Genomic DNA, 57022 nt, shown 5'->3' with positions numbered 1-57022 from the left:
GTGCTGTTCGATTACGCTGCGACATTGGGCTTCGGACCCGGCCAATACACAGAGGTAATCGGTTTTCGTGCCGATGAGCGAGACCGGGTCTATGAACTGCCGCGCAAGCCCCGAAACGTCGATCGCCGCTTTGCTTTCCCACTTGCCGATGCAGGTGTGCGGCGCAGCGACGTGGATTCATTTTGGTCGCATCAGGCGTTTGATTTGGAGTTGAGGCGCGGAACTGGCAACTGCGACCATTGCCCGTTTTTGTCTGACAAGGCGCGGATAGCGCGTGCGCGCATGAACCCTTCTGGTCTCGACTGGTGGGAGGCACATGAGGTCGAGCGCCAGTTTGCATTTGGCCGGATGAGCATTGCTGAAATTCGGCGTGCCATCGCATCAAGCCCGCTTTTGCAACTCGATGGTGTCGAGGAGGATGCTGCCGACAGCGAGTGTGGCGCATGGTGCTCAGGCGAGGCCGCATGACCCGCTGGCACCCCAACCTGGGCAACCCGCCCACACACGTCCCTGGCGAGCCTGAGGACGCGCCTGCGCTCACGCACGCCTACGTGCGCCTGCGCAACGGGATAGAGCCGCCCGCGCCATGGCCGATCACCGCCGCGCGCGCGGGCGCGCCAGCCACGCGCTGGGCGTTCGGGATGCATGACCACCCGTTCGACATCACCCATTGGAGGCCCGCATGAGCACGCCATTCGCCTTCGAGGTGCTGCGCGTGGCGGTTGATCCCGGCCTGCGCGACGGGTTCGTGTGGCAGATCATCGGCGATGATGGGCGCGTGATTGTCTACGACGCAGCACTACATTCGTCGGACTTCGAGGCGGCGGAAGCAGCAAAGATTGCGCGAGCAGAGATGCAACTCGCTGCGCAGATGGTGGATGGCCAATGAGCAGCAAGCCGGCCGCCATCCCGCTGTTCGCCGACGCCTACCTCGCGGACACCACACACCTGTCCACGGAGGAGCATGGCGCATACCTGCTTCTGCTGATGGCCGCGTGGCGGCAGGACGATTGCACGCTCCCGCTGGACGACAAAAAGCTGGCCCGGATCACCGGCCTGAGCCTGCGCAAATGGCTCATCATCAAGCCCACGATCCTCGAATTTTGGACCGTCGACAGCGGTCGGATTTCCCAGAAGCGTCTCCAAAAAGAAGCGACTTATGTGCGCAAAAAAAGTGAGACTAATCGCAAAAATATTGAAGCACGGTGGGGAGCGCAACGTACTGAAAACATTGAAGGCGACCCATACGACCGTACATTCGATGGTAATACCCCTCCACCTCCACCTCCACCTACATCAGAATCTAACGATTCTGATGCCCCCCTACCCCCCGCTGAATCCGACCCCGAAAACCCCCCCGTCGTATCCGCTGACGACGGGGTGAAGGTCGTTGTCGATGACGCTCCACCGCCACCGCCATCACCGCCAGCGCCGGTCGATCCTCCCGCGTTCGATCCGGCCAAGCTGATCTTCGACAAGGCCATGCCCAAGCTGGTCGAAGCCGGGCTGGATCAGCGCAAGGCCGGTGCGATCATCGGCAAGTGGCGCAAGCAGCACAGCGATGGCCGGATCATCGACGCGATCGCCGAATGGATCGACCTCAAGCGCCCGCCCGACAATCCGGTGGCCTGGATGCAGCAGAAACTCACCCACGGAAGGTATGACGATGCCCGAAAGTTCAACCGTGACGAACCTACCAATGCGCTCGCAAGAGCCGCCGCTGAGCGACAGGCTGCGCGCGGTGATCCTTAGCCGTGAGACGCCAGTCGTCGGCCCGAAGGCTGCCGCTGCGCTGCAGGCATTCCTCGACGCGCCAAGGCCTCCCCAGCAGATGCCTGACCAGACCAAGATCGAGACGATGATCGCCCGCCTGGCGATGGCAACCAAGGAACGCCAGACCACGCTCGAAGAAGCACACGAGCGGCTCGATCTCTACTGGCGCGTCCTGCGCAACGTCCCGCTCACGGACCTGCGCGCGGCATTCGATGACCTGCTGCGCACCTGCACGTTCATGCCGACGCCTGCCGAGGTGCTCAAGGCGTGCGAGGCCCGCACCGCTCGCCGCGAGTTCGTCGTCAGTCGCGCCAAGCACCTGCTTTGGAAGCACCACACAGAATGGCGGCCACCTGTCGATGCCGATCTGGTCACGCGTGACGAGCTGGAGCGGATCAAGGCCAAGGTGGCAGCGCAGTTGCGAGCCTGACGCAAAAGGCCCCACCGCATGAGCGCGGCGGGGCCTGTGGGGGTTAGTCTGCCAGATTGGTGTAGCGTCACCCAAACGCCTTGATGATCAACCGCTCGATCAGCTTGGATCGCGCCTCGGGTTGGGCATCGATCAACGCCAGAGTCTCTGGGCTAAGGGTGATGTTGACGCGGACGAACTTGGCATCACCTTTTGCAGGGCGGCCGCGCGTGAGGTGAATGATTTGTCCTTGGTGGCTTTCTGCGATGCGTGGCCAAGGGATCGGCATGGTGGCGTGCATGACCGGCATGATGACGCAGCGATCGTAGGCGGATATAGCCTCAACGTCGGTTACGTTATCCGGGATGTCGGTGATCTCGATAACCGGATTGCCTCCTGCATAACCACGCGGATTGCGGCGGTTAGTCGGGGCCGCATGGCCATTAGCGAGGATGGTGATCTTGAGATTGCGCATGATTATTACCTCATTCTCAGCTTACTTGGTCAGGACGCGGACGATCGCCAGCGGCCGGAGGTGTCAAGCGCAGCGAGCGACGTAACGCTCAGCAGCGGAGAGGCTGTCAAAAACCATATCGACCCGCCCGCCATCAGAAAACTGGACGCCCCACAGCCGCAGGTCGCGGCTACGGATTTCCGCCTGGCGACCTGCGGCAAGCCAGTCCTTGTCGCAAACCGCATCCGCGCGGGCCTGCAGGTCATCACCATCGACCAGATATTCGCAGTGGCCGTTGCCGCCGGTGTAAACTTGAGCGAGCGGGGCAGAGATGATCTTGGTCATGTGGGTCACTCCGTTGTGGCCGGCCCTGTGCCGGCCTGATATATTATCAATACACACCAAAAATCAGTCGGCAACTGTAATTATGATACACATCGAAATTTCCGCGATCATCGTCACGATCCGGTGACCGACACCTGACACCTCACCCACGATGGCATCGGCGACACCTCCGGCGCGCCGCGCGACCACACGTAAGGTCGCGGAGGTTGAGTCCTTTTAAGACTCAATACCGCCTCCCCCTAAGTCCATCTCTTGACGAAATATCTCATTACGGTATTTATCGGGCATCCGACGCCGGGTCGGAGTCTCAAACGGAGTGAGATGCAATGCCCGATAACACCACCTACACCTTCGCAGTCACCTTGCACTGCACCGCCACGATCGGTGGCGACATCGCCGACGAGTGCCGCGCCACCATCGCGCGCGACATGCGCGACTTGATGGGTGATACCGGCGAAACCGAGAACGGCGCGACGATGCGGTTTCTCTCGTTCGAGGTCGGCGCTGCCACTGCCCCCGCGCTCGATGATGCCAAAGTTCACCACCGCTGCCCCGAGTGCGGCGACCGCGATCACCTGTCCGGCCGGTCCGACAGCCGCTGGGACTTTGCCCGGCAGGAGTGGGTTGTGGGCGACATGGAGGACCAGGTCGAGTGCATGGAATGCGACTGGTCGGGCACGATGCAGCAGACGATCAGCACCAGCGAAGGGGAGGCCTGAACCATGGCCGACACCCAACGCGCCATCACCGGCCAGTCCAGCTTCATGCGCTACGCCACACCCGGCGAGCGCAGTGTCGCCCGCAGGCTGGTCAAGACACTGCTCGATCGCGGCTATGTCCTGAGCGTCAACGACGGCGAGGAATGGACCGTCAAGCGGTCGGCCAGCGCCCCGACCGTCTGCAACGCGCTCTGCACCACCGGCGAGGACGTGATCGCGTTCCGCACGCCGGGCGATGAGCGCCGCGCGGGCAGCTTCTGCCTCATCTGGGGCAACGATGAATCCGGCGAGGAACTGATCGCGGATCACACCGACAACGAGGTGGCCAACGAGGTCTATCGCGCCGTCATGGAGGACGGCGAACCCAGAAGACGCGGAGCCACGGTGGATGAGGACAGCGCGCCCAGAAGACGGGTGCAGCCAGACAGCGGGGAGGCGGTCTGATGCAGGTCGGCTTCTACGTCACCCTGTTGCGCGAGGGGCCGAAAGGCCCCCGCGTTTCCTACCTGCTCGGTCCCTACGCCACGCGCGACGAGGCCGAGAGCAACGTCAAGCGCGGCTGGGCCGAGGCCTGTGACATCGACCCGCGCTGCCATTGGGACGCGCACGGCGTCACCCGCGTCGAGACATACCCCAACCTCATGCCCAAGCCGGTGTTGGCCAACCGCATCGGCCTGCAGGCGCGCAAGTTCACCAGCGATGCCGTGATGATGGTCGCCACCGTGCTGACCATCATGGCCCCCGTCGTCATCCCCCACTTCATCGGAGCGTAACCACGATGAGCACTGCCCCATTCTCCCTGCCCAGCCTGTGCGAAACGCATGGGCTGGTGAGCGTTGTGCAGGTCTTCACCCCCCGCGATACCGCGACTGGCATCCCGCATGTCCAGCCATGGTTCATCAGCGCAAGTCGCGGCGGCGGCGTGCATGTCATCGCGACCGCCACGACCGAGATCGGCGCGCATGAGGCGCTGGCCAAGCAGTTGGACGCGCTCGATGCCGTGATCGCCAAGCACAAGGAGCGCTGACGCGATGCCCGCGCCCGCGCCATCCCCCCTGTGCGCCGAATGCGGCGATCCCGCGCACCCCGTCGGCGGCGAGCGCATCTACCCCCACCGGTCCGACCTGCACCACAAGCGGTTCTGGTTGTGCCGGTGTGGGGCGTACTGCGGCTGCCATCCCGGCACCGACAACGCGCTGGGCACGCCTGCCGGGCCTGACACGCGCCGCGCGCGCAGCGCCGCCCACGCCGCGTTCGACCCGCTCTGGCGCGATGGCGGCATGAGCCGGGCCGAAGCCTATGCGTGGCTGGCCAGCGAGTTGAGCATGGATCGCAAGCAATGCCACATCGGCATGATGACCGCCGACCAGGCGCGCGCCGTGGTCAACGCCGTGCGGCGCTACAAGCAATCCACCAAGCCCGCGCCGCAGCAGCCCGCCGCTGGCGACCTGTTCGATGCAGGCGCCAAGGTCGCGCACGTCCGCGAGGCGATCAAGCAGGGCGACCACCAGCAACACACCTGCCACTGGCCCGGCTGCACGTCGTATGTGCCGCCCGCCGCGTGGGGCTGCCGTCGCCATTGGTACGCGCTGCCGCAGGCCATCCGCGCCCGCATCTGGGCCGCGTTCCGGCCGGGCCAGGAGGACAGCAAGACACCGAGCCGCGCCTACGTGGAGGCTGCGCGCGCGGCGCAGGACTGGATCGCGGCACAGCAGCAAGGAGCCAACCATGGGTGACGAACTGAACAAGCAGATCGGCGCGGGCATCGTCGGCGTGATGCGCGACATGGCCACGATCAATCTGCCCGAGGGGCTGGAGGTCGAGGAGGGATCGCTGGAGTTCAACCTCAAGCCGGAGTGCGGGCTGCCGGGCCGCTGGCGCGTGACCGTGGAGCGGATCGATGCCTGACATCACCCCCACCGACGACGACATCATGCTCGCCATCCACGCGGCCGGGGCGTACTGGTCGCCAGACCCTGTGCGCGCGAATGTTGCCAGCGCCAAGCCAAGCGACATCGCCCGCTCGATCTACGCGCACGCCTGCACGATGGTGCGGCTGCGCGAGATCAGCAGCCTGACCCCGCCTGCGCCGGTCGCTATTGCCACCGTGCCCGGCGTGCTGCGCTGCCCCCGGTGCAGCTTCCGCCTCGTCAAGATGACGCTCACGCCCAGCGGCGCGTTCGCTAACCCCGAACCGGATGACTGCCCGAATTGCGCGTCACCGCTCTGGCGCGTGACGTGGGAGGATGAGGCCAAGGACGCCTACAAGGTGGCCGAGAGCCAGATGGATCGCGCGCTGGCGGCGGAGCGCCACGCCGAGACGCTGCACGGCCAGTTGCAGCGTATGATCGACCGTTGGGAGGCGCTGCAGGCGCAGCTTGCCGAGGCGCGCGCGACGTTGGTCAAGATCGGAGCGCCGGTGCGGTGGATGACCGCCGCATACATGGCATCGCTGGCGCGCCTATCCGTCGCAAAACTGGACGAGCACAATGGGTAAAAAGCGTGAGGGTCGCATCATGCCGACGCACCTCAAGGGAGGAGGTCTCGTGCGCTTCATGGCCTCTGCCGACGGGTACGTGATGGTGCGACGCCCGACATGCGCTCCGTTCATCGTCTCGAACAAGGATTGGCTGTCGTGGCCGTTGGATGAGGGACAGACCAATGGGTGACGTGCTCCCGTTCGACCGCGCGGCCAAGCTGGTGCGTGACACGCGGCCCAGCCCTTCAATCGATCTTGCGGAGGTGGACGACTTCGCCCCTGCCCCGCTGCTTGGCGATTGGGTCGCGCGCACGTTCATCGATCCCGCCGGGCCGCTGCACAACCCGCGCCACGATCATCTGGCCGAGGCGCGCATCGGCTGGCTGTGGACCACCGCCGAGCAGCGCAACCACAACGCGGTCGTGATGGGCGAGTGCAGGCTGATCCAGGCGCAGCAGCGCAAGTGGTCGAGCGCGCTCCAGCACTGGCTCTGGCGCGAGTTCTTCGCGGAGGTTCCCGACATCGTCATCACCATCGATGCGACATGGGCGGCGCAAGCCGACGACTGGTCGTTCTGCGCGCTGATCGAGCACGAGTTGTGCCACGCCGGGCAGGCGCGCGACGGTGACGGCGAGCCGCGCTTCGACGTCGAGGGCAAGCCGATCTTCACGATCCTCGCGCACGACGTCGAGCAGTTCGTGGACGTGGTCGCCCGCTACGGCCCGGCTGCCGCTGGGATCGAGGACATGGTCGCTGCGGCTAAATCCAAGCCGATCTTCGGGCAAGCGCAGATCACCGCTGCGTGTGGGACGTGCGGGAGGAAGATGGCATGACCTGGCACGTCGTCCCGCTCAATGACCTGCGCGAGCACACGTATTCCGAAGCGTGTTGGTGCAAGCCTGAGGTCCATGACGCCCCCGACTGGAGTAGACCGGTCTGCGTCCACAACAGCATGGACCGGCGCGAGTACACCGTCGAGCAAGGCAAGGTGCAATGACCCTGTTCGGCGTCCTCCTCGACAGCGGCTGCATCGTGCAACGCTTCACCAACCGCGCAGAAGCCCATGCGCTGGCCGTGGTCATCAACGAAGTCCGCGATCGCGATAAGCGCGGCGGTATCCTCGTTACATGGCGCAGGGCAATCGGCGTCGTCCGCATCACCAACAAGCCGTTCACCCCCTGCCAGCCCGGCGGGTCGCGTGGCGGGAAGCGCGGCAAACGCGCTCCCGCCACATCATCGAAGGCACACCCTCATGACTGACGAATTGAAGTTCCGCCGCGCCGCCGACCAAGCCGAGAAGTTGGAGGTTGCAGGCCTCCTCGAATCCATGCGGCTGGCTACGATGCAGTACCTGCTTGATGCGCCCGATCCGCGCGAGGCCGCGTCCAAGGTGATGACGGCGTGCTCGATCTTCGCTGGCGTGCAGTTCGCCAACCTACTGCTCGCTGGCGAGGTGGACCAGCGCGATACGGCGCGCACGGTCAAGGCGATGGCCAGCAACTTCCGCGAGGGCATCAAGGGCGGGCTGGCAATCGCCGAGCGCGCACACAAGGAGATGGCGTCGTGACCCTCAACGACAAGCAGAAGACGTGGCTCGTCATGCGGTACGCCTGCTATGGGCGGCTGGCCGAAGTCCTGCGCGAATTCAAGGAGGAGTTCGGCGTTGAAATCCCGTCGTACCAGGCGCGCGCTTACGACCTGTCGGTGATCCGCGACACGGACCACGCACGCAGCCGTGGCGTGGAAAAATGGATGCCGCTGTGGACGCGGACGCGCGAGGAGTTCGAGGCATCCGTCAAGAACATCGCCATCGCATCAGCGACGTACCGCATTGCCAAGCTGGACGAAATGTTCGCCATCGCGTTCGCCAAGCGCAACTACAAGAGCGCGGCCCAGCTTCTCGAACAGGCCGCGAAGGAAACTGGCGGCGCGTTCTCGGGCAAGCGCACGATCGAGGGCACCGTCGATCACAACCACAACCACGCCTATGACGACGTGCCCGACGACGTGAAGCGCGTGACCATGGCGGCGAGGGTCCGCGAAGCCGTGGCCGAAGCGCTCGCAGCGGCAAGCCCGACCGCCCACTGACCGGCCGACGGTGAAACCGCTCACCGACCTGGCGCAGGCCATCATCACCGCGCCGGGCTTTGATCCGGCGCGGTTTGATGCAGAGCAGTTCGCCAACGCGCTCGACGCAGGCCTGATCGATGAGTTGTACGCTACGACCGAGGGCGAAATTCTGGCGCGGCGGACCAACCGGCTCGAACTGTTCTTCCCCGATGAGACGATCCCCAGCCCAGCGCCGGGGATGCCGATCTTCTACGCGCGCCACCTCTACCCCCGCCACCTTGAGTTCTTCCGCGCTGGCGCAACGCACATCGAGCGGCTGTTCCAGGCAGGCAACCGCGTCGGCAAGACGGTGGCAGGTAGCTACGAGTGCGCCTGCCATGCAACCGGGCGATACCCACATTGGTGGGCAGGCCGACAATTCCCCTGGGCAAACCACGGCTGGGCTGCAGGCGACACCAACGAGACCACCCGCGACATCATCCAGAAGGAACTGTTCGGTGAGGTGACATGGGAAGCCGGGCGCAAGGCCTTCGATGGCACCGGCATGATACCCAAGGATGCGATCATCAGCGCGACATGGAAGCGCGGTGTCGACGGTCTGGCCGACGTGGTGAAGGTCAAGCATGTCAGCGGCGGCACCAGCACGATCGGCCTCAAGTCCTATGACCAAGGTCGGCGCGTGTTTCAGGGCACGGCCAAGCACTGGATATGGCTGGACGAAGAACCGCCTGCCGACGTTTATGGCGAGGCGCTGATCCGCCTCATGACGACCAAGGGTCTGATGCTCATCACCTTCACGCCACTGCTCGGTTTGTCCGACGTCGTGCTGTCGTTCCTTGAGGCAGAGAGCGCTGCCCGCGAGACTAATCGCTAAAACTGGTCAGTCTTGCGCAACTGATCGAAAATATCGTATTACGGAGCCTACCGCTTTGACCGCGTGCCTCAATGCGCGCCCGTCGCCAACAAGGTAGGCATCCGATGACCACACCGACGAAGCCCCGCAAGCACCGCCCGATCACCGTCAATCCGTCACCCATCGCCGAACAGGCATGGGTCGCACTGCGCAAGATCGCACCGGCCATCGTCATGTTCGCGCTGGCCAAGGGCTGGCTGTCCAACGACCTGTCCGTCTTGCTCGGGATCGTCGGCGGCGTCGTCTGGCCGATCGGCTACGGCCAACTCGCCACCTGGCAGAACCGCGCCGCGCTGACGTCCCTTGCCATCGACCCCACCGTTCCGCAGGTCACGTTCGCTTCGAAGACCGGCCAGACCAATTCGCTCATCAGCATGGCATTGCTCATGCCGCTGGCGCTGGCCGCCTTCACCGGCTCGGTCCACGCTCAGGCGGTTTCCGGCTTGGGCATCAAGGCCCCCAGCGGGTTCCTGCCATCGACCGCGATCTACTGCGATAATGGCACGACCGTCGCGGCGACCTGCGACTTCGCCACGACCAAGATTGATGGCGTGTCTGATGGCCTCACGACCACCGGCAGCGTGACCTCTGCCGCAGTTGTCGTCAGCGTGTCGAACGCCGGATATTCGGGCGGATCATTCCAGATCACCAGCATCGGCACCAGCAACAACGTCTCCTTCGAGCAGAGCAACGATGGGGTGACATGGACCACGCTGTACGTGAACTCTGCCACGACCAGTACAGGGGCTGCAACCACGAGCATGAACGCCGTGGGGATGTGGGTGTACAACTCGTCCGCTGCCTTCGTCCGTGCCCGTGTGTCGGCATACACGAGTGGAACCGTCTCGATCTCCATGACGCAGAAGCGCTCCGCACCCCAGGTTATTGGGCTGTCCCTGGCCACCAGCAGTGCAGCGAGCATCGGCATTGTGAACCCAAGTACCGGTTATACGGATAGCTCAACCGCGCTTGCCTCCAGCGCGACTTACACAGGTACTGGTCGGACAAACAGCGGCGCAGGCTGGGCATATTTCAATGCGACGGCTTTCGCGGACCAAGCTGGCACGCTCTACATTGACCAGTCGACGGATACAGGTGCGACCTATCGGCAAATTGCTTCGATTGCGATCACAGCAGGCGCAGGGCAAACACTTCGAGTCCCGCTCACCGGCGCAGTTACCACCGCGACGCTCTACCGCGTCCGGTACGTGAACGGCGCTACCGCGCAGGGCGCATTCAGCATCAGCAGCAGCTTCACCGCGTTCTAACCAACCAAAGGGGGAGCGGCGGCACCATGCCTGCGGTTTCTGACGCCAAATACGTCGTCAATGCTGGCTGGGATGATGTGCCGCACCTCGATGCGGACACGAAGTCGAAGATGCTCGCGGCCACGCCGCAACACCTGCGCAAGGCGCGCGCCAAGGGCGAGCCGAGCATGGGGGCTGGTGCGATCTACCCGATCGAACTGGAGTCGATCCAAGTCGATCCATTCCCGATCCCACCCCACTGGCGGCGCTGCTACGGCCTCGACGTGGGCTGGAACAAGACGGCCTGCATCTGGCTGGCGATCGATGACGATACCGGAATCATCTACGCCTACTCCGAGCACTACGAGGGCGAGAAGAAGCCGGTCGAGCACGCCTCTGCGATCAAGGCGCGCGGTGACTGGATTCCGGGCGTCATCGATCCTGCATCACGCGGCCGGTCTCAGGACGACGGCGAGCGGCTGATCGTCTCCTACCGCAACGAGAGTCTGGATATTGCTCCAGCCATCAACAGCGTTGAGGCTGGCATCTACGAACTGTGGACGCTGCTGTCGGTTGGCCGGTTCAAGGTGTTCTCGACCCTCACCGCATGGGCTGGGGAGTACCGCCTCTACCGTCGCGATGAGCACGGCAAGATCGTCAAAAAGCACGACCACCTCATGGATGCCTCCCGGTACGCCATCATGTCTGGCCTGCGCCGCGCCATCCGTCGCCCCATCGTTTCCATCGAACCGACCGTCGGCGTGATTGCCGATTCCTGCGCAGGATACTGACCATGTACGATCCGGCCATCCACGGCACCTTCGACAACGACAACATCAGCGATGAGGACCGGGCCAAGGATGCTGCGCTGGTCGAGTTCGAGCGGCTGCAGGGTGCGACCGCTGGCTTCATCGCTGAACTGGAAGCGGAACTGACCGATCGTATCCGCCGCCGCAACCATGTCGAATTGCGCTGGCTCGATGACCTGCGCCAATTCCATGGGTTCTACGACCACGACACCCTGCGCATTCTCAACGACGATCCCGACCGGTCCAAGATATTCGTCAACTACACGCGGCCCAAGACGACAGCCTGGGCGGCGCGCCTGGGCGACATGCTGTTCCCCAACGATGACCGGAACTGGGGCATCAAGGCCACTCCCGTTCCGCAACTTACCGATGACGCCAAGGCTGCCGTGCGCGAGGCGGAGGCGGCAGAGCAGCAGGCCGCACAGGCCATCGATGACCACAATGGCATGGTCGATCAGGGTGTGGAGCCGGAGCAATTGGTCGGCAAACGGCAGGAGGCGGCTGGCCATCTGGACCGGGCGCAGAAGCTGCGCGCGATCGAGCGTGAAGCCAAGAGCACCAAGATGGAGGCCGATCGCCGCTCGCAGCGGATGCAGACGGAGATCGATGACCAGTTGACCGAGAGCCGGTATCCGGCCGTCTGCCGCGATGTGATCGATGATGCCTGCAAACTGGGCATCGGCGTCCTCAAGGGGCCGCTCACCGCCAGCAAGCCGCGCCGCCGGTGGATGCCCAAGACCGCAGAGGATGGGACGACCATCGCCAACACGTTCGTCCTGGCCAACGACAACGACCCTCGCCCCCTCTACCGCCGCGTCAACCCGTGGCACTTCTTCCCCGATCCCGACGCGCTCGACATCACGGACAGCGACAGCACGTTTGAGCGGCACTTGCTCAACAAGAGCGCGTTCCGCCGTTGGGCGAGGCAGTTGGGCTGGCATCCCGAAACCGTGAAGCAGATTCTGTTCGATGGTCCGTCGCGCGGCGGCATGGGCGGCGAGTTCGCAAACCTCACCCAACTGCGCATGATGTCAGTCAAGAATGAAGACGGGGTCATCAATCGCTTTGTCGTGTACGAATATCACGGCCCCATGGAATGCGAACAGATTTGCACCATGCTGCGCACGCTTGGTAAAGTCGATGAAGCCGAGCAGTTTGAGAAGGAAGAAGACCCGCTCGATTCGCACATGGTCATTTGCTATTTCTGCCAAGGCCGACTGCTGAAACTGGAAGAATACTTCCCGCTTGATAGTGGAGAAACGCTTTACTCGCTGTTCCCATTCGAGAAGGATGAAGCCACCATCTTCGGCGCGGTGGGTATCCCACACCTGATGCGGCACCAGCAATCCATGCTGAACAGCGCGGTCCGCATGATGATGGACAACTCCGCGCTGTCCGTCGGTCCGCAGGTGGTCATCGATAAGACGCAGGTCGAGCCGGAAAATGGCCGATGGAAACTGACGCCCCGGAAAATCTGGAAGAAGAAGGGGCAGGACATCGGGAAGGATCAAGCACCCTTCGCGACGTACAATATCCCCATGAACCAAGCGCAGATCGCCGGGATCATCGAACTGGCAATCCGCTTCATTGATGACGTTGTCTCCATGCCAACCATCGCCCAGGGCGAACAGGGCGCGCATGTGACCCAGACGTCGAGCGGCATGTCGATGCTATTCAACTCGGCCAATGTCGTCTTCCGCCGCGTCGTCAAGAACTGGGATGATGACCTGACCACGCCGACAATCCGCCGCGCGTTCGACTGGAACATGCAGTTCAATCCCAACGACGGCATCAAGGGCGACATGCAGGCAGAAGCGCGCGGCACGTCCGTCCTGCTGGTCCGTGAAATTCAAAGCCAGCAACTGATGCTGATCGCGCAGAACTGGTCTGCCCACCCGGTGCTTGGCCCGGCGGTCGAGGTCTACAACGTGATGCGGCTCACGCTGCAGGCGTTGAACATCAACCCCGATGACGTGCTGTGCGACAAGGACACGTTCGAGCAGCGCATCAAGGCAGCCGCCGAAGCCAGCGCCGGGCAGGAATCGCCCGAAGCAATCCGCGCAAAAACCTCCCTCGATGTCGCCAAGATCACGGCGGAAAGCCGCCAAGCCGAAGCGCAGGTGCAGAAGGAGATCGCGGAACTCAACCAGAAGACCGAGATTCTCAAGCTGGTCCAGAAGGACGGCGTCGACATGGCGCAGGTCCAGGCAATGCTGGCCAGCCACAAGATCAACACGGACAGCAAAGAGCGCCTGTTCGCGGCAGAGGCTGCCATCGAGCGGCAGAACGCGGAAGATGCCCGCCGCAACGGCGAACAGCCGAAAGGCTCGGGCGGCTACATCTCCGAAGGGACGGTGGCAGCATGAGCACCATCAACCTCGCTTGGCCGGTCGTGAAGCGACACGCGCAAGGTCGCATCGAAGACCTGCGCGACATGCTCGAACGTTCCGATCCTGCCAGCATTCCCGCAATTCAGGCCAGCATCAAGACGTGGCGGGAGGTCATCGACCTGCCGACCACGATCATGGCTGACGACCTTGAACCTCCTGTGTCCGCGTACAACCCCTCCTGACCCCCACCGAAAGGACAAAGCCTTGCCTCCTGCACCTCAAAGCGATACAACCGCCATCAACGACGTATCCGGTAGCGATACCGGCGAAGTCGATGCCTTCGATCTTGCAGTCGATGAGCGTCTTGGTGCCAACGACAATGCCCCGGCAGATGCTGCTGCGGCAAACGACAACGGCAACACCGGCGCTGACGATGCAGGTGATGATGGGCAGGCCGGTCCCGCGAAGGGAACTGCCACCAACGACCAGGCTGCGGCACCAGCCCCGGCCCCCACGCAATCCGATGACATTTGGGCGAATGCCCCGCCAGCCCTCCGCGAGGCCTACGAGCGCGACCGTGCGCAGTGGAGCCATCGCCTGAGCAGCACGACGGGTCGCTTGTCCGCAGCGGATCGCGAATTGGCCAGGTTGCGCAAATCCAGCGAAGCCGGGCCGGGATCGACGCACAGCAATGACAACGGAGGGCAGCCCGCCGCATCGGCCGGCAATCCCTTCGAAAGCGAAGCGGTGAAGCGGTTCAAGGAGGAATACGGCGACATTGCCGATCCGATCCTTGGGCTGATCGAACACCAACAGCGCGAGATTGCTGGCCTCAAGGCCCCGGTCGCCGAAGTCACCCAACAACGGGCAGACGAAGCACGGCAGCGCGAGATCGACACGTTCGTGTCCGCACACCCGGATTGGGACAAGTACCTCTCTGACGAGCGGTATCCCCAATGGCTCGAAACGCAGCCAATGGCTGTGCAGCAAGCCGCAAGTCGCGCCGTCAATGTCGAGGATGGTCATGAAGCGGCGTGGCTGATGGGGCAGTTCAAGGCCAGCCTCGGTGTTCAGGCACCGGCGCCCAAGCCCGGCAACGACAATCATCGGTCAACGTCATCCATGGACCCGAAGCGGCAACGCCAGCTCAACGCTGGTCGCGATGGGGGGATCAGCGCTCAGCCCGCAATCTCGGCAGTTCCCGACGATTTCGATGCTGCGACCGATGCCCGCATCGCTGACTACGAACGCAAGCGCAGCCGCACGGGTCTCTAGCCGCTCGGGGGTGAACCCCCTGGGCTTGCTCAGGGGACTTCCCGATGTCAGCCAATACCTACGGCGATATTTCGCAGCGTACCGCAGCCTATGCCATGATCGACATGCTCGAATGCGTTCGGGCTGTCACCATCCTCGCCATGCTGGGCGCCACCAAGGCGATCCCGCGCAACAAGGCGGAAACGGTCAAGTTCCGCCGCCGCATCCCGTTCGATGCGGTCACCACTCCGCTGCAGGAAGGCGTGACGCCGACTGCGCGCACCATCCGGTTTGAAGATGTCACCGTCTCCCTCCTGCAGTGGGGCGAGGTCGTGGTCATCACCGACAAGATCGCCGACCTGTCGGAAGACCCGGTTCTTCGCGAAGCCGTTGACGAATGCGGCGAAAATGCTGGCCGTACCCTGGAGCAGATCATCTGGGGCGTCGTTCGCGGCGGCACTTCGGTGTTCTACTCGAACGGTGCTGCGCGCAACCAGGTGAACACGCCGATCACCCTGACCCGGCAGCGCGCAGTGACGCGCTACCTCAAGTCGATGAAGGCCAAGAAGTTTACCAAGATTCTGGCGCCGTCGCCCAATATCGCGACCCGCCCGATCGAAGCGGCCTACATCGCCGTGGGTCATACCGACCTCGAATCCGACATTCGCAACATGACCGGCTTCGTGCCGGTGGCGCAGTACGGCACGCGCCAGCCCATGAGCGAGTACGAGATCGGCTCGGTCGAAGACGTGCGCTATATCCTGTCGCCGGATTTGGGTTCGCTGCCCAATGCCGGTGGTGCGATCAACGGCATGGTCTCGACCGGTGGCGCCAATGCCAACGTCTACCCGATCGTGTTCTTCGGCATGGATGCCTTCGGCACCACGCCGTTGAAGACCAGCAAGGGGTCGGACGGCAAGGGCAACCAGCCCATCGTTCCCACGGTCATCAACCCCGACACCCGCGACAAGTCCGATGTGCTCGGCCAGCGCGGCTATGTCGGCTGGAAGACGTGGTTCAACGCCGTCCGCCTCAACGAGACGTGGATGGCGCGCGTCGAAGTCGCCGCTTCGGCCCTGTCCTGATGATGGGTTGGCGGCTGCCGTGAGGTAGCCGCCCCTCATGCATCCCTGATCGAAAGGTTCAATCCAAATGACCAGTCAAATCCGCAAGGGTTCCGTCGTCGGCGCGGGCGCTGCCATCAACGTCCCCGTCGGCTGGATTCCCGACTATGTGAAGGTGTTCAACATCACCGACGGCACCATCGTCTACGAATGGACGCCGGACTTCACCGACGGTTACGCCTCCCGTTCCCAGAACGTCGTGGACAACGGCGTGACCGGCAACGCCTCGCTTGGCATCATCAATGCCAACGGCATCTCGGCATTCGCTGGCTCCAGCACCCAGGCCAAGGGGTTCACCATCGGCAGCGCCATCGCTGTCAATGCCAAGAACCTCGTGTGGGTCGCCTTCCGCGACAAGCCCTAACGCCATGCACGGCGGGGGCTTGTCGCTCCCGCCGTTGCCATCTGAAAGGACAGTCCCATGCTCGTCATTGGCGAAGGTCAGTATCCCGAATCCAAGCGTCTCATTGTGCTGTGGCCTGCCAATGGCCGTGCAGAAACCCCGATCCGCATCAACCTCAACGGCACGGTCATCGCCGAACTGCCAGCCAATACCAATGCCATCGCTCCTGAACCGATCGTGGAGTTGCTGGTGAACAGCGGCTTTGACGTGCAGGTGCTCGGCGAATTTGTCGATGTGGTGGAACCGGCCCCGGCCACGGAAGGCGATGCCGCAACCGACGGTGATTGGGTTGCTGATGCTGCGCTGGCGCTCGTTCGCCAGCCCATCGCCAGCCTGATCGCAGCGATTGCCGCCGGTGTGCCTGTCGAAGTGCTCAATGCAGCGCTCGCCGCCGAACAGGGCGAAGGGCCGGGCAAGGCCCGTAAGGGCGCTGTCGACGCGCTGGTTGCTGCAATCGCCGCTGCTGCACCCAATGCAGACCAGCAGCCCCCTGCCCAGGATTCGTAGCGGACCTCTCCCCGCTGCGAATGTGCCGGTGTTGAGCCTCGGGGGTGGCTCCACCGGCACTAAACCTCCCGACCCCCAGCAAGAAGGTTACCCCCATGACGGACAAGATCACCGTTTCGATTGACGCTGCGACCTATCCGCAGTTGGCTTGGGCCGCGAGCAACCTGTTCAACCTCGACATTCCGCGCGGATCGAACGCCGTTGGTTTGCGTGCCAAAATTCGGCAGGCATTCCCCGACAAGGAAAGCCTTGAGGTTCCGGCCAAACTCAAGGGTGCTGCCGACGAACCCGAAAAGGCTCCTCCGATTGCCAAGCCGGGGCAGGCCAGCGGTCGCCGCACCATCTCGACTGGCGAAGTGCGCGATGTCGCTCCCGCTGCAGCATTGCCGACCGGCCATGCCGCGATGCACTTCCAGCATGACCCCAAGGTGGAAATCCAGATTCTGCCGTCGAGCGACCCGACGCGCGCCAAAGACGTGCAGGTGGCCTGTCAGGGGCAGGTCATCCTCATTCGTCGCGGCACCAAGGTCAAAATTCCCTACCGCTTCTATCGCGCCCTGGACGACGCCATCGAAACCGTGGCGCGCGATACCGACGAGATCAATCCGCAGACCGGCCTGCCGGTGAAGGAATGGGTCGAGCAGCACTCCTACCCGTTCTCGATTTTCTCCATGCCCAGCGATGACGAGATCGCCGCCTGGGACAAGCGCATGTCGCGGATGCAGTTGGCTTGAGGACTGCGCCATGAACTTCCTTCAACTCGTCAACATGCTCGAACGCGAGAGCGGCACGATCCAGCAAGGATCGCGGCTGACGACCGTCGTTGGCGCGCTGGGTCGCCAAGAGAAGATGGTGAACTGGATCGCCGAAGCATGGCGCATGGTCCAGACGGGCCGCAGCGACTGGCCATTTATGGCGGGCGAGTTCGAAGGAACTATCAATGCCGGGGCGGCGCGCATGACAGCCGCCGCCCTTGGCATTGCCAACTTCGCCGGATGGGGGCGCCGCAGCACTCTGTACCAGCCCTTCACGATCTACGACCCCGCGATCGGGCGTAGCAGCGAGCAAGAACTGCAGATGATCCCGTGGCAGCAGTATAAAATGCGCTGGGATCGCGCTGTGCATACCCCGCTTCGGCCTTGCGAGGTCAGCTTTGACCAGCAACAACGCATCTGCTTTGGGCCAACATCCGATGGCACCTACACCGTCCGTGGTGAATATCGCCGCGCTCCGCAAATCCTGAGCGTTGATACCGACGTACCGATCCTGCCGGAGCAGCACCACGAGATCATCGTCTGGCGTGCCGTCATGCTGATGGGTGACCACGATGAAGCCCCTGCCGTCGTGCAGACCGGCACGGCCAAGTACCAGCGCGCCCTGCGCGACCTGGTCGACGACATCATGGAAGAAGTGACGCTGTGAGTCAGCAACCTTCAACCTTCCCCCTGCTTGGCGGGATGGACGTCTCGACGTCGCCGCTGCTGATGCCGCCGGGCCGGTTGATGGCTGCGATGAACTATGAGCCGGTGCAGGAAGGGTATCGCCGCCTCGATGGCATCGAGCGGTATGATGGCAACAGCCCGCCATCGTCCGCGCGTTTTTGGACGCTGCCGTTCCGCAACGGCGTCATGGCACCGGCTGTCGGGCAGATTGTTACCGGCAACATGAGCCATGCGACTGGCACGATCATGGCGCTGGCCCATCTCGATGAAGGGTTGTGGAACAACAGCAGCGCAGCCGGTCACTTGGCGTTGCGCGATGTCGCTGGCTCCTTCACCGAAGGCGAATACCTCTACATCAACGGCGTGCTGATCGGCACTGTCGCTGGCGGAGAAGCGCAGGACTATGCCCCGACCGTCGCGCTCATCCTCGACTATACAGCGCTCGCCCAGGATGCGCGGCGCAATGATGTAGGGCGGGTTCCAGGCAGTGGACCGGTGCGCGGCGTCGTGATTTTCGACGGCGTTGCCTATGCCTTTCGCGATAATGCCGATGGCACGGCGGGCGCGATGTACCGGGCAACGCTGAACGGCTGGCAACTGGTCAACCCCGGCCGCTGGATACGCTTTACCGCAGGCCTTTCCGAAATTGCCGATGGAGATCGCATCTATGGCGCTACCAGCGGAGCGTCTGCCACGGCGGCGCGCGTGGTGCGCCAGAGCGGCAATTGGGGTTCGACTGCCGCTGGCTACATCGTGCTCACTGATTTGGATGGTGCATTTGGCGCCGAATCGCTCACGGCCAACGGCCATGCATCGGCCACTACGGCAGCGGACACGGCCATCACCCTGCCCGCCGGTGGCCGCTACGACTTCACGATCCACAACTTCTATGGGTCGCAGAACCGCGAGGCGCTCTACGGCGTATCAGGTGCAGGACGGGCGTTCGAATTTCACGCTGGCATCTACGTCCCGATCGAAACCGGGATGGGCGCAGCCGATAAGCCGCTTCGTGTCTTCGAGATCGCCAATCATCTGGGGCTGATTTACCCTGGCGGCTCCATCCAGCTATCAGCGCCGGGCGAGCCGATGATCTTCGATGCCATAGTCGGCGCGGCAGAGATCGGCTTCGGCACGGACATCACCGACGTCGTCCAGAGCAACGAAAGCGCCGTCGCCATCTTCGGCAAGCAGAAGATCGGCACACTGTCAGGCCGCGATGCCGCGTCATTCCAGCTTTCGGAACTGACGGAGGAAGCTGGATCGCTCGCATGGACAGCGCAGCGGCTTGGCCGCACCGTCTATATCGATGCGCGCGGCTTGCGAGACCTCGCTGCAACCAACGCCTACGGCAACTTCCGCGCCGGTTCGCTGCTCTCGGAAATGACCAGCTATTTTGCTGCCAAGGCCAAGGCCGGAGTTTCTCCGGTGTTCTCCTACGTGGTCAAGTCCAAGTCGCAATACCGAGTGCTGTATTCGGATGGGACTGGGCTGACGGTGTTCATGGGCCGCAAAGCGCCAGAGGCGTGCCTGTTCACAATCTCCCCGCTGTCGCTCACCTGCTGCGCGACTGGCGAATTCAGCGATGGAGAGGCGATCCTTGCCGGTGGGGCGGAGGGTTACGTCTACAGGCTGGACTCCGGCACCTCGCTTGATGGTGCTGGGGTACAGGCATTTGTCATGCCAGCCAGCAACCACTTGCGCAGCCCGATGATCGAAAAGCGGCTCCACAAAACGACTATCGAACTGGATGCAGGTGTGCAGGCATCGGTCGGCGTTACGGTGTTCTTCGACTATGGCGCTGACGGCCAGCCCATTTCAGGCAGCCGCGACTTCACCGCGCGTGGTTCGACCGGCAAGGACTTCCTCGTGCAAGCCGGTGGCGGGCTGTGGGATGCCGCGACGTGGGATGAGTTCTTCTGGTCAGCGCCATTGCGCGGCTATGTCGAGGCCTACACCGAAGGCATTGGGGTCAACTTCACCCCGATCTTCGCGTGCGATGCCCATCCGGCTGAACCTTCGCACACGCTGCAGGCGTACACCTTCCACTGGTCGGCGAGGAAGTTGCGGCGATGAGCATCTACAACCCCAGCAACATGCCTCGGCACAACCTCGCGCGCGCCGAGGACGTGAACCGAGAGTTGAGCAAGATCAGCGCTGCATTCGAGCAGTTGCAGGCCTATGTCGACAACCTGATCGCCAACCCGCCAGAGGTGATCCACCTCTACGCATGGCGTGCCTACTCGAATAGCGCGGACGGCCGGATCGACTTCACGACCGGGCAGCCGGGCACGCGCAGCTACATCGGACTGGCCTTCAACAAACTGGTCGAAACTGCAGGTAGCAACCCCGACGATTATGCATGGTCGCCCATTTCGGGGATCGTCGGCAATCTTGTCGCAGTCGACACGCTGGCTGTTGCTGGGCGACCGGCTCTCACGGTCCTGTCTGACCTTGATGGGCTGTCCAATTCATTGCTGGCCTACCAGTACGACCGGCAGACCATCCGTGACTATGTCGATGCCAAGCTGTTTGTGGATGGGGTCGCGGTCAACACGGTTATCGTCAGCGAGTCCAATCAGCGGCGCAGCGCCGATAGCGCGTTGGCGGAAACAATCGCCCTCATCGGCGCGAAGACCCCTGACGGCTCCGCATTCATCGTGGACCTCAACAAGACCTATGTCAGCCCGACTATCTCGCTTGGCGTGCGCTTGTCGCAGATCGTGGCGACCGCCAATGATGCGGTGACCGGCGCGCAGGCGGCACAGGCCAGCGTCCAGGCGTTGGCGCAGTCGATCGCGACCGGCGACTATGCACAGGCATCGACGCTTGCACTGCTTGGGTCCAAGACTGCCGACGGCACCGCGTTCCAGATGAACCTCGCCAACGTGAAGGTTTCGGCAGCGCAGTCGCTGAGCCAGTATATTGGGCAGGAAGTGGCGACGGCGGCTGGCAGCATCGCATCGGTCACGACGTTGGTGGAGGCAGTCGTAACCCCGCAGGGCACGGCCAGCGCCAAGGCTGTGCTGCAACTCGACGTCAACGGCCACGTCATCGGATATTCGGCCACGAACGATGGTCACACCGGCCAGATGACCTTCACCATCGACAAGTTCACCTTGCTCGATACGGGTGGCAATAGCCTGTTCATCGCAGATGCCGGTGGCGTGAAGATGCATAACGTCGAGGTCGATACGATCAAGGCGGGCGCGATCATTTCCGACAGCCTGGCGCCGAATGCGGCGGCGCTTCCCGTCACGATCAGCGCAGCATCGCGCCTCGGCGGTGCTGGGCAGGATGTGTTCATGGACTCGCTGACCATCAACATCACGACGCTCAAGCCCGCGATCATCTTCGCCACACTGACCGGCGCGCAGAGTTTCCCGAACGGGGACCGGTACTACGGCAACAAGCTGTATATCGGCGGGACCGAAGTCTTTGCCGTGGGTGGCCTTAAGACCCTCGATAGCGTGACGCTGTCAGGCACTCGCTACATGCCCGCAGGTACGCACGAGATCAAACACCGCTGGGCGGGTGACGGGACGGTCTCGCTCTATGGCCGCACTCTGTTTGTATTGGCGATCTACTGATGGACCGCACCATGATCGATGCCGTGTTCTATGAACCGGCCACGCCCGGCGCCACGAGTGGCCGGATCATCGCCACAATCAGCGCTACCCGCGACACCATCGCCGGGGATGGCCGACCCTTCGTGATCGTTGACCACTATAGCTGGGATTACGACGCGACCCATAAGGTCGTTGAGGGCGCTGTTGTACCCATGGAGGATGGCAATGCCTGACACCAGCACCACGCCATCCCAGGCGCTCGCCGCCGTCCGCCAATATTTCCTCAACCTCGATGCCGATCGGGCTGCCTTCCGCGACTGGTGTGGTGGCAACCCCACCGGTGGCCCCAATGGCGATGGCAACTATCCCCTGACGGACTTCACCGGCAACGTCCACATGACGCCCTGCCCGGCCAAGATCATCGTGCTGGGCGCGCCGAATGGATCGGGCGCTGCTTTGACGGCTGTAGCTGCCGAAGCAATTCCGCGCGGCTATCCGATCAACGTCTACTATGACGGTGCGACCGCGCGCGCGCGCAAGGCCGACGCTGACTATTCCGACCGGCGCTGCAACGGGTTCGCCCTGGCCGACATCACCTATGGCAGCATGGCCACCGTGGCGCAGTACGGCGTGACGGGGGCGCTCGCCTTCGTAGCCTTCGCCGCCGACGTGTTCCTTGCATCGGGCGGCGGCGTATCCGTGGTCGCGCCAGCATGGCCCAGCCAGATCATTCAGCGCCTCGGGGTCGGTATCCCCGGCCAAGGCCTGTCTTACGAGATCGGTGAGATCACCGTCATTTCCGACCCGAATGGATAGGAGACATCCATGAAGAACTGGCATCGCTTCGCGTGCCTCATTTTGAGCATCGCGCTTGCATCACCTGCGCTTGCTGACAGCCAAAAGCCCGTCGTTGTCATCAACGGCGTGCAGAAGCAGCTTCCGGCCGGAACCACTCTTGGCACGAGTGTGCCGACCACGGCTGGCGCCAGCGTCAATCTTCCGCATGGTGCAGCACCGACTGCACCTGCAAACGGCGACGTATGGACAACGACCGACGGCATCTTTGCGCGCGTCAACGGCGCAACGGAGGGGCCGCTGCGCACCAGCAAGTTCCGTGCTGACAAAATCCTGATCGGTCCGAACCCCAAGGACAGCAACGAACTGCTCAACATCGCAGGGTCCGTGACGACTCCGCGCACGGTGGCCGTTGGCGTTGGCGGTGGGTTCATCTCCGAAGGGATCATGCTGCGCACTGGCGCAGGCACCTTCACCAACACCGCAGCCACCCCGACCAGCACCGACAACATCTACAAGGGCGTGTTCGCGACCAACTCGATGAGTTCGATCACGTTGGCGGCTGACAATCCCATGGGCTATTTGGGCGCGGCAACGCTCTATATTCCATCACCGCCAGTCGCGGCGGTGGATATTCCCTCCTATACCGCGTCGAACAAGAACAACCTGTTCATTGCTCGCAACGGCGCTGGACGCCAGAACCTCTATTCGCTCTACGTGGCCAATGGTCGCGTCGGCATGTTCGCATCGATCGCCACGCCCGGCAGCCCGCAGAACGCAGGGGGCTTGCTCATCTCCACCACGCAGAGCATCCCGCAATGGGGCACGCAGGCACCGTACCTGCATGTGACCGGATCGCGCTTGCAGGACTATGGCGTTTACAACTCCACGACGGGTGCGATCGATGCCTACACAGGCGGCTCGACCATCACGGGTGACACGGCGACCACGGAGTTCGATGCTGCACAGCTTGACGCGAATTGCACGGGCGCATGTGTCGGAGGTGTGACCTTTGCGAAGGCTGCGACCTTGCGCATTGCTGGTCCACCAAAGGCCTATGATGCATCGAGCGCCAGTTTCGTGGGTTCGATCACCGGCAACGTGCTCACGGTTACTTCGGTCACGTCGGGCAAGATCATCGTCGGCCAAGGCCAGTATATCAGCGGCACTGGTGTTCCCGCCGGGACGACGGTCATGAACCTGCTGTCGGGCATCGGCTATGCTGGCACGTACCTGCTGAATGACACGCTCGATACGCCGGTCGCCAGCACGAACATGACGGCTACCGCTGGCTGTGGTTGCGTGACGATCACGAAGCCCTATGCATTCCAGGTGGCTACCGGCAACACGTATCTTGGCGGCACTCTCGAAGTAAAACAGGGAAGCACCCCCCTTACTGGCAATGGTTGGGGTGCAAATGGCCTGCGCTTTGCGACTGATGCCGCCTCTATTACTGATCTTAAATCCAGCGGCATAACTCCCATTCAAGCTATCTACGCAATTCAAAAAGATAGCTTTTATGGAAATGGCGCAACAATCACAAACCTTGCGCAGTTTTACGTTGAAGATGATCCATATGTTGGGACTGGTACTGTTGGAAGTAGCTGGGCTATCTACAATGGCGGCAGCATGTACGTTGGTCGCAACCAGACGGTCAACGGCAACCTGACAGTCGTCGGGAGCACTGGTGGAACCTCTGCAGCATTCAGCACGACTGCAACTGTTGGTGGCACCATCTTTGTGGGGTCCAACCGTGCAGCCAGTGCCTGGGGGACAAACGGTGCCAAGTTCGCATCGGTCAACTCCACCCTGACGGACACGTCGTCTTCGGGAACCGTGGGATCGGCCTTCTCCAATGGCTTTGCGTCGGACACCATTTCCGCCACGGCTGCGACAAACTACACCAATGCCGGAACCGTCTATATCGGCGGCGCACCGGCGGCTGGTTCGAGCGTGACGATCAGCAATGCGTGGGCGCTCTACGTTGCCGGTGGCGCTTCCTCGTTCAACGGTGGCGTCAAGATCGGTGCATCACGCTCGCTGGCGGCGTGGGGAACGTCTGGTCCTGAACTACAGATTCCAACCGGCGTGACGCTGACCGATACCACGTCGAGCGGCACGGTCGCGTCGGCGCACTCGAACACCATCGGCCAGGCGACCTTGGCCGCAAGCGCTGCGACGACTTACACCAACGCAGCCACCCTCTACATCCAGAACGCGCCTACCGCTGGCACCAATGTGACGATCACGCGGCCATGGGGCATCTACAACGCCAGCAACCAGTTCGTCAGCGGCTCGCTCAGCGTCGGCACCACGGTTCAGTCTGGCGCGGGCACAGTCAATGCCTCTGGTGGCTATTACGCCAACGGCACGGCGGGCTTTACCGGAACCAAGGTGGCTGGCTCCTGCACCTTCACCATCAGCGGCGGCATCATCACCAACGTCACCGGCTGCTGACTCATCGCATTACAAAGGCCGGGGGGCAGACATGAGCACTTCGAATTTGGTTGAAAACATCGTGGCTGCTGTCCCGGCCATTACCCTGTGTGGCGGTGCGATTACGTGGATTTGGAACAAGGTCGAGAAGCGTTTCAAGCGGATCGAAGCTGAACTTGAGCACTGCCGCATGCGTGAAATTGACGCACTGGAGCGGCGAGGCACGCACCTGACCGTGATCGAACTGCTTTGGAATGAGATCAAGCGCTTCGCCCCAGATTCCGACGTGCTGGATCGTGCCCACTACCTCCTTGATAGGTTGAAGAAACAAGGGAAAAGCGAATGACCCCTATCACTCACCTCACGATCCATTGTGCTGCAACGCCGGAAGGGCGCGACAACAGCGCTGCAGAAGTTACGCGCTGGGACATTCAGCGGTTCGGGCAGGCCAGTTACCATTGGGTGGTTGAACTGGATGGCGATGCCATCCGTACATTGCGCGATGACCAGAAAGGCGCGCATGTTGCTGGCCACAATACCGGCAACATCGGCATCTGCTATGTCGGTGGGACCAGCACGCTGAATACCGGGGCCAAGCCCAAGGACACGCGCACCCCGAAACAGCGCGAGACACTCCGGCGGCTGGTAGCCGAGTACCGAGCCAAATATCCCGGTATCATCGTATTGGGACATCGAGATTGGCCGGGTGTATCGAAAGCATGCCCCATCTTTGATGTGAAAACAGCACTCTGATCCAATTTGCATCGCATGGCGGAGCAATCCTTCCGCCATGCGTCAATGATTGTCGTATTGCGATACGACTGCTATAACCCCCACCACTGCAAGCGGGGGTGGCCATGGGTTACGATAGCACCGGAAAATGGACTCCCGAGGACGCGAGCGTTTCAGCGCGCGTGGCAACGATGACCTCGCAGGATTCACCGATCATGCGGCAGGCGATCGGGGCGGGCATGGCCAGCGCCAACCGGCGCGGCCTCATCAATTCATCCATCGCAACCAGCGGCGCCATCGGCGCGGGCATCGGCACCGCCGCGACCATCGCCAGCCAGGATGCGCAGCAGGCGCACCAGATGAATTTGGCGACCATGGAGGACACGCGTCAGCGCGACTTGTCCAAGAACACGATCGCCTCAACCGATCGCAATGCATACGCGAGCACGATGGCCCAGCTTGGCAGCAACTACAGCCAGGGCATCTCCAACACGCTGCAGAATGACAAGATTCCATCGCAGACGCGCAACGCAGCACAGAATGACATTTCGGCACTGCTGCACTCACAGCAGCAGCAGCTTGGCGCGATTTACGGCGTCGGCCTGAACTGGGGCTGATACCATGCGCCCCGCCCGCATGACCGATACGATCCGGCTGACGGAAATGCTGGAGCACCAGCATCCACGTAGTCGGTTCGCCGACGCTGGTGATGTCGATGTACCGTACACCCGGCGCATGCTGGCGCAGGCCATCCAGCGCAACGGCAACAAGCATGACGGCGGCGCGCTCGTCATGGTCATCGAGAACGATCAGAACGTCATCGTAGCGTTCGTGGTGGGCGTGCTGTCGCGGGTCTACCATATCGGCACAGCCCTGTGCGCTCAGGATATGTTCTTGGTGGCCGAGGACAATGCCCCGCCGCTCAGCGCAATGCGGCTGCTGTCTGCATTCATCAGCTGGGCAGAGCGCAATCCGCGCGTGCTCGAAGTCCAACTCTCTCACTCCGACGCGCTGCCCGAAGGCGAGCGCATGGCGCCGGTTTACGAGCGCATGGGCTTTGCCCGCAGCGGTGCGGTCTTCCGGCGCGACAACCCAAACTTCAGGAAAAAGGCAGAGCAGCCATGAGCGGCGTTTTCAAGGCGATCGGCAAGGCGTTCAAGTCTGTCGTCAACGTGGCAAAGAAGATCGCATTGCCCGCGCTTGCCATTGGTGCGGCAGTGCTGACCGGCGGCGCGGCTCTTGGCGTGTTCGGACCGGGCGTCTTTGCGAGCCTTGGTCTGAGTCAAGGCATGACAGCGGTTCTGGCAACGGCTGGGAAATCCGCTTTGACCGGTGCTCTGTTGAGTACCGCGACAGGAGGCGATCCAATCAAGGGTGCCACGGCAGGCTTTGTCACAGGTGGCGTGCTTGGTGCGGCAGGCTCGGTGCTGGGCACCGCAGGCAAGGCAGCCTCGACGGCAGCACAGGCGGGCCAGACTGCGGCATCGACCACTGGCACGACGGCAGCAACCGGCGCGCTGGATGCCGTCGGTACGGCGATAGCAGCACCGGTATCCGCCGCTGCACCCGCAATCGCAGCCGCTGCCCCTACGGCCATCGGTTCAGGCATCCTGCCCGATTTTGCCAGCAAGGCGCTGGGTAGCGTGTTCTCCAACCCCGTTTCAGCCGGGATGGCGATTCAGGGCATCGGCAGCGGCATCATGTCGGCAACGCAGGCTGCCGAAGCGCGGCGGCAGGATGCGCAAATCCGCGAGAACTATGCCGGGTTTGGCGGCTCCAGCGGCAGCACGGGCGGCGGTTTCGCGACCATTGCGCCCAGCGGTGCCCCCTACTTTGCCATCGACCCCATGACGGGTCGCATCATCCAGAAGGCGAACTGAACCATGATCGGCATCGGTGCAGGCATCAAGCAGCGCATGGCGCAGGGTGAGCAGCAGATGGGTGGCGCAGGTGGGCCGCAAGACCCGCCCGAGCCTGCCAACGACAATGTCACCGCCCAAGGCGACCCCGACAGCGATGGCGACCAGCGCGCGGACAACGACAGCGACGGCGATGGCTCGCAGTCGCAGGCCAGTCCCGAGGAGCAAGCAGTCTACGACAAGTTCGTGAACAATGCGCTGGAGATTATCTATCCTGCCGACCAGCGCGGACAGATGTCCAAGTCCGTCGCAGCACACCTGCAGGGCCAGTACGAGCCGCAGATGCAAGACATGCTCAAGGCAATTGACCCGCCCATCGACCCGCATGACCCGGTCGATAACATCGGCGCGACCGCTGCGCTGATTGGCCTGTTCCTCGATGCCAGCGCCAATCAGGCAGGCAAGGACATTCCTGACGACGTCATTTTCCATGCTGGCCGCGAAGTGGTCGAGGTGCTGGGCAACGACGGCGAGAAGTTTGCCGGTCTCCATGTCGATGACAAGCAGTTGGAGCAGGCCTTTTATCGCGCTGGCGACATTTTCCGGCAGATCAGTCCGCGCGTCGATCAGCAGCAGTTGGCCAATGAATTTGGCCAGATCGTGCAGGCCGATAAGTCTGGTCAGTTGAACAATGCCATGCCCGGCATAAAGCAAGGGCGCGCAGCATGAGCGGCCTTGGCTATATCCTGGGCGGGTTTACCCAAGGCATTGGCGCTGGCCTGGTCAAACAGGGCGAGGCGCAGGCCGCAACGCAGGCCGAAGATGCCAAGTTCCGGCGTGAACTGGCGCTCAAGGGCGTCGATCACCAGAACCGCATGACCGAGGATGCAAACCAGAGCGACCTGACCGCCGGTCGTGACAAGGCTAGTTCCGGCTATCGCATCACGGAGCAGACCAACCAAGCCGACCTGACTGACCGCAATGATGCTCGCCACACTGCGCGCAGCACCGTTTCGCAGATCGCCGTGGACAAGGCCCGCACGACCAATGATGCCGCGCTTGCCCGGCTGAAAAGCGGCCTGCAGATCACTGAGGATCAGGCCAAGGCTGCATCCACGCTTTCCAACGAGTTGGCACTGGCTGGTCAAACGGTTGGTGACCTGCAGATCGCAGCCGATGGCTCCATCTGGGCCTACAGCAAAACCGGCGTAGCGCTTGGCCATTCCAAGCCCGGAAAGTTTGTCCCTCCGGCGGCGCCCGGCGGCGGTCTCGACGCCTCTGCCCTCCTTGGCGGCAGTGCCCCAGCCAAGCCTTCGGCAGCCGCACCCGGCTCGCCCGTCTCGACCTCCAACTGGTAAGGCCACGATGCCCCGCAACGTCACGGTCACGTTCAACGATGGCTCGCAGCATGTCTATGCAAACGCTCCCGACGACATAACGCCTCAGCAGATTGTTGACCGTGCAACGCAGGAATTTCGCAAGCCGGTCAAGGCACTGGACGGCGGGCGTGGGCCAGTAGAGCGGACGTTGCGCGGGATCGGTGCGGGCATCAAGAGCGCATACAATGCGGCCGACAACGCCATGCAGCCGCTACGCGATGCCGTAGGCATCGACCCCAATGCAGCCGAGGCAGAGCGCCGAGCCGTGTCGGATCGGATGATGACCGCACGTGCCAATGACATTGGGGAGCAGCACGGTACGATCGATCGTCTGGGCGACTTCTTCAAGCGCGGTGAAGCAACCCTTGATGCCGGTATGCACCGGTTGGCCGGTCAGAACGACGAAGCGCGCCGGGCCGAGGACGTGGCCAACGCGAAGATCGATGGCGAGGTTTCGTGGCAGGAGGCCAAGGGCAACCTTCTGAACATGCCGCAGTTCCTGCTAGAGCAGGGCGTATCCAGCCTTCCTTCCATGGCTGCCGCAGCAGCAACTCCGTTCGGAACCATCGCGGCAGGATTGAGCAACACCGGCCAGATTGCCCAGGCGCGCGCCGAAGGAGACGGACGGCAGGATGCCAGCACCACTGACAAGCTGATCGCTGCGCCATTCGGCGCTGTGTCTGCGCTGCTTGACCTCAAGGGCTTCGATAGCATCATCGAGGCCGAGGGTAAGAATGCCCTCATCCGCATCCTTAAAGCGGGCGGTGCAGAAGGTCTGACCGAGGCGGCGCAGGGCGCTATCGAATACGCCGGTGGTTCAGTCGGTACGAAGCAGGGCTTTAGCTGGACCGAAGCGCTGGATCAGGCCTTGCAGAGCGGCATCGTCGGCGCTGGCGTTGGCGGTGCAATCCGTACTGGCGAAGAAGGCCTGCACGGCGGGCTTCATGGCGCTGGCAAAGTCTTCCGGCTGGCAGGCCAAGGGATCACCTCGCGCCCCATTGCGCCCGGCAAGATGTTCGATGGCATCCGCAATGCCGCTGTCACGCCCGAGGACGAGGCCAGTCCGATCCCGACGGACATCATCGCCAAGGGCAAGGCCGAAATGGCGGCAGCCACGGGCAAAGATAGTGCCGACGCCATCCTCAAGGCGGCCGGGATGCCGACGGTAGGCAAGCGCGTCAGCATCGAAATGCCGGGCGGCGATGTGCGCGAAGGCACCGTCTCGGACGCCTTCGACACAGATGCGGGCGACATGGGCCGCGCGCATGGCCTGTCGGTACAGATGGACGATGGCTCCACCTTTGCCGAGCACTTCGACACGCTCAAGGATGCCGGGGTCAAGATCACCGAGGCGACTGGCAAGCCTGCGCCGCTGGCCGAAGCCGATGCGATCGATGCAGGGCTTCGCCAATCCGCCGATGCACCTCTGGACCTTGGTACTGCCGACCAGTCCGAACCCGCCACACCAGCCCATATTGCCCAGCGCGGAAACCCGGTAGCCAACGCCAAGGCCGTGGTGGAGGAAGTGTACCCCGGCGCCAAGGTGACGTCGTGGACCCGCCCTGTTGATGGCGTTGGCTCGCCCACGTCGTGGCACAAGCGCAGCAAAGCCGCCGTGGACGTTGCTCCGATCAAGGGCATGTCGTTCGACCAGTTCGTCGCCGGGTTCAAAGCCAAGGGCTATTCGATCCTCGAATCCATCGATGAGGTGAACCACCCATCGAAGTGGGCGACCGGCCCGCACTGGCACATCGTGCTGGGCGAAGGCGGCGCGCAAGCGGCTGCAGCGCCGGGCCAGTCCAGCGCGCAAGCCACCGCAGCGCCGAGTGAACCTCGCGCGCCGGGCAGTGCGATGCAGGACGATATGTTCGGCGGGCCGTCGATGACGGAATCGCAGGTCGCCGCGCGTGACGATGTGGCTGCCGTGCTCGACAGCGCCAATCAGGAAGCCGAAGCCGACGGCAAGCCGCTCGACCTTGGCCGCGCCGTGCAGGATTACCAGCGCGCGATCGACAATCATGCTGCCGACGGCAAGACCGCGCCCCTGACGCATTATCTCGAAACCGATGCTCCGCAGTCGCTGACCAATGCGGTGTTCAAGAACCCTGACCTGCTGCCCCTGCTGGCGCAGCGCGCGGGCATCGAGCAGGCCGCATCCACCGTCGCCGATCCGACCGACGCGCAGAAGGAGGCGGGCAACTACCGCAAGGGCCATGTGCGCGTGCATGGCATCGACATCACTGTCGAAACACCCAAGGGCCGCGAGCGCAGCGGCACCGATCCGAACGGCAAGCCTTGGGCCGTCACGATGCCCGACCACTATGGGTACGTGAAGCGCACCGAAGGCGCGGACGGCGAACAGGTCGACGTCTATGTCGGGCCGAACCCCGAGGCGCAGACGGTCTATGTCGTGGACCAGAACCACGCTGGCACCGGCAAGTTCGATGAGCACAAGGCGATGCTTGGCTACAATAGCCAGGCCGAGGCCGAGGCCGCTTATCATGCCGGGTTCAGCGATGGGCGCGGCGGCGAGCGCATGGCCAACGTCACCGCGATGCCGGTGGGCGCGTTCAAGGAATGGCTCAAGCAGCCGCGCACCAAGCCGATTGCCGAGGAGCAGGCGACCGGGACCGGGGCCGATGCACCGGCTGGTGTTCCCGATGTATCGAAGGATGACTACGCGCGCGCGGTCGATGAAGTGCGGCGCGCAGGCGTTGGCTCCGCATCGTTGATCCAGCGGAAGCTGGGTATCAAGCATCAGGCACAAGCGGCAGTCTTGCTTGCACGCATGGTGCGCGAAGGCATTGTTGGGCCGATCGACCAGAAGACTGGCCAGCATCCCGTATTGCAGCCGCAGGCCCCGGTGCAGCAGACCGGCAGCGCACCGCGCGTCGAATCCCTCACCGAGAAGTCGGTGATTGTGCGCGGCCTGGACAAGAGCGATGCCTCGCGTGCCAAGGTCGCGTCCGCGCTGCCGGAAAAGGGTAGCCCGCTCTGGAACGAGAAGGAAAAGGGCTGGGTCGTCTCGAAGAAGCACGAGGCGAAGCTGCGCGCCGTCATTGAGGGCACCGAGAGCAGCACCCAAAAACCGCAGAGTTCTGCGCCTGACAGCGCCAAAACTAAGGGTGAGAGCACCACCCCAAAATCCAAGCATGGGCCAGCCATTGTCGAAATGGACAATGAGATGTTCAGCCGCGTCTGGAAGAGTGCGCAATTTCGCAGCGGCACCAAGGGCATCAGTCTGCCTCATCCTGAAAGCCCAGCGGGCCATGAATTGGCGCAGGGCTGGTATGATGGTGGTGCCTTCGCCATCGAAAAACTGCGATCAATCGTTGCTGATCTTGAGGCCAACGCAAAGGCCCAAGGGATGCAGCCTTTTAGCTTCAACCCTGTCCAGTCGTACATTGAGGGGTTTTATGCCCGTGTAGTCGGTGAAGCAGCAGAGATCAGGCAAGTTCAGAGCGGCGATGTATTGGGTGCTAAGGAAGCGCTCAAGGTAATCGAAAGCCATGAAGATGGTGATGGTCCCGCCGCTCATTCGGCAGCGACCGAGGATGCGCCAGTAACTGACGATGCGCGTGCCGAATTTGACCGCAAGTATCCTGCTGACAAAGATCAGGGTTATGCGATCGCCAGCCCCGCTGGTGTCACGCGGGTAGGTATGCCTGGTAACCAGGCCGATCCGAAATCCGTCCGCCGCGCTATCATGGAAGCAGCCGTACGGAATGGCGTGTCCGAGCAATACTTCGACCAGATCATGGCGTGGGCAGGTGGTGAAGCAACCTTCGGGCCAATCCATGTTCTTTCCGGTCAGGCGCAGGAGATCAATGATCGCGCCAAAAAGATCGCGCGGGAATTGCAGGATCAGGCGATTAATGATGCCGCATCCACCACACCTGCTCAGCCCACAGCACCGCTGTCCACGCCAACGGCCAAGAAGGCCGCGACTGCCGATGCTGCGCGCCGCCTGAGTGAAGCCATGAGCACCGCCGCCGAAACAACCCCATCCAATGCTGTCGGCGTGGTCGCTGTCGATGCTATCGAAAAGGGCAAGCCAGCCAAGGCTGGGCGCTTCACCAACAACAAGATTTTCACCGAGGACAAGGTCGCAGCAGCACGTGCCCGCATCAAGGAAAAGCTGAACCGGCTCAATGCGGGGATCGACCCCGAGTTGCTCATGGACGGCGTCGTGCTGGCCGGTGCCCACATCGAGAGCGGCATCCGCAAATTTGCCGATGTTGCGCGCGCTCTGGCCGATGACCTGGGCACCAGCCTGACGGCTATCAAGCCGTACCTGCGCGCCTGGTACAATGGCGCGCGCGACATGATGGAGGACGCGGGCGAGGACGTGTCCGACATGGACGGTCCCGGTGCCGTCAAGGCCGCGCTGACCATGATTGAGGATATGGCGACAACTCCCGTTGCCAGTGCTAAGGAGGGCACGGAGAATGTCGATGCTGGGACTGCAGTACACCCGGATGGCGCTGGATCATTGGCGGGAGTTCCTGCCAATGATGTATCGCGACCTGCAGGAAAGCGGGACGCTGAACGAGATGGCGCAGAAGCGGAGTCGGCAGGCAGCCGAGCAGGTCGCGCATCTGATGCTGTCGGCGGGGATGCAAAAGCACGAGGCCGAGGAAATGGTTCTGCCCGACCTGATCCTTCTACCGCCGGAACCCGAGACGGAGATCGAGGCCGAGGAGGAGTAGAGCCTTCATCGGCTGGCGAGCAGTCCCTTACCGATCCCAATGAGGCGATCGAGAAGGCATCGCCCACCAACGTCCCTGCCTCCAATTTCACGATCACCGATGATGTGGCGCTTGGTCAGGGGACCGAGGGCGTCAAGTTCGCGGACAACATTGCCGCGATCGAGACGCTGAAAAAGATCGAGGCGGAGAACCGCCGCGCCAGCCCGGCCGAGCAACGCACGCTCGCCCGCTATGTCGGCTGGGGTGGGTTGAAGAATGCCTTCCGTGTCGCCGGTGCCAAGGATGGCGAGGGCGTGGCAAAGGGCTGGGAAAAGCGTGCCGCCCAATTGGAAGAACTGCTGACGCCGTCCGAGTTGAAGGCCGCGCGCAACTCCACCACCGCTGCCCACTACACCAGCCAGACCGTCGTAGATGCCATGTGGCAGGCTACTCGCCGCCTTGGCTTTGCTGGCGGCGCGATGATTGAGCCTTCCGTCGGCACCGGCAATTTCCTTGGCCTGATGCCCGAGGCGCTGCGCGGCGACACCAAGGTGTTCGCAGTCGAGTACGACAGCCTCACCGCGCGCATGGCGCAGAAACTGTATCCGCACGCTACCATCGTGCATTCCGGCTTGCAGGATTTGCCGCTGCCCAAGAACCAGTTCGCCCTGGCGATCGGCAATCCACCGTTCGGTCGGGAGAGCCTGTACTTCCCGCACAATGCCGCGCTCAACGGCAAGTCGATCCATAACCAGTTCTTCCTCGCCTCGCTCGATACCGTGGCACCGAATGGGCTGATGGCGATGGTCGTCTCCCACAACCTCATGGACTCGCTCGATCCGTCGGCGCGCTATGCGATGGCCGAGAAGGCCGAGTTCCTTGGCGGCATCCGCCTGCCCGATACGGCGTTCAAGGAGAATGCGCGCACCGAAGTCGTCACCGACATGCTGTTCTTCCGCAAGCGCACGGAATCGGAGATCGAAGCTGCCACTGCCGCGGTTGCTGAAATGCAGACCGGCAAACTGGCAGATAAGATGGTTCAAGGCCAGCTTGAGACCAAGGCCGACATCGCGCGCTGGGTGAAGTCGAGCAAGATCACCGACCCGGCTGGCTCTGGCGAGGAGATCAACGCCAATGACTACTTCATGAGCCGCCCTGACATGGTCGTCGGCAAGATCAATGCCACCGGCACCATGAATATGCGGTCCGACCTGAATGTGACGCTGGATGATCCCGCACAGTTCAAGCCCATGCTTGATCGCGCCGTGTCCCGCCTGCCCCAGCGCAGCCCGGCGACCAGCCTTGCTGCGCGCACCACCACCCACTTTGACGTGATGGCCAATGCCATGCGCCTGTCCGCGCGCAGAGCCGAAGTCGGCGCGGTGCAAATCGACCTTGATGGCAACCTCAAGATGGTTGTCGACATCGATGGCGGCGACATGGGCAAGGCGCTCAAGCGCGAGATCACGCTGACCGAGAATACCCCATTCGCCAGCGACTATACGCTCGATGTGAATGGCAAGTGGCAGAAGACCGTTGACCTTGTCGGACCTGACGGGAAGCCGAAGAAGATCGAGGATGCCAACGGCCGGGTCACGAACCGCAATGCCAAGGAGACGATCACCTACCAGAGCGAGTCCGATATTCCTGCCAAGGATCGTTGGGGCAAAGATCGCATCGCCGCATTGCGCGGGATGCTGCCGATCAAGGAGGCGATGAAGCGCCAACTCGTGCTCGAAACGCAGGGCGCTACCGATGGCATGATCGACCTGAACCGCAAGGCTTTGAACAAAGTCTATGACGCGTTCGTCAAAAAGCATGGCAACCTGAACGACGCGAAGAATGCCAAGGTCGCCATGCTCATGCCGGATGGCGCGCTGGCGCTGGCGGCTGAAACCAATGGCGGCACTGCCCGCGCGCCCAAGGTGCAGAAAGCTGACATCCTTTCTCGCCGCGTGGCCATGCCGCCGCAGATCGCAGAGCGCGCGGACAATGCTGCCGAGGCGGTCGGTATCAGCCTTTCCGAATTCGGGCATATCGACCTTGGCCGAGTGGCGAAGCTGCTTGGCACCGACGAGGCTGGCGCTGCCAAGGCGCTGGCGGCTGGCGATGAACCTTCTGCGTTCTATGATCCCGAGGCCGGGCGCTGGGAGGCGCGCGACCTTTACCTGTCAGGACTCGTCCGTCGCAAGCTGAACATGGCACGCGAGGCCGGGCTGGAATCCAACGTCAAAGCGCTTGAGGCGGTCATGCCCAAGGATTGGACGATGGAGCAGATCACGCCGATCATCGGCAGCGCATGGATTCCCGGCGACGTCTATGCCGACTTCTATCGCCACCTTGGCTTCTCGAAGGCGCACGTCAGCTATTCGCCCGTCACTAACACCTTCTCCGTCATCGTTGACGGCAAGCCTGCCGTGCAGTGGGCAACCAGCAACGGCGCGCACCCAACCGAAGCCGTCGTTTCGCGCTTGCTCAATACGCAGAGCATGAAGGTCCAGCGCAAAGATGCTGATGGGAAGACCTATACCGATGAGGAAGCGACTGCAGAAAGTGAGCAGAAGGCTTCGGAAATTCACAACGAGTTCCTGTCGTGGGCGTTCAGTGAGGAAAACCGTGCCCAGCGCCTGGTCGGCATCTTCAACGAGAAGTTCAACACCCGCCTGATCCGCCAGCGCGACGGCTCTCACCTGAAACTGTTCGGCAAGGTTCCCGACACGGTCATCAAGATGCGCCGCCACCAGATGAACGGCATTTGGCGCGGGATCACCGACCGGGCCGTACTCTACGATCACGTCGTCGGTGCGGGTAAGACCTTCACGGCCATCGCCCGGATTATGGAGCGGCGGCGCATGGGCATGTCGCAGAAGCCCATGATCGTGGTGCCGAACCATCTGGTCGAGCAGTGGGCCAAGGACGTGAAGGCGCTCTACCCCGGCGCCAATGTCATCGCCGCTGGCAAGGCCGACTTCGAGCGCAAAAATCGCCGTCGGCTGTTTGCCCGTATTGGGTCAAGCGACTTCGACATGGTCATCATCGGCCATAGTTCGTTCGGGTTCATCGACCTCGATCCGGCGACCGAGGACCGCTACCTTACCGAAGAACTGGCATCGGCAGTTGCCGCAGTCGGCGAAGCGCAGAAGGCTGCCGATGAATCGGGGATGCAGAGTTGGCGCAAGCCGATGGGCGTGGCCGAGGCCGAGCGGCTGGTGAAGAAACTGGAAGAACGGCTGGCCCGCCTGCGCACCGCCAAGCGTGACCGCCTGCTGACCTTCGAGGAAATGGGCATCGATGACCTGACGATCGATGAGGCCCACGAGTTCAAGAACCTCGCCTATTCGTCGCGGCTGCAGAACGTCTCGGGCATGGGCAACAAGGTCGGCTCGCAGAAGGCCGTGGACCTGCACCTGAAAGTGCGGTCGCTGGCCGAGCGGCAGGGAACGTCCACCGCGTTCCTGACCGGCACCCCTGTCAGCAACTCCGTTGCGGAAATGTACCTACTCCTGCGCAACCTCGTGCCGCAGGAGATGAAGGAAATGGGCATCGAGAACTTCGACGCCTGGCGCTCGATGTTCGTCAGCTACGGCACCGCATGGGAGCCGACGGAGTCCGGCGGGGTCAAGGAGGTCAACCGCCTGGGCCGCGAGTGGAACAACATGCGCACGCTCATGGACCTGTATTATTCGGTCGCGGACGCTGTGACGATGGACGACATCAAGTCGGCCTATGCCGAAGACAATCCCGGCAAGAAGTTCCCGATCCCCGAGGTTGCCTCGCGCAATGCTGGGAAGGGTGACCGCGAAGCTATCGTTGTGCAACCGGACGAGGTCACGGCGCGTATGCTTACCGAAGTGGTCAATGACTTCCGTGCGCTGCCTGGAATTAGCGACCCCAAGGAGCGCAATGCCGAGCGCCTGCGTTTGATGGACCGCGCGCGGAAGGTATCGCTCGACCCTCGCGCTGTGAACCCGCGCAACGAAGCGCCGCCGACCGGAGGGAAAATTCGCTCCGTCACTGACCGGGTGGCGCAGATTTACCGGAAATGGGATGCGGACAAGGGAACGCAGATCATCTTCCTCGACCGCTCGGTGCCCAAGGCCAAGGGTGACGAGAAGGTTGTCGAAGCCTACGATGCTCTCAAGGTAAAACTGGCAGAGGCAGTCCGCAGCGGCGATGACAAGGCCGAGGGCAAGCTGCTTGATGACCTTGAGAAGTACAACCCCGATGAAATGGAGTCGCTGCGCGTAGCCGTGCAGGGCGGCTGGAATGCCTATGATGAGATCAAGCGCCAGCTTATTGCCCATGGCATCCCTGAAAACGAAATCCGGTTCGTGCAGGAGGCCAATACCGACCAACAGAAGCTGGACCTGTTCGATTTGGTGAAGAAGGGCGATGTGCGGGTACTCATCGGTTCTACTCCGCGCATGGGGGCTGGCACCAACGTGCAGGACCGGCTGGTCGCGCTGCACCATGTCGACGTGACGTGGAAGCCGTCCGACATCGAGCAGCGCGAGGGGCGCATTGTCCGCCAGGGCAACAAGCTGCTGGAAAAGTACGGCGATGACTTCGCCGTAGACGTCATCGCCTATACGACCGCGCGCACAGTCGATGCGAAGATGTGGGATTTGAACGCCAGCAAGTTGAAGGCGATCAACGGTATCCGCAAATACGACGGCTGGTTCTCGATGGAGTTCGAGGACGAGGAAAGCGCGTCGATGGCGGAAATGGCGGCGCTGGCTACCGGCGATCCGATGATGATCGAGCGCGTGACACTCGATACCGCGATCAAGAAACTGGAACTGCAGCAGCGCTCATTCAACAATCGCCAGAATGCCCTTCGCGCCAAGCTGGCGCAGAGCAAGCGCACGGTCTCCAGCGCGCCCGGCCGCATCGCCATGTACGAGAAGTTCGCCGACGAGGTCGAAGCTGCGGCTGGCCCTGTGGGCGAGCGGTCAGGCGCAAGGTCGATCACAGTCGAGGGCGAGACATACTCGACCCGCGATGCCGCCGACGAAGCTGCCCAGGCGGCAATCACACGAATCCGTGGTGACGATCCCAAGGCCAGATTCTCAATCGAGGTCGGTGGCGAAAAGGTCACAACGCAGGACCAGATCGGGGACGCGCTGCGCACCGCGTTTGGCACGCCCGGCTTCGAGGGATCGTCAGACGGCGAAACCTTCACCCACGTCATGGACCTCGCCAAAGTCATGTCGGCACGGGCCACGATCGCGGCGAAGGCAAAGGGCGAGTTCACGCTTGATGGCATGTCGATCAACGGCATCGCGGTTGAACTGGACGTTGCCGAGTCGCGCTACGGCAAGACGAAGTCCGTGACGCTCTCTGCGCTGAACGAGGACGGCCGGGCGGTAATCAGCCGCGAATCGTTGAGCGATGGTACTTCTGTCAGCATGATGCGCGCCTTGATCGATAAGGTGGTCGATGGTCTAGATCCCCAGAGTTTCCGGGCTGCTGCCAAGATCGAGCAGCGTTCGGCCGATCGCGCGCAGGATGAAATTGGGCCTCTGGAAACCGAGGTTGAAAAGCCTTGGCCGCAAGCTGACGACCTCTCGACAAAGCGCGATCGGCTCAAGGACGTCATCACCGAACTGGCTGAAAAGGAAAAAACCAAACAGAGCATCCCGGTTGAGGATGCACCTGAAAGCCTGCGCCAGCGTGACCTTGAAGATCAGGAGTTGGGCCGCGAGGCACGCGCGGAGCGTGAGCGCTACGCCAAGACGGTGGCGGACCTTGAAGCGCGACTGCGGCAATTGGGGCTTTCCGGCAAGGTCGCACTGGCACTTGTCAGCACGATCAATCGCGACGGCCTCCCGACCAAGGTAGCTGGCGAATACTGGCAGGGGCTGATTCGCATCGCCTTGCAGTCGCGCCAGGCGAAGATGTTTACCCTCAACCACGAGATCATCCACCACCTGCGCAGAGTTGGCGGAACTGGCGTGTTCAAGCCTGCTGAGTGGACGGCGCTGACCAAGCGCGCGGAAGCCGATACCAGTCTGATGGCGTCGATTCGCGATCGGTATCCGCACCTCGATACCGAAGGGCAGTTTGAGGAAGCGGTGGCCGATATGTTCGCCCATTGGTCGGATGGGCGTAGCCAGGAGAGGGGATTCGTTGCCAAGGCGTTTGAGCGTTTGGCCGAGATGTTCCGTGCGATCGGGCAGGCGCTGCGCGGCGGCGGTTTCACGACGCCCGAGAGCGTCATGCGCGCCGTGGAAAACGGTATCATCGCCGGGCGAGAAAGCGGGCAAGAATCGGCTGGCGAACCCAAGGCCAGCATTCCCGATGAAACCCCAGCCTTCGACAATGCCGAAACCGAGCGGCGCTTTCAGGATGCCAAGGCTGGCCTGAATGCTCCCACAACGCTGCGCCAGCGCGTGACTGAGTTCGCAGATCGCACTTGGTCGGGGATGACCCGGCATTGGATCGCGCTGCCCAACGAGCCGCGCTATGCCGCGCTCCAACAGAAGCTGCGTGCGATCGAGGCAGCGCCAGACTTCGCCCGAGAGCGCACGGTGCAGATGCTGGACGACATGGTCGCCGGGTTCTCGAACGAAGACCTCGACCTGTTCACGCGCAAGGTGATCTTGGACGACCTCGCCTGGGACGCGGCCAACGAACGCGACTTGCCGTTTGGGTTCACGCGCGAATCGCTCATGGCGGAGAAGGCGAAGATCGACCGGCTGGTAGAAGCCCAGCCCGACAAGCGCGTGTGGAAAGCGGCGATGAAGCGCAAGCTGGTCAACCGCAAGATCGCACAGGAACTGGTCGACGTCGGCGTGCTCGAAGCAGAGCAGATCAAGAACCCCGCGTACTACCGGCATCAGGTGTTGGAATACGCGCGCGCGCAGGCCCAATATGCCCGCACGCCCGGCAAGAAGCTGAAAACCCCGAAGTGGGCGCAGCGCATGGGGTCAACGCTCGACATCAACGCCAACCTTCTGGAAGCCGAGTTCGACTGGCTGAACAAGGCGTTGGTCGATATTCCCGTCGCCAAGACCATCGAGTGGATCAAGCAGAGCGAGCACAATATCCTTGGTCGCCTGCAGAGCGAGGCCAAGGCCAGCAACAAGGCTGGGGTCGCGGCTGTCATCGCCAGCGCGCAGGAAACCATCGCCAGCAAATTGAGCAGCAAGCAGGACATCGCACAGGCTGAAACCCTGATCGAACAGGAAAAGGGCTTCCGCCAGAAGATCGCCATGGGCTTCGACCTTGTGAAGACTGCGCTGGAGGATGGCGAGATCGAAGTACCGCGCCAGTTCACGCGGGCCGCAGCCGCGATCGAGAGCGGCAAGGGCATGGGCACCGAGCCGCCCTTCGCCTTCCTGTCGTGGATGCTCGATACCGACCAGCCCGGCGCCATGGGCGCAGCGATGGTGATGAAGGCGATCGGCCAGCGCCGCGCCTGGACCAAGGCTGTGCTGGGCAAGGGCTATGTGAACCCTGACAATGCCGAGGAACTGACCAAGCGCCTTGCGCCCGAGGGTTACCGCACATGGCAGCCCGACGAAGGACGCCTGCTGTTCACGGTCAAGACGATCCCCGAGCATGTCATCGATGGCATGATGGAGAAGCTGGAGGCACCCGAAGGCATCGATCCCGCCATGCTCCGCGCCGTGCTTGAGTCCTCGCGCAATGCTCTGGCCGTCGGTGGCCAGCGCTACACGATGATCCTGCCGCAGGAAGTCGCTGATACCCTTAGCAACCTGCGCCGTGAGAACATCGAAGGGCTGTTCGATCACCTGATGAAAGAGCCGCTGAAACTCTGGAAGCGCTGGGTTCTCATCAATCCGCGCCGGTTCTTCAAATACAACCTGAACAACGCAACTGGCGATCTTGACGCGGTGCTGGCTGGCAACCCGCGTTCGCTGCGCCGGATTGGCGATGCTGCCAAGGAACTGTCGGCCGTCATGCGGGGCAAGGCGAAGCCCAGCGCACGGTACGAGGAAGCGCGTGCGCGCGGCGTGTTCGACTCCGGCCTGTCCATTCAGGAGATTCCCGACCTGCACCAGCTTGCCCCGTTCGAGAAGTTCCAGGCTGACCAAGCGCGCGGCCCGATCAGCAAGGTCGCCATCCTCCCGCTCAAGAAGGTATGGGGCGCGCTGCAGGGCGCAACGCAGTGGCGTGAGAACGTCCTGCGCTATGCCTCCTACCTCGACTATGCCGACCGTCTGGAGAGCGGCGAGAGCCAAGCCAGCGTGGGTTATGGCGCGTCGGTGCCGCGCATGGTGGATGCCGTGCCCGACCTGCAGGACCGGGCTGCCCTGCTCGCCCGCGACCTGCTGGGCGACTACGCTGCGATCAGCCACTACGGCGGATGGTTGCGTCAGACGGCCATCCCGTTCTGGTCATGGACGGAAATCAACACCAAGCGGTACTGGCGCCTGACCTCCAACGCCTATTCCCAAGGCATTGGCCAAGGTTTTGCAACCGGCGGCGCGCTGGGCGCTGCTGCTGGCGCACGCGCTACGGCCTGGATGTTCGTCCGCATGGCGGCGATCTATGGGATGATGGCGCTCTGGAATGGTCTGTTCTTCGGCGACGAGGAAGACGAACTCTCCGACGAGCAGAAGGCACAGATGCATGTCATCCTTGGCCGAGATAGCGATGGCAACATCATCTCGATGCGCGCCCAGGGCGCTTTGTCGGATGCGCTGGGCTGGTTCGGCTTTGGCGACATCGGCAAAGCAGCACAGGCCTACGAATTGGGCCGGGGGTCGCTGATGGACGTGCTGACTGCCGCACCGAAGGCTGCGATCAACAAGGTCGCCACCTCCCTCACACCCATGATCACCGTGCCGGTCGAAGCCGCGACAGGGAAAAAACTGTGGCCTGACGTGTTTAACACCCGGCAGAATCGCGATCCGTGGCGGAACCTCATGTCGACGTTCAGTATGGAGAATGAATACGACCTCGCCATGGGCAAGCCGTCACGCGGCTATGGCCGGTCATGGCAGGAAGCTGCGATCTATCGCCGCGACCCCGGAGAGGTCGCCTACAACACCGCGCGTTCGGTCGCCTACGACTGGCTCAAGCGGGAAAAGGGACAGGAATTTGCAGGCGGCTTCACCACCAAGCGCGGCGATGCCATGCGCGACTTCCGCACCGCTCTCAAGTTCGGTGACAAGGATGCTGCGCGGCAGGCTCTGACGGAGATGGTCAAGCTGGGCGTCGATCGCGGAGACTATGCCGCGATGATGAAGCGCGCCGCGCCGCTCGGTCCGATCCCGGTCAAGGACCGGCCTGCATTTGTGGCGCAGTTGACGGACGACGAGCGGGCAGCGTTCATTCGTGCTCAAGGATGGTACGAGAGCACGTTCCTTGGACGGTGAGTTTGGGCTTGATGCTCAAACGAAAAAGCTAGAGCGTCCCGCCGGTTGATTCGGGGGTCATCAATGGTTCGCAGGCGATCAATTTTCATTGGCCTATTGGTTTCTGCCGCCTTGCTGGCACTAGCGGCCATTGCAGTGATCAACCGATACAAGGTCATTGATAAGCCTTGGGGGTATATTCGGTTTGATCGCTGGACCGGTAAAGCAGTTGGTTGCGACCCAAAAGGCTGCGCAGAGTACGGCCTGCAGATGGATGCTTTACCAACTCCTGAAAAGGGAAAGCGCAATGTCACGGTGACATTCTTGGACGGCTCGCGGCACATCTATCAGGGCGTTCCTGCTGATGTGTTGCGATCCCAAATTATCGCCAGAGCCGAACAGGAAAATGGGAAACGCGTTACTGAGGTGTGTTGCCTGCTAGAACCCATTCACCCATAATCGACTCGATCACTTCGACCGGCACGAGGTCGGTAAAGTAGTCGCAGGCCGCGCGCAGTTTGAGCACGCCCTCGGTAGCAGAGCAAGGAGGTGCGCTAATCAGGCACTCGAAACTGGCGCGTAGATCGGCCAGCAGGGTTTCGGGCACATCGCCCAGACTACTGGCTACCGCTCTGGAAACGGTTTGAAATCTCATATGAGCGTCTGCAAACGAAGTCATTTTGGCCCCCGATTGATCGAAAACAGAAGCATCACATTCCGATATTTCTCCTACATGTCCAGTCACATGAGTGTCGTATTGCGCATCACGCCGATAAACTTTGGTCCGTTCCGGTGCATAGGGCTTGGACTGGCTTGGTTTACCCGGTCCTTGCAAGATATTGACGGGTAACGGGTGCTTCTGCCATCGGTTTACGCGTAAGCACTTGTTATATAACAATACATCCTTGCTTTGGGAGCAGAGGGTCGCAAGTTCGAATCTTGTCTCCCCGACCATGTTTTCAATTGCTTACGCGTTGGTTTTCCTAATCGTTCCAACATCATCCAATGTTGGAATTCCAACAAGAAACCCGCCAGTGCGTTCAGCCAGGCGGGTTTCAGTGTCAGATGGCGCGATTCGCCCTACCTGTCAGGCGCCGATCAATTGGGCGTGATGCCGCCTACCACATCACCGATCACGCTGGCCGGGCCGGGGGGCGAAGTGGTGGCGGCCGCCAGACCGGTCCCAGCGATCAGGGTAACCGCCTCACCAATTTGCCCGATCTGCACGCCAAGCTTTTGCGCGCCGACGGCACCTGCAATTGCGGCAATGCCCAGATAGGTCGACCGTTCGAGCGCGCGCGCCTTCAGCCACGCGAGGAATTTCTTGATGTTCATGTCTTGATCCTTCCGCTTAATCCTTGCCCCCGCATTCACTCACTCTTCCGTGATCATGATCGAAATATCGAGTAGCGGGGTGTTGGCAATGGCAGCCCCGCCCAGGTTGAGGCACACGAAGTCGTTGACGCCTCGCAGCACGATCGGCTTGTCGTTCAGCCACCCGAACTGGAACAACAGTCGATCGATGCCGCCATTTGCCGCCGGGGCGAGGTTCAGGCGGCCGCCATCAATCTGACCGACCAAAGTACCCAGAGCGACCGGATTGACGCTCCACAGCTTTAGGGCGGCCGTGGCGGCCGGGTCGCCGGTATCACGAGGCAGGAATGAGGGCGTCGTCGCCGTACCGCCGGTGTTGGCGGTCGATCGTCGCACCAGCGTGGGCAGGATGTTGGTAGCGGCCGTGGCCGATCCGCTCAACAGGACTTGCCGCACTTTCACCAGTTTGGTGGCCGAACCGCCGATGGTCAGGATATCGGTCGGACTTGCCGCTGGTGTGACGTTCAGCGTAACGTACGAATAGGCCATGCCCTGCGGATCATTGTCCGCCAGCGGAACTAGAGGCGTTCCGTCACCATTGTCGCGAAGAGCCACGGTGCCCAATTGCTTTCCGACGATCGGCATTGTGCATTCCTTTCCTGAAATCGATTACTTGAACAGCATGTGCCATCCGGCTTTGGCGGCCAGCGCGATCGCCGCGACGGCCGCCGCAAGCGCACCCAGCCATTTGACAAACTTCGTTCCGGTCTTGACCGCTTCCCACGCCTTCACGATCTCGCGCGTTTCGGCGACGTCGGCTTTCACGTCGGCAACCTCGCTGCGCATGCCGTTCACCGCGTTGAGAACCTCGTCCAGGCGGCGCTCGATCGTCTCCATTCGCTGGCCCAGCTCCTGATGCGAAGGTGTGTGAGGATGCGGCCCGCCCATCATGCCGCATCCAGAAAGCCAAGATCGCCGAAGCTCAGCGGCACCGGCGAGTACAGCGTACCGGCCACGCCGCCTTGGATGCCCAGCAAGTGATCGCCGACCATGCCGTGGTCGAATATCTCCGGCCGCGAGGGAGTGGTGGGCGCCGAAGGGATCGGTGCGGACGCCATGTCATTTTCCTTCGGATTGGACTCAGAAAAGCGGGACGCCACGGTCGGTCATGCGGACCTTGGCGCGCCCATAAATCTGATCGAGGGCCGCTTGCGACAATTTGGAGCCAAGAACCAGGCCATATTCGGCCACGCGCGGACCTTGCTGCCACGCCGCCACGCTGAAAAACGCATTGCCGATCGCATTATTGCGGATGCTGCTGATTTTGGTCGGGGTATCGGTTTGTGTCCCAATGCCGCCGACATAGGTCATTCGCGATCCAGGCGCGGTTGCCACGGCCACAAAAAGCCAGGTGGTGTTGACTGGCGGTGCCGCCGTCGAAGCGAGCTGGGCCGAAGTCGAATTGCCACCGCTGGTCCGCGACACATCGAACATGCCGCCTTGCAGATAGGCCATGTGGCCGCTCGTGGTGTCGGCTGAACTGAACGTTCCGAACAAGATAATGTCGGTGAAGCTGCCGGTTAGCGCATCCTTTCGCACGACGACCCACTGAGTTTGCGTGTCCTGCTCGGCGTAGGGGGTAATAAGCCCATTCATGCCGCCGTCGGCCACTTTCAGGTAGGTACCACCAGCGGGGGGCGTGTTAGCGAGCGCGCCGGTGTAGATAGGCGCAGCGCCATTGGGCGTGAGGGCACCGCCATATCCGCCTGTCAGACAAGTATTGTCGCTACTGTCGAAAAGGTAGTGATTGGTCACGTCCTTTTCAAATTCGAGTGGCCGAAGACTGACGTCGTATGGCACCCGAGGAAGTGACGGATTACCGAGGACGGTGGGCAAAAAAAGCGTGGGTCCAGTAGACATGCAACCGCTCCTTAATAAGGATTGTAGATGGAAATGACGCTTTCGAACCAATCCAACTGATTTGCGACGGGCGTATAATTAGGTCCGTACACGTTCTGATAGAACTTGTTTTGGACTGTCGGCGCGTAATACGAAAGCCGCCCTGAATACGTCCACCCGCGTGTTTTCCTCAGGCGGAACTCATATCCGCCCGCGCCGTAGCCGATCATTTCTTCGGCGGTCGTATCGACTTCGGTATAGCCCGACGTGGACAGATCTTCGGGCAGAAAAAGCGGCGACCTGCGGCCAGTGGTCACGATTTCAACCGCGCTACCCGCGCCAGAAGGTCCGCTACCCTGAGTGCGGAACACAGGCAGAATGCCAAAGTAGGTCTGCTGTACTTGTGCGGGGCTGGCAGGCCACTGGACCGCAAAACCGATCCGAATGTCGCCACCTTCAAAAACCCAACGGGTGTAGAGGTCGAGGAGCTTGACCGAGTTGCCGGACCCATAAGCGTAAAGCACGGACTGCTGGAATACCTCGATGCGCCGGGCCGTGTAGCTGGCGGTTTGATTGAGCGACGTGACCTTCCCGTCAACAAGCATGACCGCAGACGACAGCACCTGCGCGCCATGAACGGCGCCGCCGACGAAATTGCTGGCCCCTGCCGCCGTGGCCCAAACAGCCGTCTCAACTTCTGCGTCAGAACGTAGAAGTTGCTGCTGTCGGCTTGGGGCAAAGCCAGTCAGCGCCGTGTCCCACGCACCCTTTAGGTGCCAAACGTCATAGGCCCCACCCGAGGCCGTTCCTGTTTCGTGGAGGAACACATATTCTGTCCAGCGTGTTACTGCGCCTGCGATAAAGATCGAAAAGCCCGTTGGCGTCTGATTGACCTGCATGAGGCTGCGGTCCGTAGCGCCACCGGAAATGCCCGGCGCGTAGATTTCACCCGTGTCCGAATAGGTTCCCAGCGTGACATAGCGGTCGAACGACATGGCGATCGGCTGCAATTGACGCCCGCCGAAGGTGATAGGTGGCACGTTGTAATAATTCTTTGCCAGCGCCACCGCATTGGTCGGATCAAGCTCAAGCGGGCGGTACTGCGCCATGGTATCAAGATAAATCCCCTCAGACACGTACCTGTCGTAGGACATGACTGTTGGCTGCACTTTGCGCCCGTTGACCGTGACCGCTGGCGCCGCATAAAACAGCGAGGCAATCGCATTGTCGAGCGCCGCCTTGCTCGGGAAAGACAGGCCTTCCGACTGGATTACCCCCGCGACGTTCTTGTAAAGCGCCGCGAACGTGCCGCCCGACCCCTCGACCACCAGATAGTCGCCCGATGTGGTCAGCGGGCCGGTGGTGACAGTTGCGGCGGTTCCGGCCAGTCCGGTAGATGCCGAAAACACAGGCGTCGGCGTCGACGTGTAGCCCGATCCTTTGTTCGTGATGACAATCGACGCCGGGACGACCGCATTAGCCGCAACAACGAATCGGAACTGCGCTCCGGCGCCACCGCCGCCCGTGAACGTGCCGGTGAAAGTTCCGTTTGTTCCAGTAGACCCGTTGGCCGTCATGGCCAGCCCCAGAACGCCATTCGTCAGCGGGTCCGTCGTGTTGGCGAAGAACCTTCCCGACATGATCGCTTGCGCGGCGGCGGCATATAGTTGCGACTGACTGGCACTGGTAGCAGAGGACGACGCGCTCGCGGCAGAGAGCTCCGCCTGCGTTGTCGAGATATATGCCTGCGCCAGCGAACTGCCGGAATAGGCCAGCGACAGATCGCGCGCCGCTTCCGCGTCGGCCACCGCCTGCGCGCTTGCTGCGCTGGTATTGGCCACCGGCACCAGTTGCCCGCTGACAAAGCCCAGCACCGTGCCGTCGATCGCACCGGACAGCGATCCGACTGGCGGCGCCGTCTCACCCGCCGGCACCTGCAGCGCCGCGCGCAATTGCACATCCTGTTCCTGCGCGATCAGGATGTTGCGATCATAGGCAACCTCCACGGTGGCCGCCGGAAAGCGGACGGTGTTTTCAAAGTCGCTTTGCTGGCGCCGCGCCGTCTTGCGCCCGATGCGCAGTTTCGCATCGGGCACCGTGGTCGACAGCGTGACGTTTCCACCGGCATCGGTCGGCCCGGCCGTCGCGGTATAATCGGTGCCCAGCACCAGCAACGTGGCGGTGTCGTGCACGATCCGCGTCACGATCAAATCGGCCGTGTCCAGATACCGGAACGGCGCACTGAACGTCATCGTGGTGCCGTCCTCGATGTACTGCGCCAGCGGTGTGATTGCAGCCACGGTCATTGCATCGTCTCCTGTTGCTGGGGCGCAGCCGGATTGGCGCCACTAAAGTCCGGCGCAGTCTGGCCCGGGGCCCACCAGTATCCGCTGCCCCGCTCGGCCGCCGCGCGCTCGATGCGCTGGAAACTTTGGCGATAGTTTGGATCGGCCAGCGTTTGCAGCTGGTCCATCACCAGACGGTTCATCGCCACGCGCGCATACCAGGCATTGCTTCCCGGCACCGCCTGGCGCGCCTGCCGCACGAGCTCGCTGCCCAGATGCATGTCCTTACCGCTGCTTGCCTCACCGATATTGCCCAGCGTCAGCGCGGCGATCGGATCGGCCACCGCGCCCAGCGTCGGGCCGACCAGAAAGCCCGTCACACCGCCCGTGGTGCGCCCTTGCTGGCCCGCCATACTTTGCGATGCGATGTCGCCCAGAATGCCAAGGCCACCGCCGCGCACCATCGCCCGGCCAAGCCGCAGCGGCGTCAGATCGGGCGATGGTGTCTCACCGCGTGACAGGTCGATCAGGCTGTCGGCAATGTACCCGCCGATGGTCAGGAAAATCGGCAGCGTCAGTGCATATTGCATGCGACTGATCCCACCTCGGCCATACAGCGCGCGCTCAAGGTGCGTCATCATCCACACTACGGAATAGGTCTTGAACTGTGTCGCCGAATGCAGCAGTTCGCCTCCGATCGTGCCACGCTCGATCCGGGTGGAATGCCCCATCGTCGCCACCGCCGCCTGCGCGCGCAGGCTTTCGCCCGGCACACCGAACTTGGTTTCGCTATCGATCAGGCTCATGAATTTGACCGCGCTGTCCAGCCCGCCCGCTACATCGCTGCGCGCCAGATCGGCCGGGCGCAGCAAGCGCACGCTGCCTTGCTCCACCGCCCCGGTGCCGCGCAGCCGGTCCCAGTCGGCCGCATCGATGCCATACCGTTCCAGCGCCTGCCGCTTCGGCTCGGCCAGATCGACAAAGGCGCTGTCGGCGTTCTCAGCCCAGTCTTTCATGAACGAAAGGCCGATCGCCTGCTTGGCCGCCACCGTGTGCGGCGTCAGCAGCGTGGTTTCCAGCAGCGCATTGGCTCCGCGCCGGGTGAATTCGTGCATGTTGAACTGGCCATCGCGCCACATCTGTTCGGCGCGCCCGGTCATCTCGGCAAAAACCAGCCCGGCATGCAGCGCCGCGTCGCGATGGCCAGCATCGGCCGGATTGAACGTGCGCAACCAGGTGGCCGCCGTATCCATCACCGGCAACCCGTTGAACTTTGCGGTCATCCCGCTAAACATCGGATCGGTCGGCATGGCAGACAGCGCCGCGCTGCCCAGCTTGCTCATCACGTTCCAGTTGCGCACGCCGCTAAAAAAGCGGGCGGTGCTGCGATTTTCCGGCGCGATCGCGGTCATGTTCCCGGCGTAGTAATCCCACAGATCGGTCAGGATTTTCGCGCCGCGCCCGGCATCGCTGCCCAGTTTCACCACATCGTCATTCAGCGCCACCGTGGGCAGCGCATCCTTGCGCAGCACGTCGCCCAGCCAGCGCACTGTGGCCGCCGGATTCGGCCCCAGCACGCGCATGGCGGCAATGTCGCGGCTCATGCTGCCGATATGGCCGGTGATCGCGTCGAACACATTCCCGGTGCCAAACCGCTGGTTGTACGCAAGCCAGTCGTCGGCCGACTTGAACACAAAGAAGCGGTGATCGGTGTGGCGATTGGCAAACTTGCCCCGGCCGTTGATTGCGCCGGGCGTGGCATTGTCCATGCCTTCACTGCTGATGTTGCGCCATGCCTGTTCCAGCGCCGGTTCCAGCGCCTCTGCGCTTGGGAACGGCTTGTTGGTCGTGGCATCGATCATGTTTTGCCAGTCAAGCCGGGGCAGGATGTCAGCGCGCCAGGCATCGTATCCCGCTTGCGCCACCGCCAGCGCATCATGGCTTTGCGGCAGGCCCCAATCTTTCAGCTTGGGAATCGCGCCGCCTGCTGCATTGAATTGCTGGCGTAGCCATTCCATCGTGTCACCCACAGCCGCGGCCATTTCACGCGCGTTATCGTTGCCGGTGGCCTCGCCGCGCAACTCGCGCACCACATCGTCCAGCTCTGGCGCATTGCCTACCCGGCCCAGCATGTCGCGCTTGTAGCGCTCCATGAAATCACCCATCCGGCTCCATGCCAGTCGCCAGATCGCACCCTTGGTATTTTCGACCGATGGCAGGCCGGATACCGCCTCGTGATGGTCCATCACCGCAATGGCAAAGTGCTTGGCCGACCCTCCACCTTCCACATGCGCCTGCGCCTTTTCCAGCAGTCCCTGTTGCGTGCGGATCTGCATCATCTTCTGTCGCCGGTCGGTCAGCGCCTGCCATTCCAGCGCATCCATGGCGTCGCGCGTGGCCAGATCGTCGGCGGCTGCCTCGCTCATGCTCTTGCGGTACACCCCGCGCAGCCGGTCGAACTCGGCCGCGAACCGCTCCGCGCGCTCGCGGCCGATCTTGCCATCGGCCTGCAACTGGGCAAGGCACACGCGGAACGTCATGGTTCGTCGTCCTCGTCATTGGCGGCCATGCGGTGCGGCACCACCACCTTCACGGCTTCGTCGTTCAGCAGGTCCAGCAGGTGCGCCAGCAGCTCCGCCTCCACCATCGCGCCGTTCATCGTGTGCCCCATCACCTTAGGTTTGGGCGAGTTTTGCCAGGAGACCTGGTTGCGTGGATGCCGGTTTACCGCCATCCCGCAAACGGATGGCAAGGCATTTTGATCGCCAAATGCGAACCCGCATTTACCGAGTGGTTTATGGATGACGAACCGGCACATGATCACCTCTGACCTCTGTGCTGGCAAATTCCGGATGTAGCCCATCACAGGCACCCCCGCAGCGTCGCCAGCGCCGTGTCATCATCGTCAAGTCGTGCCAGCGCCTGCGCCGCCGTCTCAACCTCGCCAGTATCGAACACCACGCCGGGATAGTGCCCGGCATCCACCGCCGCTTGCACATCGTGCGTCATGCTATGCCCTTGCGCCGCCGCATCCGCCGCCGCCGGATCGGCAAACCGCTGCGCCACCGCATCGGGCATCGGCACCGGTTGCGCCAGTTCGGGCGCTGTCATGGGAACGGTAGATTTTGCAGCAGAGGATGCTGGGCGTCCCGCATCCGAAGGTGGTGGCGCGGTCACCCTATCGGCTTGCGGCTGACCGCCCGCTTGCGGCGCCTCCGGAGCCGCCTGACCATCGCCCGCACCACGCGCTGCGCGCGCCCGCGCCTCGGCATTTACTTGCGCCTGCGCCGCATGGCGCGCTTCCTCGCTTGCAAACAGGTCACGCCGTAATGGCGGCGCAGCGGGCCGTTCAGGCAGCACCACCGGGGCCATGTCCACAGCCCGGCGATAGGCTTCCGAAACTTTTGGCGCCAGATCGCGCATCTTGATGTCATTGGCCAGCAGCCGCTGCCGCACCATCTGCATGTACGGCGTGTCGCTGGTCAGCAGACTGTTCAGACTGGACTGCGCCTCTTCCAACCGCGCGACTTGCGCCTTGGTCAACCGGCTTTCGACGTTGTTCACTTTGCCCAAAATCGTGGCGATGCGGTCGCGCAGTTCCTGCGCTTGCGGCAAGTTGGTGCGCTCGGCCCCGATGCGTTCCAGTAGATCACGGTCAAGCTCGCGCCGGATTTTCAGCGCGTCATAGTCGCGCAGCGTGGCCGGGTCGGCAGTGCGCGCCGCCCGGTCCAGATCGGCCTTGTTCAGCGGCGGTGCCTCCACCGGCGCAGGCGGACCATCGGGCACCAGTGCGCTATCCGGTTCGCCTTGCTGCGCCCGCGCGTTCAGCGTGGCCTGTTCCGCGTCCAGCACCGCCATTTCATGGCTGATCGCCGCCACCGCATCATCTTCACCCGCCGCAACCACGGCATTGGCCTGTCCGCCCACCCGCCGCCGCGCCCAGCTTACAAATTCGCCCGCCGTCATCCCGCGCATATGCGGGTTTGCGGCGATCACGGCGGGGGACAGGATCTGGTCCAGCGGCGTGGCCGGATCGGCATGCAGCACCTTTGGCCCATCGCCAGCGCCCAGATGGTGCATCACATACAGGTTGCCCTGATCGCTGGGCAGGCCTTGGCGTTCCAGCACGCCAATGTTGTCGCGGGTCAACCGCTTGAACAGGCGGCTTTGCACCGCCGCATCGCCTTTTAGTTCCAGCACCGCCGCATCGGGCAGCGTCGAACGCGGAAATTCCTTGCGGTACATGGCAATCCATGTGCCGTTGGTGAACCCGAACACCCCCGATGCGCTCGATGTCGCCGCTTGCGCATTGGGGTTGCCCCCACTTTCCACCCGCCGCACCGCCGCTTCATACGCTGCGGCGGCATCGGCATCCCCGGAAATGCTGCCCGCCACCGTGCGCTGCGCCGCGTTGATCCGCGCGGCATGGGCATCATCACCCGTTGCGCCCGGCTCAAACGGGCTTTGCCCCATCACCTCTTCATCGCGCCCGATCACGTGCAGCGCCGCCGCCTGATCGGGGGTGCGCAGTTCTTCAGGCACTGCCTTGGCAAAGGCTTTGGCCACCGCCCACGGATTAGCCCCGTCCACCGATCCGAACGCCCGCTGCCCCGCGCGCATCCCGGCGCCCACGCCTCGGGTCAATGTGCCCGCCGCCGCACCGAACAGAAACGCGGTGCCGATCTGCGCCGCCCCATCGCCAAAGCTGGTATCTTCGCCCAATCGCGCGCGCGCCTCGATATTGGCGGGCATCGTCACGGCGGCAATTCCGGCATTGGTCAACCCTTCAATCAGGATGGCCCTGCCAACGCTCAGTCCGCGCGATGCACCGCCGGTCGCTATCGCCAGCCCGGTCATCGTCGGATCGGCAAAGCCGCCCAGCAGCCCGCCCGCCAGTCGCGCGCTGGCTGGGCCGGTTGCCGCAATGATCTGGTCGCGCTGGTGCGCGCCTTGCCGGGACAACACGCCACTTTCAAAGGCATCGCGCCCTTGCGCATAGATCGGCTTCAACGCATCGGGCAGCGTCCCGGCCTTGGCCATGGCGTCCATATCTTGCCACAGCGCGTCGTAATCCTTGATATCCGGATTTGCCCCCGGCAACAGCGCCCACGCCGCCTTGACCGGATCGGCATAGGCAAAGTACGCCCACTTGCCTTGCGCGCGCGCCATCTCGGCCACCACCGGGGCATAGGCGCCCGTTATGCGCTGCTGCTGCACCACCGGCACTTCGTCGACCGTGGTATTGGCCGCCGATCCCGCGCTATCCAGCCAGCCTTTCGATTTCACCACGTCCAGATCGCTGCCCGTTGCAGCGGGCCGGTTCATCGGCTCGCTCTGGCGTGGCTGCATGATCGACAGAACGCTCATTGCCCGCCGCCCAGATCGGTGATGAAATCATGCCCGTGCACGTCGCGCACGGTCCGCCCCGCTGCGGTTTCCCAGCGATACTTGGCTGGCCCGATCCACACCGGATGCGCATTTTCCAACGCCATGGTCGGGCCGTGTCCTGCGTGAAACTTGGCCCAGCGATCGCGATAGACCGCTGTCACAAAGTCCATCTCGCTCATGCTTTCCGGCACCACGAACACGTTATCGCCGTGCCACCGGCCCAATCCGCCATACTGGCGGCCATCCATGAATTTTCCGCCAAGAGCATACGTTGCTGCCTGCCGGATATCCCACGGCGTCAGGCTGTCGGCAGCGCGGCTATGGCCTGAAAGATTGCCCGCCAGCCATTCGCCTGCCGATCGCTTCACCGCTTCCAGATCGGCAGGGTCCATCTGGCCCAGACTTTTCTGCAATTCCGCGCCCAGCACACCCAGCAACCGGCTTGCCTGCACGCCAGTCATCGTCTTGGTATCCGGCTTCAAAAACGCCACGTTGGCCTTCAGGACTTCGCGCCCCTCAAACACATAGCGGCGCACTTCGGGCGAAAGCTGAGATTCATGCCGAAACCCGGCGTCGCCCGGCATGATCTGCATGGCCGCCTGATAACGTTCCTGATCGGGAATGGCGTCAAGCGATGCCAGCACGGACTGGCGCCCTGCAGCGCCTTGCTGCGCTGCCTGCTGCAGCGACCACGCTTCATCTTTGGTCAGCACGTTGATCTGCTGGCCTGCGGCTCCGCTGACGCGCCGGTTCCATGCCACCCGCGCCTGTACCGATTGCGGATCGGCCAGGTTCAACGGCGGCGGCACCAGATTGCCGGTGCCATACCGGGCAAAGTATCCGGCGCTGTCCTCACGGAACGCACTTGCCCGCCCCGGCGCGGCGCTTTGCAGATAGTTCAGTTCAAGGTTTTCGCTCTTCGTGCGGTTATCCTTGGCCTGCAACACCGCCAACCGGTTGTTCATCTGCAATGGCGTCTGGCCAAGGTACTGTTTGGCAAACTGGTCTTGCGCGATCAGCCCATTGGCGCTTTCCGCCGTCGAGGTATCGCCCGATGCCCGCAGCGCGTCGCGCGCCTGCGCCAACGTCGCTGCATCAATCGTATCACCATTGGCGATCTGCGCCTTGGCCGTCGCCACCATTTCGCGCGCCTGTGCCAGCCCGGCGGCTTGCTGTTGGCGCACCAGTGCATCTGCTCGGCTCACCGCCACCGCATTTTCCCGCGCCGCCTGATCGCGTTGTTCGGGGCTCAGCAGACTATCGTAAAGCCCCTGGTCCAGCAGCGCGCTTGCCGCCTGCGGATCGCGCGCGCTCTTGCCCGCCAAATCGGCCAGCGCCGCCTGCTCGCGCGCGTTGCGCAGGAACTTGTCGCGCACGTCGGGCGGCACCGGCATGTGCGCCGCCTGATTTTCAAACAGCGCCAGCGTCTGCGCCAGTGCCTGCGGGTCATCGGTATGCATCAGCCGGTTTACCGTCACGTTCACGGTGTTCAGGCTGTCACTCACCGTCTTGCCGATGCGCTGCCCTTCGGCCCAGTCCTGCGCCCCGCGCACCATGCCGGTGGCATAGCTTTCCCACTGCTGGCGCGCCGCCTGCATCACCGATTGTTCGGTAATCCCACCGAACAGATCCTGCCCTTGCTTTTCCAACGCGGCCGCAACGTTCTGCACATGGCCCGCGCCGCCCGGTTCGGCACCGCTGCGCAACTGCTGCACCAGCGCATCGTTGGCCTGTTGGGTCTGCGCCAGCTTGTGATAGAAATCCGCTGCCTGCGATTGCCGGTCCTGCTCGCGCTGCACCTGATACGCGCGCAGCTGGCTGGCGTGCACCGCATCGCCCGCACCTTCCAGTGCGGCACCCACGCCAGAGCCCATCGCCGCCGGGCTGGTCAGCACCGGCCCTGGTCCGGCAGACGGCATGATCTGTGCCGAATATCCCTGCTCGGCCGCCATCAATACGTACCCACCCGCGAAATCGCGCCGGTCATGTTGGTGCCGTCACCCACCATGCCCGCTTTGGCGGTTCCGGGCGCGATCGTGCCCGCGCGCGCCACGGCCCAATCCTGTTGGGCCGTCCATGCTTTTGCCGCACCACCGATCAGGCCGGACAACAGGCTGTTGGCGCCTTCGGCTTTTGCGTTGGCCGCTTGCGCCTCATAAGATTGCGCCTTCATCGTCGCGTCGCGGCGCACGGTCAGCGCGTCCATCGCGCCCTGGATCATGCTTTCCCGAACCGCATCGATCGCGCTGCCCGTGCCACCTTCCATGCCGTTGGACCATTGCCCGGCAATCTGATCACCGATCGCCGCACGCACCGATGCGCGTACCCGCGCCTCTTCGGCCACGCCGGTTTCGGTGGCATTCTGCGCTGCCACCGCATAGGCGGCAGCATTTCGCCGCCCGGCGGAATAGCCTGCCATGCCCTGAAACAATTGCCCCGCTACTGGCAGCATGTTGCCCATGGCTGTCATGGTGCGATCCTTTCGAAGAACACCATGGTTTCGCCCGCGCCGCCGTATTCACGCAGCAGGCAATGCGGCTGCAGCCCCACCATCATGGCCCAGCGCATTGCCGCCGTCGGCCGCGCCAGCGCTTGCTCCAACGTGCGCGCGCTTTGGTCGGCCAGGGCCACGGCCTCAATCCGGCGCAGCGAACTGGCCGCGATCCGCGCGCGCGCATGGCGGCTCAGCGCAAGATGCACTTTGCTCAAATTTTCAGCAAAGAATGCCCAGGCGACAGCCTGGCGACCCGGATAGGTTTCGACCAGACCATACGCAGCCACCACGCGCTGGCCGTCAATAACTGCCCAGCTTTCACCCGCCGCCGCTGTCGCGGCCGCCTCATCATACGTCAGCAGCGCGGGTCTGCCCAACTGCATGCGCTGGCTGGGCTGAACCTCGATGTCCAGCAGATAGCGCGCGGTCAACGGCTCAAAGCGGATTGCGGCCTCAGAGCCCGATTCAGAAGTTGATCAAATTTGACAGTATCTTGCGGTTCTGCGCGTGAGCATGCGGATTGAGGCGATGAGGGCCCATGCGGTGGATGACGCGATGGACCTTTCCCAATCCTTTGCCAGCC

Annotated in this window: 57 protein-coding genes and 1 pseudogene (1 of these 58 cut by a window edge); 43 read left to right on the top strand and 15 right to left on the bottom strand. The window is 62.7% G+C overall.

Annotated features, from left to right (window positions below; translation table 11 throughout):
- The 5 genes in view from LDN95_RS15190 to LDN95_RS15170 are tightly spaced (each overlapping or abutting the next) and all read left to right on the top strand, a layout consistent with a single transcriptional unit that may run on beyond the window.
- Nucleotides 1–468 carry the 3' portion of a Nin-like protein gene (locus tag LDN95_RS15190; protein ID WP_226018444.1) on the top strand. Its footprint begins 384 nt before the window's first position, so 468 of the gene's 852 nt are visible here — the last part of the coding sequence; the start codon falls outside the window, past its left edge; its stop codon occupies nucleotides 466–468.
- Complete coding sequence (locus tag LDN95_RS15185) at nucleotides 465–686, top strand: hypothetical protein (protein WP_226018443.1); 222 nt, start codon at nucleotides 465–467, stop codon at nucleotides 684–686. Before LDN95_RS15190 ends, LDN95_RS15185 begins: the two co-directional genes overlap by 4 nt.
- The gene (locus LDN95_RS15180) at nucleotides 683–889 is read left to right on the top strand and encodes a hypothetical protein (protein ID WP_226018442.1); all 207 of its coding nucleotides are present in this window, start codon (nucleotides 683–685) and stop codon (nucleotides 887–889) included. The genes LDN95_RS15185 and LDN95_RS15180 overlap by 4 nt, the downstream gene beginning before the upstream one ends.
- Nucleotides 886–1752 (top strand): DUF1376 domain-containing protein, encoded by an 867-nt coding sequence (locus LDN95_RS15175; RefSeq protein ID WP_226018441.1) that lies wholly within the window; start codon nucleotides 886–888, stop codon nucleotides 1750–1752. The genes LDN95_RS15180 and LDN95_RS15175 overlap by 4 nt, the downstream gene beginning before the upstream one ends.
- Entirely contained in the window at nucleotides 1742–2203 is a 462-nt protein-coding gene (locus LDN95_RS15170; protein ID WP_226018440.1) for a hypothetical protein, read from the top strand. Before LDN95_RS15175 ends, LDN95_RS15170 begins: the two co-directional genes overlap by 11 nt.
- A gap of 67 nt (nucleotides 2204–2270) precedes the next feature.
- On the opposite strand, the gene LDN95_RS15165 is transcribed toward LDN95_RS15170, so the two are convergent.
- The gene (locus tag LDN95_RS15165) at nucleotides 2271–2657 is read right to left on the bottom strand and encodes a hypothetical protein (protein ID WP_226018439.1); all 387 of its coding nucleotides are present in this window, start codon (nucleotides 2655–2657) and stop codon (nucleotides 2271–2273) included.
- A 63-nt stretch (nucleotides 2658–2720) separates the two neighbouring features.
- Nucleotides 2721–2981 carry a hypothetical protein gene (locus LDN95_RS15160; protein ID WP_226018438.1) on the bottom strand — a complete coding sequence of 87 codons (261 nt, stop codon included), beginning with the start codon at nucleotides 2979–2981 and terminating at the stop codon, nucleotides 2721–2723.
- A 326-nt stretch (nucleotides 2982–3307) separates the two neighbouring features.
- Between LDN95_RS15160 and LDN95_RS15155 the strand changes: the two genes are divergently transcribed.
- The 38 genes from LDN95_RS15155 (at nucleotide 3308) to LDN95_RS14970 (ending at nucleotide 43518) form a co-directional block, all read left to right on the top strand.
- Complete coding sequence (locus LDN95_RS15155; protein WP_226018437.1) at nucleotides 3308–3700, top strand: hypothetical protein; 393 nt, start codon at nucleotides 3308–3310, stop codon at nucleotides 3698–3700.
- 3 nt (nucleotides 3701–3703) lie between these two features.
- On the top strand, nucleotides 3704–4144 hold the full coding sequence (locus tag LDN95_RS15150; protein WP_226018436.1) for a hypothetical protein: 441 nt from the start codon (nucleotides 3704–3706) through the stop codon (nucleotides 4142–4144).
- A complete protein-coding gene (locus LDN95_RS15145; protein ID WP_226018435.1) occupies nucleotides 4144–4473 on the top strand; it encodes a hypothetical protein in 330 nt (109 codons plus the stop codon). Before LDN95_RS15150 ends, LDN95_RS15145 begins: the two co-directional genes overlap by 1 nt.
- A gap of 5 nt (nucleotides 4474–4478) precedes the next feature.
- A complete protein-coding gene (locus LDN95_RS15140; protein ID WP_226018434.1) occupies nucleotides 4479–4727 on the top strand; it encodes a hypothetical protein in 249 nt (82 codons plus the stop codon).
- Between the two features lie 4 nt (nucleotides 4728–4731).
- Complete coding sequence (locus LDN95_RS15135) at nucleotides 4732–5436, top strand: zinc-finger-containing protein (RefSeq protein WP_226018433.1); 705 nt, start codon at nucleotides 4732–4734, stop codon at nucleotides 5434–5436.
- Nucleotides 5429–5608 (top strand): hypothetical protein, encoded by a 180-nt coding sequence (locus tag LDN95_RS15130; protein WP_226018432.1) that lies wholly within the window; start codon nucleotides 5429–5431, stop codon nucleotides 5606–5608. The genes LDN95_RS15135 and LDN95_RS15130 overlap by 8 nt, the downstream gene beginning before the upstream one ends.
- Nucleotides 5601–6197, top strand: a complete 597-nt coding sequence (locus LDN95_RS15125; RefSeq protein ID WP_226018431.1) for a hypothetical protein — start codon at nucleotides 5601–5603, stop codon at nucleotides 6195–6197. Before LDN95_RS15130 ends, LDN95_RS15125 begins: the two co-directional genes overlap by 8 nt.
- Entirely contained in the window at nucleotides 6190–6369 is a 180-nt protein-coding gene (locus tag LDN95_RS15120; protein ID WP_226018430.1) for a hypothetical protein, read from the top strand. The genes LDN95_RS15125 and LDN95_RS15120 overlap by 8 nt, the downstream gene beginning before the upstream one ends.
- Complete coding sequence (locus LDN95_RS15115) at nucleotides 6362–7012, top strand: putative metallopeptidase (RefSeq protein WP_226018429.1); 651 nt, start codon at nucleotides 6362–6364, stop codon at nucleotides 7010–7012. Before LDN95_RS15120 ends, LDN95_RS15115 begins: the two co-directional genes overlap by 8 nt.
- Nucleotides 7009–7176 carry a hypothetical protein gene (locus LDN95_RS15110; RefSeq protein WP_226018428.1) on the top strand — a complete coding sequence of 56 codons (168 nt, stop codon included), beginning with the start codon at nucleotides 7009–7011 and terminating at the stop codon, nucleotides 7174–7176. The genes LDN95_RS15115 and LDN95_RS15110 overlap by 4 nt, the downstream gene beginning before the upstream one ends.
- Nucleotides 7173–7439 (top strand): hypothetical protein, encoded by a 267-nt coding sequence (locus tag LDN95_RS15105; protein ID WP_226018427.1) that lies wholly within the window; start codon nucleotides 7173–7175, stop codon nucleotides 7437–7439. The genes LDN95_RS15110 and LDN95_RS15105 overlap by 4 nt, the downstream gene beginning before the upstream one ends.
- Nucleotides 7432–7746 (top strand): hypothetical protein, encoded by a 315-nt coding sequence (locus tag LDN95_RS15100; RefSeq protein WP_226018426.1) that lies wholly within the window; start codon nucleotides 7432–7434, stop codon nucleotides 7744–7746. Before LDN95_RS15105 ends, LDN95_RS15100 begins: the two co-directional genes overlap by 8 nt.
- Complete coding sequence (locus LDN95_RS15095) at nucleotides 7743–8267, top strand: DUF2280 domain-containing protein (RefSeq protein WP_226018425.1); 525 nt, start codon at nucleotides 7743–7745, stop codon at nucleotides 8265–8267. The genes LDN95_RS15100 and LDN95_RS15095 overlap by 4 nt, the downstream gene beginning before the upstream one ends.
- Nucleotides 8268–8277: 10 nt before the next feature.
- The gene (locus LDN95_RS15090; RefSeq protein ID WP_226018424.1) at nucleotides 8278–9123 is read left to right on the top strand and encodes a terminase large subunit domain-containing protein; all 846 of its coding nucleotides are present in this window, start codon (nucleotides 8278–8280) and stop codon (nucleotides 9121–9123) included.
- Nucleotides 9124–9227: 104 nt separating this feature from the next.
- Nucleotides 9228–10430: a hypothetical protein gene (locus LDN95_RS15085; RefSeq protein WP_226018423.1), complete on the top strand. Its 1203-nt coding sequence runs from the start codon at nucleotides 9228–9230 to the stop codon at nucleotides 10428–10430.
- 26 nt (nucleotides 10431–10456) lie between these two features.
- Nucleotides 10457–11200 (top strand): hypothetical protein, encoded by a 744-nt coding sequence (locus LDN95_RS15080; protein ID WP_226018422.1) that lies wholly within the window; start codon nucleotides 10457–10459, stop codon nucleotides 11198–11200.
- A 2-nt stretch (nucleotides 11201–11202) separates the two neighbouring features.
- Entirely contained in the window at nucleotides 11203–13584 is a 2382-nt protein-coding gene (locus tag LDN95_RS15075) for a cell envelope integrity protein TolA (protein WP_226018421.1), read from the top strand.
- Nucleotides 13581–13790, top strand: coding sequence for a hypothetical protein (locus tag LDN95_RS15070; protein ID WP_226018420.1), 210 nt, complete (start codon nucleotides 13581–13583; stop codon nucleotides 13788–13790). The genes LDN95_RS15075 and LDN95_RS15070 overlap by 4 nt, the downstream gene beginning before the upstream one ends.
- Before the next feature lie 22 nt (nucleotides 13791–13812).
- Nucleotides 13813–14823, top strand: coding sequence for a hypothetical protein (locus tag LDN95_RS15065; RefSeq protein WP_226018419.1), 1011 nt, complete (start codon nucleotides 13813–13815; stop codon nucleotides 14821–14823).
- A 44-nt stretch (nucleotides 14824–14867) separates the two neighbouring features.
- The gene (locus tag LDN95_RS15060) at nucleotides 14868–15887 is read left to right on the top strand and encodes a N4-gp56 family major capsid protein (protein WP_226018418.1); all 1020 of its coding nucleotides are present in this window, start codon (nucleotides 14868–14870) and stop codon (nucleotides 15885–15887) included.
- Nucleotides 15888–15954: 67 nt separating this feature from the next.
- A complete protein-coding gene (locus tag LDN95_RS15055; protein ID WP_226018417.1) occupies nucleotides 15955–16290 on the top strand; it encodes a hypothetical protein in 336 nt (111 codons plus the stop codon).
- A 57-nt stretch (nucleotides 16291–16347) separates the two neighbouring features.
- Complete coding sequence (locus LDN95_RS15050) at nucleotides 16348–16836, top strand: hypothetical protein (RefSeq protein ID WP_226018416.1); 489 nt, start codon at nucleotides 16348–16350, stop codon at nucleotides 16834–16836.
- A gap of 95 nt (nucleotides 16837–16931) precedes the next feature.
- Nucleotides 16932–17570 (top strand): hypothetical protein, encoded by a 639-nt coding sequence (locus LDN95_RS15045; protein ID WP_226018415.1) that lies wholly within the window; start codon nucleotides 16932–16934, stop codon nucleotides 17568–17570.
- A gap of 34 nt (nucleotides 17571–17604) precedes the next feature.
- Nucleotides 17605–18258 (top strand): hypothetical protein, encoded by a 654-nt coding sequence (locus tag LDN95_RS15040; RefSeq protein ID WP_226018414.1) that lies wholly within the window; start codon nucleotides 17605–17607, stop codon nucleotides 18256–18258.
- Entirely contained in the window at nucleotides 18255–20351 is a 2097-nt protein-coding gene (locus tag LDN95_RS15035; protein WP_226018413.1) for a hypothetical protein, read from the top strand. Before LDN95_RS15040 ends, LDN95_RS15035 begins: the two co-directional genes overlap by 4 nt.
- A complete protein-coding gene (locus tag LDN95_RS15030) occupies nucleotides 20348–21865 on the top strand; it encodes a hypothetical protein (protein WP_226018412.1) in 1518 nt (505 codons plus the stop codon). The genes LDN95_RS15035 and LDN95_RS15030 overlap by 4 nt, the downstream gene beginning before the upstream one ends.
- A complete protein-coding gene (locus tag LDN95_RS15025) occupies nucleotides 21865–22077 on the top strand; it encodes a hypothetical protein (RefSeq protein WP_226018411.1) in 213 nt (70 codons plus the stop codon). The genes LDN95_RS15030 and LDN95_RS15025 overlap by 1 nt, the downstream gene beginning before the upstream one ends.
- Nucleotides 22070–22660 (top strand): hypothetical protein, encoded by a 591-nt coding sequence (locus LDN95_RS15020; RefSeq protein ID WP_226018410.1) that lies wholly within the window; start codon nucleotides 22070–22072, stop codon nucleotides 22658–22660. The genes LDN95_RS15025 and LDN95_RS15020 overlap by 8 nt, the downstream gene beginning before the upstream one ends.
- 9 nt (nucleotides 22661–22669) lie before the next feature.
- The gene (locus tag LDN95_RS15015; protein WP_226018409.1) at nucleotides 22670–25096 is read left to right on the top strand and encodes a hypothetical protein; all 2427 of its coding nucleotides are present in this window, start codon (nucleotides 22670–22672) and stop codon (nucleotides 25094–25096) included.
- Between the two features lie 31 nt (nucleotides 25097–25127).
- Complete coding sequence (locus LDN95_RS15010) at nucleotides 25128–25421, top strand: hypothetical protein (protein WP_226018408.1); 294 nt, start codon at nucleotides 25128–25130, stop codon at nucleotides 25419–25421.
- Nucleotides 25418–25828: an N-acetylmuramoyl-L-alanine amidase gene (locus LDN95_RS15005; protein ID WP_226018407.1), complete on the top strand. Its 411-nt coding sequence runs from the start codon at nucleotides 25418–25420 to the stop codon at nucleotides 25826–25828. The genes LDN95_RS15010 and LDN95_RS15005 overlap by 4 nt, the downstream gene beginning before the upstream one ends.
- A gap of 194 nt (nucleotides 25829–26022) precedes the next feature.
- Complete coding sequence (locus tag LDN95_RS15000; protein WP_226018406.1) at nucleotides 26023–26424, top strand: hypothetical protein; 402 nt, start codon at nucleotides 26023–26025, stop codon at nucleotides 26422–26424.
- Between the two features lie 19 nt (nucleotides 26425–26443).
- A complete protein-coding gene (locus LDN95_RS14995) occupies nucleotides 26444–26932 on the top strand; it encodes a hypothetical protein (protein WP_226018405.1) in 489 nt (162 codons plus the stop codon).
- Nucleotides 26929–27687 carry a hypothetical protein gene (locus tag LDN95_RS14990; RefSeq protein WP_226018404.1) on the top strand — a complete coding sequence of 253 codons (759 nt, stop codon included), beginning with the start codon at nucleotides 26929–26931 and terminating at the stop codon, nucleotides 27685–27687. Before LDN95_RS14995 ends, LDN95_RS14990 begins: the two co-directional genes overlap by 4 nt.
- 3 nt (nucleotides 27688–27690) lie before the next feature.
- Complete coding sequence (locus tag LDN95_RS14985; RefSeq protein WP_226018403.1) at nucleotides 27691–28395, top strand: hypothetical protein; 705 nt, start codon at nucleotides 27691–27693, stop codon at nucleotides 28393–28395.
- Nucleotides 28392–29024, top strand: coding sequence for a hypothetical protein (locus LDN95_RS14980; RefSeq protein ID WP_226018402.1), 633 nt, complete (start codon nucleotides 28392–28394; stop codon nucleotides 29022–29024). Before LDN95_RS14985 ends, LDN95_RS14980 begins: the two co-directional genes overlap by 4 nt.
- Before the next feature lie 7 nt (nucleotides 29025–29031).
- Nucleotides 29032–43080: an SNF2-related protein gene (locus LDN95_RS14975; RefSeq protein ID WP_226018401.1), complete on the top strand. Its 14049-nt coding sequence runs from the start codon at nucleotides 29032–29034 to the stop codon at nucleotides 43078–43080.
- 63 nt (nucleotides 43081–43143) lie between these two features.
- On the top strand, nucleotides 43144–43518 hold the full coding sequence (locus LDN95_RS14970; RefSeq protein WP_226018400.1) for a hypothetical protein: 375 nt from the start codon (nucleotides 43144–43146) through the stop codon (nucleotides 43516–43518).
- A gap of 639 nt (nucleotides 43519–44157) precedes the next feature.
- On the opposite strand, the gene LDN95_RS14965 is transcribed toward LDN95_RS14970, so the two are convergent.
- The 13 genes and pseudogenes from LDN95_RS14965 to LDN95_RS14905 form a co-directional block, all read right to left on the bottom strand.
- On the bottom strand, nucleotides 44158–44394 hold the full coding sequence (locus LDN95_RS14965) for a hypothetical protein (protein ID WP_226018399.1): 237 nt from the start codon (nucleotides 44392–44394) through the stop codon (nucleotides 44158–44160).
- 39 nt (nucleotides 44395–44433) lie between these two features.
- Nucleotides 44434–45018 (bottom strand): hypothetical protein, encoded by a 585-nt coding sequence (locus LDN95_RS14960; protein ID WP_226018398.1) that lies wholly within the window; start codon nucleotides 45016–45018, stop codon nucleotides 44434–44436.
- Nucleotides 45019–45042: 24 nt separating this feature from the next.
- Nucleotides 45043–45324 (bottom strand): DUF1664 domain-containing protein, encoded by a 282-nt coding sequence (locus LDN95_RS14955; protein WP_226018397.1) that lies wholly within the window; start codon nucleotides 45322–45324, stop codon nucleotides 45043–45045.
- Entirely contained in the window at nucleotides 45321–45491 is a 171-nt protein-coding gene (locus LDN95_RS14950) for a hypothetical protein (protein WP_226018396.1), read from the bottom strand. Before LDN95_RS14950 ends, LDN95_RS14955 begins: the two co-directional genes overlap by 4 nt.
- A 22-nt stretch (nucleotides 45492–45513) precedes the next feature.
- Nucleotides 45514–46293, bottom strand: coding sequence for a hypothetical protein (locus LDN95_RS14945; RefSeq protein ID WP_226018395.1), 780 nt, complete (start codon nucleotides 46291–46293; stop codon nucleotides 45514–45516).
- Nucleotides 46294–46304: 11 nt separating this feature from the next.
- Nucleotides 46305–48578 carry a hypothetical protein gene (locus LDN95_RS14940; protein WP_226018394.1) on the bottom strand — a complete coding sequence of 758 codons (2274 nt, stop codon included), beginning with the start codon at nucleotides 48576–48578 and terminating at the stop codon, nucleotides 46305–46307.
- A complete protein-coding gene (locus LDN95_RS14935; RefSeq protein ID WP_226018393.1) occupies nucleotides 48575–51097 on the bottom strand; it encodes a hypothetical protein in 2523 nt (840 codons plus the stop codon). The genes LDN95_RS14940 and LDN95_RS14935 overlap by 4 nt, the downstream gene beginning before the upstream one ends.
- Nucleotides 51094–51420: a hypothetical protein gene (locus LDN95_RS14930; protein WP_226018392.1), complete on the bottom strand. Its 327-nt coding sequence runs from the start codon at nucleotides 51418–51420 to the stop codon at nucleotides 51094–51096. The genes LDN95_RS14935 and LDN95_RS14930 overlap by 4 nt, the downstream gene beginning before the upstream one ends.
- Nucleotides 51420–53924, bottom strand: coding sequence for a hypothetical protein (locus LDN95_RS14925; RefSeq protein ID WP_226018391.1), 2505 nt, complete (start codon nucleotides 53922–53924; stop codon nucleotides 51420–51422). Before LDN95_RS14925 ends, LDN95_RS14930 begins: the two co-directional genes overlap by 1 nt.
- A complete protein-coding gene (locus LDN95_RS14920) occupies nucleotides 53921–55864 on the bottom strand; it encodes a hypothetical protein (RefSeq protein WP_226018390.1) in 1944 nt (647 codons plus the stop codon). Before LDN95_RS14920 ends, LDN95_RS14925 begins: the two co-directional genes overlap by 4 nt.
- A gap of 32 nt (nucleotides 55865–55896) precedes the next feature.
- Entirely contained in the window at nucleotides 55897–56415 is a 519-nt protein-coding gene (locus tag LDN95_RS14915; protein ID WP_226018389.1) for a hypothetical protein, read from the bottom strand.
- Entirely contained in the window at nucleotides 56412–56870 is a 459-nt protein-coding gene (locus LDN95_RS14910; protein WP_226018388.1) for a hypothetical protein, read from the bottom strand. The genes LDN95_RS14915 and LDN95_RS14910 overlap by 4 nt, the downstream gene beginning before the upstream one ends.
- 45 nt (nucleotides 56871–56915) lie before the next feature.
- Nucleotides 56916–57022 (bottom strand): annotated as a pseudogene (locus tag LDN95_RS14905) (IS5/IS1182 family transposase); the annotation flags it as partial.

Source organism: Novosphingobium sp. FKTRR1, from assembly GCF_020404405.1.
Lineage (GTDB): Bacteria > Pseudomonadota > Alphaproteobacteria > Sphingomonadales > Sphingomonadaceae > Novosphingobium.
This window is presented reverse-complemented; position numbering and strand designations above follow the sequence as displayed.

Excerpts from the sequence above, each read along its gene's own strand:
- LDN95_RS15130 (WP_226018432.1), top strand. The coding sequence starts at position 5,429 with ATGGGTGACGAACTGAACAAGCAGATCGGCGCGGGCATCGTCGGCGTG.
- LDN95_RS15005 (WP_226018407.1), top strand. The coding sequence starts at position 25,418 with ATGACCCCTATCACTCACCTCACGATCCATTGTGCTGCAACGCCGGAA.
- LDN95_RS15025 (WP_226018411.1), top strand. The coding sequence starts at position 21,865 with ATGGACCGCACCATGATCGATGCCGTGTTCTATGAACCGGCCACGCCC.
- LDN95_RS15115 (WP_226018429.1), top strand. The coding sequence starts at position 6,362 with ATGGGTGACGTGCTCCCGTTCGACCGCGCGGCCAAGCTGGTGCGTGAC.
- LDN95_RS15145 (WP_226018435.1), top strand. The coding sequence starts at position 4,144 with ATGCAGGTCGGCTTCTACGTCACCCTGTTGCGCGAGGGGCCGAAAGGC.
- LDN95_RS15110 (WP_226018428.1), top strand. The coding sequence starts at position 7,009 with ATGACCTGGCACGTCGTCCCGCTCAATGACCTGCGCGAGCACACGTAT.
- LDN95_RS14970 (WP_226018400.1), top strand. The coding sequence starts at position 43,144 with ATGGTTCGCAGGCGATCAATTTTCATTGGCCTATTGGTTTCTGCCGCC.
- LDN95_RS15000 (WP_226018406.1), top strand. The coding sequence starts at position 26,023 with ATGCGGCAGGCGATCGGGGCGGGCATGGCCAGCGCCAACCGGCGCGGC.
- LDN95_RS14975 (WP_226018401.1), top strand. The coding sequence starts at position 29,032 with ATGCCCCGCAACGTCACGGTCACGTTCAACGATGGCTCGCAGCATGTC.
- LDN95_RS14950 (WP_226018396.1), bottom strand. The coding sequence starts at position 45,491 with ATGGCGTCCGCACCGATCCCTTCGGCGCCCACCACTCCCTCGCGGCCG.
- LDN95_RS14920 (WP_226018390.1), bottom strand. The coding sequence starts at position 55,864 with ATGCCGTCTGCCGGACCAGGGCCGGTGCTGACCAGCCCGGCGGCGATG.
- LDN95_RS14935 (WP_226018393.1), bottom strand. The coding sequence starts at position 51,097 with ATGACGTTCCGCGTGTGCCTTGCCCAGTTGCAGGCCGATGGCAAGATC.
- LDN95_RS15075 (WP_226018421.1), top strand. The coding sequence starts at position 11,203 with ATGTACGATCCGGCCATCCACGGCACCTTCGACAACGACAACATCAGC.
- LDN95_RS15100 (WP_226018426.1), top strand. The coding sequence starts at position 7,432 with ATGACTGACGAATTGAAGTTCCGCCGCGCCGCCGACCAAGCCGAGAAG.
- LDN95_RS14930 (WP_226018392.1), bottom strand. The coding sequence starts at position 51,420 with ATGGGCTACATCCGGAATTTGCCAGCACAGAGGTCAGAGGTGATCATG.
- LDN95_RS15125 (WP_226018431.1), top strand. The coding sequence starts at position 5,601 with ATGCCTGACATCACCCCCACCGACGACGACATCATGCTCGCCATCCAC.
- LDN95_RS14925 (WP_226018391.1), bottom strand. The coding sequence starts at position 53,924 with ATGAGCGTTCTGTCGATCATGCAGCCACGCCAGAGCGAGCCGATGAAC.
- LDN95_RS14980 (WP_226018402.1), top strand. The coding sequence starts at position 28,392 with ATGAGCGGCCTTGGCTATATCCTGGGCGGGTTTACCCAAGGCATTGGC.
- LDN95_RS15045 (WP_226018415.1), top strand. The coding sequence starts at position 16,932 with ATGACGGACAAGATCACCGTTTCGATTGACGCTGCGACCTATCCGCAG.
- LDN95_RS15185 (WP_226018443.1), top strand. The coding sequence starts at position 465 with ATGACCCGCTGGCACCCCAACCTGGGCAACCCGCCCACACACGTCCCT.
- LDN95_RS15155 (WP_226018437.1), top strand. The coding sequence starts at position 3,308 with ATGCCCGATAACACCACCTACACCTTCGCAGTCACCTTGCACTGCACC.
- LDN95_RS15060 (WP_226018418.1), top strand. The coding sequence starts at position 14,868 with ATGTCAGCCAATACCTACGGCGATATTTCGCAGCGTACCGCAGCCTAT.
- LDN95_RS15120 (WP_226018430.1), top strand. The coding sequence starts at position 6,190 with ATGGGTAAAAAGCGTGAGGGTCGCATCATGCCGACGCACCTCAAGGGA.
- LDN95_RS15080 (WP_226018422.1), top strand. The coding sequence starts at position 10,457 with ATGCCTGCGGTTTCTGACGCCAAATACGTCGTCAATGCTGGCTGGGAT.
- LDN95_RS15055 (WP_226018417.1), top strand. The coding sequence starts at position 15,955 with ATGACCAGTCAAATCCGCAAGGGTTCCGTCGTCGGCGCGGGCGCTGCC.
- LDN95_RS15030 (WP_226018412.1), top strand. The coding sequence starts at position 20,348 with ATGAGCATCTACAACCCCAGCAACATGCCTCGGCACAACCTCGCGCGC.
- LDN95_RS14990 (WP_226018404.1), top strand. The coding sequence starts at position 26,929 with ATGAGCGGCGTTTTCAAGGCGATCGGCAAGGCGTTCAAGTCTGTCGTC.
- LDN95_RS15070 (WP_226018420.1), top strand. The coding sequence starts at position 13,581 with ATGAGCACCATCAACCTCGCTTGGCCGGTCGTGAAGCGACACGCGCAA.
- LDN95_RS14940 (WP_226018394.1), bottom strand. The coding sequence starts at position 48,578 with ATGACCGTGGCTGCAATCACACCGCTGGCGCAGTACATCGAGGACGGC.
- LDN95_RS15105 (WP_226018427.1), top strand. The coding sequence starts at position 7,173 with ATGACCCTGTTCGGCGTCCTCCTCGACAGCGGCTGCATCGTGCAACGC.
- LDN95_RS15010 (WP_226018408.1), top strand. The coding sequence starts at position 25,128 with ATGAGCACTTCGAATTTGGTTGAAAACATCGTGGCTGCTGTCCCGGCC.
- LDN95_RS15015 (WP_226018409.1), top strand. The coding sequence starts at position 22,670 with ATGAAGAACTGGCATCGCTTCGCGTGCCTCATTTTGAGCATCGCGCTT.
- LDN95_RS15020 (WP_226018410.1), top strand. The coding sequence starts at position 22,070 with ATGCCTGACACCAGCACCACGCCATCCCAGGCGCTCGCCGCCGTCCGC.
- LDN95_RS14955 (WP_226018397.1), bottom strand. The coding sequence starts at position 45,324 with ATGATGGGCGGGCCGCATCCTCACACACCTTCGCATCAGGAGCTGGGC.
- LDN95_RS15150 (WP_226018436.1), top strand. The coding sequence starts at position 3,704 with ATGGCCGACACCCAACGCGCCATCACCGGCCAGTCCAGCTTCATGCGC.
- LDN95_RS15050 (WP_226018416.1), top strand. The coding sequence starts at position 16,348 with ATGCTCGTCATTGGCGAAGGTCAGTATCCCGAATCCAAGCGTCTCATT.
- LDN95_RS15140 (WP_226018434.1), top strand. The coding sequence starts at position 4,479 with ATGAGCACTGCCCCATTCTCCCTGCCCAGCCTGTGCGAAACGCATGGG.
- LDN95_RS14985 (WP_226018403.1), top strand. The coding sequence starts at position 27,691 with ATGATCGGCATCGGTGCAGGCATCAAGCAGCGCATGGCGCAGGGTGAG.
- LDN95_RS15040 (WP_226018414.1), top strand. The coding sequence starts at position 17,605 with ATGCTCGAACGCGAGAGCGGCACGATCCAGCAAGGATCGCGGCTGACG.
- LDN95_RS14915 (WP_226018389.1), bottom strand. The coding sequence starts at position 56,415 with ATGACAGCCATGGGCAACATGCTGCCAGTAGCGGGGCAATTGTTTCAG.
- LDN95_RS15160 (WP_226018438.1), bottom strand. The coding sequence starts at position 2,981 with ATGACCAAGATCATCTCTGCCCCGCTCGCTCAAGTTTACACCGGCGGC.
- LDN95_RS14945 (WP_226018395.1), bottom strand. The coding sequence starts at position 46,293 with ATGTCTACTGGACCCACGCTTTTTTTGCCCACCGTCCTCGGTAATCCG.
- LDN95_RS15180 (WP_226018442.1), top strand. The coding sequence starts at position 683 with ATGAGCACGCCATTCGCCTTCGAGGTGCTGCGCGTGGCGGTTGATCCC.
- LDN95_RS15165 (WP_226018439.1), bottom strand. The coding sequence starts at position 2,657 with ATGCGCAATCTCAAGATCACCATCCTCGCTAATGGCCATGCGGCCCCG.
- LDN95_RS15135 (WP_226018433.1), top strand. The coding sequence starts at position 4,732 with ATGCCCGCGCCCGCGCCATCCCCCCTGTGCGCCGAATGCGGCGATCCC.
- LDN95_RS15175 (WP_226018441.1), top strand. The coding sequence starts at position 886 with ATGAGCAGCAAGCCGGCCGCCATCCCGCTGTTCGCCGACGCCTACCTC.
- LDN95_RS15085 (WP_226018423.1), top strand. The coding sequence starts at position 9,228 with ATGACCACACCGACGAAGCCCCGCAAGCACCGCCCGATCACCGTCAAT.
- LDN95_RS14995 (WP_226018405.1), top strand. The coding sequence starts at position 26,444 with ATGACCGATACGATCCGGCTGACGGAAATGCTGGAGCACCAGCATCCA.
- LDN95_RS14960 (WP_226018398.1), bottom strand. The coding sequence starts at position 45,018 with ATGCCGATCGTCGGAAAGCAATTGGGCACCGTGGCTCTTCGCGACAAT.
- LDN95_RS14965 (WP_226018399.1), bottom strand. The coding sequence starts at position 44,394 with ATGAACATCAAGAAATTCCTCGCGTGGCTGAAGGCGCGCGCGCTCGAA.